The sequence below is a fragment of the Mesorhizobium muleiense genome, from assembly GCF_900099905.1.
In the GTDB taxonomy this organism is placed as follows: domain Bacteria; phylum Pseudomonadota; class Alphaproteobacteria; order Rhizobiales; family Rhizobiaceae; genus Mesorhizobium; species Mesorhizobium muleiense.
Map to the genome: position 1 here is coordinate 57,672 of NZ_FNEE01000008.1, position 55,552 is coordinate 113,223.

Consider the following 55,552-nt stretch of genomic DNA (forward strand, 5'->3'; position numbering starts at 1 on the left):
GAATGCTGGAAGGCGGGGTCGAGCAGGCTGTCGCCGGCCTGAAACGTGCCTTGGTCCCGGAAGCCGAGCCGCCGCTGCGATCCGTCAAGCGCCGCAAGCGTTGGTCAGCCTTTCTCTCCGGTCTCGGCCTGATCGCTGCCGGCGCCCTGGTCGGGCTGGCGGTATCGATCGTGTTGTTCTGGGACCGCCTCGTTGCGATGGGACTGAGTTTTGGACCATGATCCTGAACCGAAGGTCCGCGTAGCGAAAAGTGGGAACCGGTTTTCGGAAAAGATCATGGTCAAACAAAAAGATAGAGCCCCATCCCGATGCCATCGGGATGGAACAGGCTCTAGGCCATAGCGTCCGCGCCAAGCTCCACAACCTCGAGATCGGCAGGCGGGATGGCCGGCCCGGTCAGGCCACGTCGCGTCAGCCTGAGCCGCCAGTTGCCTATTTCACCATCGATCTCCAGCAGATTATATTGCGCCGCTGGACGCCTGCCGCCTGGCGCCTGCCCTGCGGCAGCGACGCCGACCACTGGAATTTTGGCGCCGCGCCCATTGATCGAGAACAGCGTCGGCTCGTGCGAATGGCCGTGCAGCACAAGCTCGGCCCCGTGCCGCTGAACGACCTTTTGGAAGCGGGCAATGCCGAACAGCCGCTTGGGCTGCGAAACGGCGCCGCGCACTGGCGGATGGTGGATCATGATCACCCGGAACAGCCCGCGTTTGGCCGTGGCATCGAGCACGTCGCGCAGCCTTTCCGCCTGGTCTTCCAGAAAAAAGCCGTTGGCCATGAACGGAGCCGTGGCCCGCGCCGTCGTGACACCGATCAGCGCGACGTTGCCACGCACGCGTAGGTAGGGAAAGGCTTCGCGGTCGACCGGCGTATTGACGCCGTCGCCAGTCATCCACGCCGTCCACGACCGGCAGGACTTGTCGAAAGCACCGGGCACATAGGCGTCGTGGTTTCCCGGAACGACCGACACATCGTCGGGGGAGCCCAGCGTCTCCAGCCAGTGCTTGCCCATCTCGATCTCGCCATCGAGCGCCAGATTGACCAGATCGCCGGTGACGGCAAGGTGATCGGGTGCGCTCGCCTTGATATCGGCGACGATGGTGTCGATGACGGCGTCGCGCATGTGGCGGCGGCGATTGCGCTGCCAATTGACGTAACCGACCACCCGCTTGGAGGCGAGATCGCGATAGGTTACACCGGGAAGCGGTCCCAAGTGGATATCGGAAATATGCGCGAGCCTGAACATCCCTCCTTCATAAGCGACGCGCGCGCTGCTTTCCACCCACGGTTTCGTGGGTGATGATGCGGCCCGATCCGGAGCAAGCTTTCCGCCAGACCGGCTGGCCGGGTCTCAGGGCGAGGCTGTTTCATCTGTACTTCGTGCTGCGGCGGCCGATGACGCTTGGGGTGCGTGGTTTGATCCACGATCGCACGTCCAATTCCGTCTTCCTCATTCGCCATACCTATGTACCGGGCTGGCAGCTTCCCGGCGGCGGCGTCGAGCTGGGCGAGACGATGATCGAGGCGTTGGCGCGCGAGCTCTCCGAGGAGGGCAATATTGCATTGACCGCGCCGCCGGTGCTGAAATCGATGCATTTCAACCGTCGGGCCAGCCGCCGCGACCATGTCGGCCTATATTTGGTCGAGCAGTTCAACCAGACGGCGCCGAAGCTGCCGGACCGCGAGATCGCCGCAGCCGGCTTCTTTCCGCTCGACCGCCTGCCGGAAGCAACCACGCCGGCCACGTTGCGGCGGGTTGCCGAGAATTTCAGCGGCGCCGCGGCATCGCCCTTCTGGTAGATCACGCTGCCTTCCTGAACCGCGCCCGATCATGCGGCGCCGCGTAGTCCAGTTCCGGCCCGACCGGCACGATGTGCGTCGGGTTGATCGTTTCGTGGCTGCCGTAATAGTGCGCCTTGATGTGGTGCAGGCTCACCGTGCCGGCGACGCCCGGGACCTGATAGAGGTCGCGCAGATAGTTCGACAGGTTCGGATAGTCGGCGATGCGGCGCAGGTTGCACTTGAAATGGCCGACATAGACCGGGTCGAAGCGGACCAGCGTGGTGAACAGCCGCCAATCGGCCTCGGTGATGCGGTCACCGACGAGATAACGCTGGCGAGATAGGCGATCCTCGAGCTGGTCGAGCGCCGAGAACAGTTCGCCAAACGCTTTCTCATAGGCCGCTTGCGTGGTGGCGAAGCCGGCGCGATAGACGCCGTTGTTGACCGAGGGATAGACCAGAGCGTTGACCGCGTCAATTTCCCCGCGCAGTGCTTTCGGATAGAAATCGAGGCTGGCATCGCCCCATTCGTCGAAGGCTGAATTGAGCATCCGAATGATCTCGAAGGACTCGTTGCAGACGATTGTCTGTTCTCGCCTGTCCCACAGAACCGGCACCGTCACGCGGCCGGAATAGGCGGGATCGGCCTTGGTGTAGATTTGATGCAGGAAGTCGAGGCCGTAGAGCGTATCGCCGGTGGCGCCGTCCTCGGCCAGGAAGGTCCAGCCGTTGGCGCCCATGAAATGATGGACGACCGAGACGGAAATCACGTCCTCGAGCTTTTTCAGTGCCCGAAAGATCAGCGTCCGGTGTGCCCAGGGACAGGCAAGCGAGACATAGAGATGGTAGCGCCCCGGCTCGGCCTTGAAGCCGCGCGTGCGGCCTTCGGCTGGCCTGCCGTCAACCGTGACCCAGTCGCGCCATTGCGACTGCGCCCGCACGAATTCGCCGTCGCTCGCCTTGGTGTCGTACCCGCTGTCCTGCCATTTGCCGTCGACCAGCAATCCCATGTGATGTCCTTTCCTCTCCGTAGGGATGTACGCACAAACCGACGATGCGGAAATCGCCAGGCGTTGAACAGTTCGTCAATCGCCCAGGCGGCAAACGAATGGCGGCAGCAAACGGCCGATTGCGGTGGCTGAAGATTGATGCTAGCGGAAAATCCGCATGTTTGACTTTGCTTTGATCCGGTTCGACCGACGACGAAAGGGCGCCCGCGCTTGATGAAGCGCTGACTGGCGAACGCTGCCGTTTGCAGCAAACCTTTCCCCGTCTACCGGAACGCAGACCATGAGCCTTGCCGACGTGAAATACCTGCCGGAAACTCCGGCGCATGACCCCGAAATCGAAGCCATCAACGACGAAGCCTTCGGGCCGGGCCGTTTCGTGCTGGGCGCCTACAAGATCCGTGAGGGCGGCCCGCATGAACGCGCTCTGTCCTTCGTGGCCGTCGATGGCGCTATCGTTGTCGCCTCTGTGCGCATGACGCGCATCGCGGCCGGCGCCGGCCGCGCGCTGATGCTCGGACCGCTTGCCGTGCGGCCGGCCTACAAGAATCTCGGCATTGGCCGCCGGCTGGTGGCGATCGCGCTGGAGGCCACCGCCAAGGCCGGCATGCCGGCGGTGATGCTTGTCGGCGACGAGCCCTATTACGGCCCGCTCGGCTTCAAGAGAATCCCGCGTGGGCAAATCTCCATGCCGCGCCCGGTCGATCCTGACCGGCTGTTGTCGCATGAGATCGTGCCGGGCGCGATGGCGCGACTGGTGGGGGAGGTTTGCCACGCAGATCAGGCAAGGATTGCTGCGCAAATCGCCGCGATGGCGTGACCCATCCGGGTGCTGTTGCGCAGTCCTGTCGGGCTTCGTAGCATGTGCCCGACTAAGGTGTGTTGAGATTCAGGTCAGGCCGAGCCGAAAACGGTGGTATTCGAGAACCGGAGCGGAGCGTACTTTTGGGTACGTGAGCACCGGAAGCGCAGGAGACCACTGTTTGTAGGCCGGCCTCACCTGAATATCAACACAGCTTGGATGGAGGACGCCGCATGAACCCCAACGGCCAGATTGCGATCGTCACCGGCGGCGGCTCCGGCCTCGGCGAGGCGACGGCACGTGCACTGGCCGCGAAGGGCGCCGGCGTTGCCATCCTCGACCTCGGCATCGAGCGTGCGGCGAAGATTGCGGCCGATATCGGCGGCATCGCCATCCAATGCGACGTAAGCAGCGCCGACGGCGGTGCTGCTTCAGTGGCAGAAGTGGTAAAAAAATTCGGCGAACCCCGTATCCTGGTCAATTGCGCCGGCATCGCCATCGGCATGAAGACGATCGGCAAGGACGGTCCGCACCCGCTCGACCAGTACCGCCAGGTGATCGAGGTCAATTTGATCGGCACCTTCAACATGATCCGCCTCGTCGCCGACCAGGCCGCGAAGCTTGAGCCGCTGGACGGCGGCGAGCGTGGCGTCATCGTCAACACGGCATCGGTCGCCGCCTATGACGGTCAAATCGGCCAGGCGGCCTATTCAGCCTCCAAAGGCGGTGTCGTCGGCATGACGCTGCCGGTGGCGCGCGACCTTGCCCGGTCGGGCATTCGCGTCTGCACCATCGCGCCCGGCATCTTCAAGACGCCGATGATGGCCGGCATGCCGCAAGAGGTGCAGGATACGCTCGGCGCCGCGGTGCCCTTCCCGTCCCGTCTCGGCGAGCCTTCCGAATATGCAGCCCTTGTGCTGCATATCATCGAAAATCAGATGCTCAACGGCGAGACCATCCGCCTCGATGGCGCCATCCGCATGGCGCCAAAGTAGCCGACCATGAGTGCCGAAGTCGCCCTTCAGGCGAAGACCGGCCCGCTCGCCGGCCTGACGGTGATCGAGATGGCCGGGCTTGGACCGGTGCCGCTGGCCGGGCTGATGCTGTCGGAGATGGGCGCCGAGGTGCTGCGCATCGAGCGGGCTGGGTCGAGCCAGCCGTTTCTGGCGCTGCCGGACGAATACGACATCGACCGTCACGGCCGCTCCATCCTGCGGATTGACCTGAAGCGCTGGGAAGGCGCCGAACTGGTGCTGCGCCTTGCCGAAAAGGCCGACATGCTGGTCGAAGGGTTTCGCCCCGATGTCATGGAGCGGCTTGGTCTCGGGCCGGATGCGGTACTGGCGCGCAATCCAGCCCTGATCTACGGCCGCATTTCGGGGTTCGGCCAGGACGGTCCGCTATCGGGACGTGCCGGCCACGACATCACCTACCTCGCCTATTCGGGTGTGCTGCATGCCATCGGCCAGCAAGGCGGCCGGCCGGTCCCACCGCTCAACCTTGTCGCCGACTACGGCGGCGGCGCCATGATGCTGGTCGCCGGCGTACTGGCCGCCCTGTTTGAGCGCTCGCGCTCCGGCAAGGGTCAGGTGATCGACGCCGCGATGACCGAGGGCGCTTCAATGCTGGCGACACCTGTGCACGCCCTTATGGCGGCGGGCCTGTGGAGTGACACGCGTGGCGCGAACCTGCTCGATTCCGGCGCGCCCTTTTACGACACCTATGAGACCGCAGACGCACGGCACCTCGCCGTCGGCTGCCTTGAGCCCCGGTTCTTCGCCGAATTCGCAAGACTGCTGCCGCTCGACCAGATGTTTGTACGCGGCCAATACGACAGGAATTTGTGGCCGCAGATGCGGGCCGCCATTGTCGATCGGGTCGGGCAGAAATCACGGGACGACTGGGACCGTCTCTTTGCTGCAACCGATGCTTGCGTCGCACCGGTCTTGTCGCTGCGGGAAGCCAGGGATCATCCGCACAATCGCGCTCGCAACGCCTTTGTGATGTCGGGTGCGCTTGAGCGGCCCGCCCCGGCGCCGCGCTTTTCGCGCTCCCGGCCGACGCTTGCCGCTATGCCGGCCGATCACGATTGTCAGGCGGCGACCGTGCTGGCACGCTTCGGCCTTTCGGAAAGCGAGACTGAGGCCCTTTTCAAATCTGGGGCCCTTTTCAAATCTGGGGCCCTTGTCAAATCCGGTGTGATAGGTTGATAACTGGAGAGCAAAGATCAGCTTAAGACGGTGTGGATTTGAACGATCGAAAGAAGGACGTGATCCGCGAGACCGACGCCGAAGCGATCAGGCTGGCGAAGACGCTGATCCGCAGTGCCCGTTTCGGCGCGCTGGCGGTGATAGAGCCCGGGACCGGTTCGCCGCTGGCCAGCAGGGTTGGTGTCGCCACCGATATCGACGGCACGCCGCTGATCCTTGTATCGATGCTGTCCGCCCATACCGGCGCGATCCTTTCCGACCCGCGCTGTTCGCTGCTTGTCGGCGAGCCCGGCAAGGGCGACCCGCTGGCGCATCCACGGTTGACGCTCGTCTGTCGGGCGGCACGGCTTGAGCGTGGATCCGACGAGCACGCCCGCGCCGAACGGCGCTATCTCAACCGCAACCCCAAGGCGAAGCTCTATGCCGGTCTTGGCGACTTCTCGATCTTCCGCCTTGAGCTGGAGCGCGCCAGTCTCAACGGCGGCTTTGGCAAGGCCTACCTGCTCGAACGCGCCGATCTGGTCACGACCGCGCCGATCGTCGAAGAGCTTGCCGCTGGCGAACAATCCGCCCTCGACCATATGAATGCCGACCATAGCGACGCAATTGCCGTCTACGCGCGCCACTTCGCCAAGGCGGCGGGCGACGGCTGGGTCGTCACCGGCTTTGACGCCGACGGCATGGACCTGGCATTGGGCGACGATATCTGCCGGGTGTTCTTTCCCGAGCCATTGAGGACGGCGCGCGAGCTCAGGCATGTTCTGGTCGACATGGCAAAAACCGGCCGAGTGGCGGATTAAACACAGTCCGACAGTTAATCGCGTCGGGTCGAAAGCAAGTCTTGAGGTTTGTGCGAGATGTTCTACGCTTTCCCGGTAGCGTTGAATCGCCAGCGCACATTCGCACGTGAGCCTATGGAATCAGACGCTATTGCCCCCATAGCGCCGGAGGAGCAGGAAGGTATGGGGGATCGATGGTCTCGAAAAAGCTAATCGCCAATGCCGAATCAGCGGCTTCGTTTCTGACGCTGATGGGCAACGAGAAACGACTGTTGATCATGATCTACCTGGCCGACGGTGAAATGTCGGTCGGCGCTATCGCCGAAAAGGTTCTGCTCAGCCAATCCGCCCTGTCACAGCATCTGGCCAAACTGCGGGCGCTCGATCTCGTCGAGACCCGGCGCGACCGGCAGATGATCTACTATTCCTGCAAATCCGATGCCGTGCGCGAACTTCTCAACACGCTGGACGGGATTTTCGGCGAGGGTGAGCCATCGCAGATGGCATACCGCCCGCGTCGCTCCGGGACTTGACCGGCCAATGCATGTCGCCCAAAGCCGGCAACATGCATAACTGGTCCGAGCGCCCCTTGCCTCGCTGACGACTCCTGATGCATGGCGCGCAAAAGCATGCCCGTGCAGCGGTTTTGCGATAACGACATGCATAAGACAACAACCTAAAGCGCGTCGCGAGAGGTCGGTTGAGGTCGGTCGAACGCGACGCGCTTTTGAGCGACTTGCGTCCACTTGGACGCAGAAGGTACGCTCTGACACTTTGGATCCACGCGTCGTGCTGTCGCAAAACCCACCACGATCGGGCCGATGCGGGTCAGTTGAGGCAAGCATGCGCAGCATTCGTATCGACGACCCGCAAGACCCGCGCGTCGCCGCCTATCTCGACATTCGTGAGCGCGATCTTGCCGGCCGGCAGGGTCGTTTCGTTGCCGAAGGCAAGGTGGTGCTCGAAATGCTGCTCGCAGCCAAACGCTTTACCGCCGAATCGGTGCTGGTGCTCGAAAACCGGCTGGCAGGCCTCGACGCAACCCTGCGCAAGGCGCCCGCGGACCTTCCGGTCTACGCGGCGGCCAGCGAGGTCATGGACAGGATTGCCGGCTTTCACATGCATCGCGGCATATTGGCGATCGGCCGCAAGGGCGAGGCGCAGCCTGCAGAGGCCTTGCTGGATGCCCTGCCCGCCCGCGCGTTGATCGTCGTGCTGGTCGGCATCGCCAACCATGACAATATGGGCTCGATCTTTCGCAACGCCGCCGCCTTCGGCGCCGATGCCGTGTTTCTGGACGCGACCTGCTGCGATCCCCTGTACCGTAAGGCGATCCGCGTTTCGGTCGGCGCCGCGCTGAAAATTCCTTTTGCCTCCTTCGCTGAGACCGTCGGCTTTACCGCGGCGCTCGATCGGCTGGGCTTCGGCCAATTCGCATTGTCGCCGCGCGGACAAACCGACATCCGCGATGCGAAAAGGACCGAACGGCTGGCACTCTATCTCGGCACTGAAGGCGAAGGCCTGCCCGAGATGCTGCTTGCCCGCCTGCGGACGGTGCGGATCGATATGACAGAAGGCTTCGACAGCCTGAATGTCGCCGCCGCGTCAGCCATCGCCTTGCATCATTTCTCGGCAAGCAGGACCTGAGCCGCAGAAGTCAGCATCACTGCCTGGGCTCAATGCGCCGATTCGGCCTGCTGCAGCGCCCGCACGCGATCGGCAAGGCTGCGTTCACCGCCTCCCGGTGGGTTGGGTGCCGCAAGAACCTTTGCGATCGGCGATTCCGGCCCGTCGAGCTTCGCCGTCAGGGCTACGACCTGCGCCGCCAGGTCGCTCATCTGCTCGCGCAACGCAGCGCTGGCGCCCTCGGATCTGGATGCCGCGTCGGCGGCAAGATCCGTTTTCAGCCTCTTGTTCTCGCTGGCCAGTGCCGTCAATCTCGCCTCCAACTGCTCCCGGTCGCTGTCGAGCTTGGCGATAGCTTTTTCCATATCGCCCTTGACGGCCGCATCGGCCTGACCGCCTTGCGCTCCGACGAGACGCACCGCCGCCGACGCATTTTCCACGCTTTCGCTTTTCAGCTTTTCGCGAAGCCGCGCGATTTCCTTTTCGCGGCGTTCAAGCTTGTCCTCTCGATCGGCAAGCGTGGCGAGCAGGCGCTCGATCTTCTTGTCCAGTTCGCCGGTCCTTTTCTTCTCGGCTTTCAACGCGTCTCGCGCGGCCTTGCTCTCGGCCGCGATCTCCTGTTGGCGCCTGTCCGCCTCCTTGCGCTGGCCCCGCAGCACTGAAATATCATCGGCCAGCTTTTGCAATTCGGATTCGCGCGCCACAAGTTCGATCTGACGGCTGCTGGAAGAAAAGCTGGCGTCGTCATACATGTGCTCCAGTTTTTTCAGCTCGAGCACACGCTTTTCCAGGGCATGCTCGGTTTGAGCAAGCCGATCCGACAAAAGCTGCAACTGGTCTTTGCGCTGCCGAAGGTCTTCGCCCTTGGCCTCGAGCGCGGAAAGGGCGTGTTCCTTGTCCTTCCGCTCGAGCGCCAGTTCCTTCAGTGCTTCGCGGCCACGGCCGATCTCGACAAGCTGTTCGGCCGATTTCTCGCGCAACGCCTTGACGCTCATCTCAAGCCGACGTGTCGCCATGGCGAACTCGGCGCGGATGCGATCCTTCTCCGCCTGGATCTCGGCCAGCGTCAGCGGCATCGAGCCCTCGATGCGTTTACGCGTCAGCATCACGGCCCGCCGCCAGATGGCCGGAGCAATCATCAGCGCCAGAAAGCCGGCGCAGAGAAAGCCGAGGACAAAGAACAGGACCGACTGAACCAAGGTGACTATCCGTTATGAACGGCAAACAACCGTAAGGGACTGTGCCACGTTCGCATGACGGAATTCCAGTGCCGCGGCAAGGGTCTGCCGCAGCATTGTTCAGACCGTTGATCCTGGAAACAATCGCGGTGACGAGGCAACCGCTTGCTCAGAATGGATTCCAGGTGGCGCGCTGGGTAAGCTTGAGGTAGCCGAGATTGACGCCAAGCCGGGCGCCGACGCCGGTACGGATCGGCACCAGCAGCACGTTGTTGTTCTTCATCACGTTGAAGCCGACGCCAGCCACGAGGTAGGCGGAGCCGGCAAGGCCGCCGAAACGATTGTAGAGGCTGTTCACATCGTCGAGATTATAGACCAGCATCATCACCCGCGAGCCCTCGCCGCCAAAATCCCAGCCGAGCGACGGGCCCTGCCAGAACACTTTGTGATCGCCGGCATTCTTGGTGTAGAGTGTGCCTTCACCATAGGTCAGGCCACCGATCAGGGCACCCGAGCCCTCCTCCCCAAGCAAATAGCCATTGGGCAGGCCATAGGAGGAGAAAATCTTCTCCACGACGGTGGCGAGCCCGCCCGACGTCGCACCGAAGAATTTATGACCGGAATCGACGATCTCCTGAGCGGTGTATTCCTGGGCCCGCGAAGGCGAGGTTGAAAAGACGACAAGGCCCATGAGAGCGATCGCCATTGAGAAGACACGGAGAAAACTCCGGTCCGTGAAGACACGGAAAAAACTCCGGTCGTAGTATCGGGAAAACATGCTTCCAATCTCCGTCAGGGAGCACTTTCGCCGACGCCTCGCATCCGTGCGGCTCTTTGGTGGCCGTTAAGGATGACTGTTAAGGACAAACTATGCCGTAATCCTTTTTCAACCATTAAGCTTTCACATGAAGATGGCGGTTCGTAGGCTGGTTTCGCGCTGATTTCGCGTCGGCCCGCAGTATCCGCACCCTGCGTGAACACACCATTTTCGATAGCGACAATTCCGGATTTGTTGCTGCACGCTCAGGCGCTGTGTATTCAGTAGGCCTTGGGAGAGCGAGCGTGATTCGTGTGGACAGGCGTGATCGTTGATCGCCCGGCCATTTCCAGTGAAATTTTGCAGGGACTTTCGCCGATGGCCGAGCTTTTCACCCTTTCCGCACCCGATCTCGCCGCGCTTTTGTGCAGCCGGGTCTGCCACGACATCATTTCGCCGGTCGGCGCCATAAACAACGGGCTTGAGCTGCTCGACGAAGGCGGCGCCGACGAAGACGCCATGAAATTGATTCGCCAGAGCGCCAGAAACGCTTCGGCCCGCCTGCAATTCGCCCGCATCGCCTTCGGCGCAGCCGGTTCTGCCGGCATGATGATCGACACCGGCGATGCCGAGGCCGTTGCGATCGCCTTCTTGAAGAACGAGAAGCCGGAACTGATCTGGAATGGACCCCGTGCGCTGCTGCCCAAGAACAAGGTAAAGCTGCTGCTCAACCTCATTCTCGTCGCCAACGCTGCCATTCCGCGTGGCGGCAAGCTTACGGTCACGCTTGAAAAGCTCGACACGGAACCACGCTTTGCGCTCGCCGCGAGCGGTCCGATGCTGCGCGTGCCGCCCAAATTCCTGGAGCTCCATTCCGGCAACAAGCCTGAAGAACCGATCGACGCGCATTCGGTGCAGCCCTACTACACACTGCTTTTGGCGCGCGAGGCGAACATGACCATATCGATCCACGCAACCGCAGAAGAAATCGTGCTCTCGGCTGCTTGAATTTACTAAGAAATGATTGAAAAGAACAGATAAGAGTTTTTAGACAATATTTACTACGCCATCACGGTGGAATGAAATGAGCCATCCAGGCTAGTTCGGCCGAAGCATCGGTCAAGAAGTTTCCGTAAAAGCTGTTCTTGCAAAAATTTTACCTATCGGCTTTTCAGCTTCTTTACCGGATTGATACTACGGTGCCTTTCAGTACCGCGACGCTGCCGGATTGCCGCATGGCAAAGAGGGCCCGGAAAATGAAACGCTGCATGTTCATCGACGATTCGAGCGTCATCAGGAGGGTTGCAAAGCGCATCCTGGGTGGTTCCGACATGCTGGTCATCGAAGCTGCCAGCGGGCTTGATGCGGTTGAGATGTGCACTGCCGACATGCCGGATATCATCATTGTCGACGGCGCTTTGCCGGATATGCAGGCCGAGGACGTCATTCGCCGCGTACGCGCCATGGAAAGTCCGATACAACCCCAGATCCTGATTTTGCTGGTCGAGGTCGACGTCGCTTCGATCATGCGGGCAAAGCGCGCCGGCGCCCAAGGCTATCTGCTGAAGCCGTTCACTCGGCCGCAACTTCTCGAGCGCTTCCGCAGCTTGAGATTTGCCGCCTGATTCGCCGCCGCTGGCGCATGGCCGCGGAAATCGGCGCTCCAATATCTGCGACATAAAAACGCAAAATCCGGCCGAAGCCGGATTTTGTCGGAAAAATCGATCGGATCGGCGTCGTCAACTCAGGCGCTGACGCGGATGTCTTCCGGCTCGCGCAGCACGTAGCCGCGACCCCAAACCGTCTCGATGTAGTTCTGGCCGCCGGAAGCAGCGTCGAGCTTCTTGCGCAGCTTGCAGATAAAGACGTCGATGATCTTCAGTTCCGGTTCGTCCATGCCGCCGTAAAGGTGGTTGAGGAACATTTCCTTCGTGAGCGTGGTGCCCTTGCGCAGCGAGAGCAGCTCCAGCATCTGGTATTCCTTGCCGGTCAGATGCACCCGCTGGCCACCGACCTCGACGGTCTTGGCATCAAGGTTGACCACCAAGTCGCCGGTGGTGATGACCGACTGGGCATGGCCCTTGGAACGCCGCACGATGGCGTGGATGCGGGCGACCAGTTCGTCCTTGTGGAACGGCTTGGTCATATAGTCGTCTGCGCCGAAGCCGAGGCCACGTACCTTCTCCTCGATGCCGGCCATGCCAGAGAGGATAAGGATCGGCGTCTTCACTTTGGAAAGGCGAAGTGTTCTCAACACCTCGTATCCCGACATGTCGGGGAGATTAAGGTCGAGAAGGATGATGTCGTAGTCGTAGAGCTTACCTAGATCGACCCCTTCTTCGCCAAGATCGGTCGTATAGACATTGAAACTTTCCGATTTCAGCATCAGCTCGATGCTCTGTGCGGTCGCACTGTCATCTTCTATCAGCAGAACACGCATTTCATTCCCCTTTTCTGCTGCCGGACCATTTCACGACCCGTCCAGGACCGGAGCAGTGATTGCCTGAGCAGAGGCTGCCATCGAATGGTTAACAAAACCTAATTCCGTGCCGTTGACGGTACCAGATATTTTAACCCTTTTCTACACCTTGTTGAATCTAATAGCGAATCTAAGAACCAAACCGCTAATGCAAAACATTAACAAGCCAGACTAAGTGACTCCAGGGACTCGCTAGCCGTGCTTCCGCGTCGGGGCCGGAATTTTTACCCGGCCTTAAGTCCTGAGCCGTATGATTAACAATGCCCGTAAACGAATGGTTACCGCCGGCAAAAAACTTTAGGAATTTGTTTCCCATAGTTCTGGTAAAGTCGGTGGAAGCGGGTCGAAGCCTGAGTTTGCCAGGCGGATTTAGACGATATGTGCAGGTGTGCGTTTCCAGGAGTACCGAATCATGAAGTCACGTGAAAACCTCGTTCGGCTGAAGCAGTTTCAGGTGAACGAGAAGCGGCGGCAGTTGCTGCAACTCGACATGATGATCGCCGAATTCGAGCGCATGGCTGTCGAACTGGAACTCCAGATCACTGCCGAAGAAAAGAAAGCCGGCATCACCGACACCAACCATTTTGCCTATCCGACCTTCGCCAAGGCAGCACGCTTGCGCCGCGACAATCTCAGAAATTCGCAAAGCGACCTCGCCCAGCAGCGTAGCGTTGCCGAATCACTGCTCGGCGAAGCCGAAGCGGAGCTTTCCAAAGCAGAAATGCTCGAATCACGCGACACCAAGATCCGCGACGCCGAGACCGGCGGCCGCAGCGCCATGATCGGCTGAAAACAAGGCTTTAAGGCCGGTCAGCACCCAGCGATCAGGTCGTTGCCCATCTGGAATGTCGCCGCTCATAGGTCGAGCAACTGCCAGTTTCAGGCCTACGCTGCCAAATCCCCTTGATGCTCCGCGACCGCCCGCACCTGGGTATCCTGATGTCGGGCGCAGGCGATTCCGGCCAGGACCTTATCTGATTGAGCAGCCCACCAGGTTCCGGCCGAGTTCGGCTCGGGGCCGACCGCGCAGGCTTGTGGAACGCGGCAAGGTCGACGCGAAAATGCTTGCTCCAAGAAGCAGGCGCTGCTCATGCCTTTTGTCAGCCCGATCGGCAGGTGGTGCTGACCGTCTGAAGTAGAGAAAACCCTGTCGGCAAAGCAAAAAGGGCGCGGATTGCCGCGCCTTTTGACATCCTTGAACCAGCCCTAATGCCGATATTGCTGGATGCGCGTCGTGCGCAGGCCGGCAAGGCCATATTCATCGATCGACGCCTGCCAGGACAGGAATTCCTCGGTGGTCAGCTTGTAGCGCTGGCATGCCTCTTCCAGGCTCAAAAGCCCGCCGCGCACCGCCGCCACCACTTCGGCCTTGCGCCGGATAACCCAGCGACGTGTGTTCGTCGGCGGCAGATCGGCAATCGTAAGGGGGCTGCCGTCAGGCCCGATAACATATTTGACGCGCGGTCTAACAAGATCGGTCATCGTACTCTCTACTAAAAACTCAAAGACCCAATCCCCACCACATTACCGCCACAGCTTTAAAATTTGCCTAAGCGATCCCTAATAGCTAGGTAAGGATCATGAACGCCGCGTTAGTCTTTTCGTCGGCATTTGAGGCATCTGCCCAGCAAGCGCCCGAATCCGTTCAAAAAAATCGGCCGGTTCGCGAAGCTGGCGCACCCGGAAAGCTTGACCTATATTCCGGCCATTGGCATTCAGGCGCCGTCATCCAGGCGCCGTGCAGAACGAAAGAACCATGAACAGCCTCGACCTTCCCGGACGCCCCGAAGATACCCGCATCGTTGTCGCCATGTCGGGCGGCGTCGATTCGTCGGTCGTTGCCGGCCTTTTGAAGCATGAAGGCTATGATGTCGTCGGCGTCACGCTGCAGCTCTACGACCATGGCGCGGCAACCCACCGGGCCGGCTCGTGCTGCGCCGGCCAGGACATCGACGATGCCCGCCGCGTCTCCGAAACGCTCGGCATTCCGCATTATGTGCTTAATTACGAGGAGCGTTTCCGCAAGGCGGTGATCGACCCCTTCGCCGAGAGCTATGTGGCCGGCGAAACGCCGATCCCTTGCGTTTCCTGCAACCAGACGGTGAAATTCGCCGACCTCCTGGCGACCGCCAAGGAACTCGGCGCCGAGGCGCTGGCCACCGGCCATTACATCCGCTCCGGCGCCAACGGCGCCCATCGCGCGCTGTACCGGCCGGTCGACGCAGATCGCGACCAGAGCTATTTCCTGTTCGCCACCACACAGGCGCAGATCGACTACCTGCGCTTTCCGCTCGGCGGCCTGTCGAAGCCGCAGGTTCGCGCCATCGCCGAGGAAATGGGGCTGACGGTCGCTGCCAAGCAGGACAGCCAGGACATCTGCTTCGTGCCGCACGGCAAGTACTCCGATATCATCGCCAAGCTGAAGCCGACTGCTGCCAATCCGGGCGACATCGTCCATATCGACGGCCGCGTGCTCGGCCGCCATGAAGGCATTTTGCGCTACACGATCGGTCAGCGCCGCGGCATCGGCATTGCCTCGGGCGAGCCGCTCTACGTCGTCCATCTCGACGCCGACCGGGCCCGCGTCGTCGTTGGCCCGCGCGAGGCGCTGGAAACGCACAAGATCTATTTGCGCGACATGAACTGGCTGGGCGACGCTGCGCTGTCAGATATCCCGGCCGCCGGGCTGGAGCTTTTCGCCAAGGTCCGCTCGACACGCCCGCCACGCCCGGCTGTGCTGCGTCACAACGTCGGCATCACTTCGGTGGAACTGGTCGACGGCGAGTCCGGTATCGCGCCCGGCCAGGCCTGCGTGCTCTATTCCGACGACGGCAACGAGGCCCGCGTTTTCGGCGGCGGCTTCATCGAGCGTTCCGAACGCGGCGCCGAGGCCGAGGCGATGCTGACGCGGCTGGCGGCCCGGCCGGCGCAGATTCCCGCCGAATAGACGATAATCCCAATCTATCGGGATCGATCAGGCTCTGATACAGCCGCACTTTCTCTCAGGAAGACGATCCGGTGTGGGCAACCGTGCCAGCGGTCAGGATACGCAGCACCCTGATGGCTTCCTCGCCGCTGGTACGCGGTTCTGCCCGCGTCTCGATGCACTGGATGAAATGCTCGAGCTCTCGCGTCAGCGGCATGCCCTCGCCCACTGCAACATAGGACGGCTCGTTGGTGGTGAAGGCCCATTGGCCGCTGTCTTGCCAGACCGCGTGGCGGTAGACGGCGAGCTTGCGCTCCCACGGCTCGACATCGTCGAACACCGCCATCGCCTTGGTGCCGACCACGGTCAGCCGCCGTTCGCGGTAGGGATTGAGCCGCGACGCGAAGAGGTGGCTGCGCAGACCGTTGGGAAAGCGCATGTGCAGATGCGCGAAATCGCTGAGATTGTCGAGGAGCGCTGCCCCTTCTCCACGCACCTCGATCGGTTCCGTGCCGGTGATGGCCAGGATCATCGACAGATCGTGCGGCGCCAGGTCCCACAGCGCATCGTTCTCGGTGTGGAATTTGCCGAGCCCGAGCCGGTGCGAATGGATATAGCGGACCTCGCCGAGCTCGCCATTGTCGATCAGCGCCTTCAACGTCTCGAAGGCGGGATGAAAGCGCAGCACATGACCGACCATGAAGACGCGGCCATTGTCGACCGCCGCCTTCACCGAACGCTCGGCATCGGCCACCGTCAGCGCGATCGGCTTCTCCACCAGCACGTCCTTGCCGCCCTGGACGGCGCGCACCGCCATATCGGCGTGGAACTGCGGCGGCAGCGCCATCACGATGGCGTCGATGTCGCTGCGCACAAACAGCGCCTCCGGCTCGATCGCCAGGCAATCCTGCTCACTGGCGAAACCTTCGGCGCGGGCAGGGTTGACGTCCGAGACCGCGTGCAGCGCGCCGAGCGCCTTGAGGGTGCGGATGTGGTTGCTGCCCCAGTATCCGCAACCGAGGACTGCAATGCGCGGTTTCATCATTCCAACTCTAGAATTTCGTGGCCGAGACATAGCGGCGCGCCCCGCCGAACTCAACCCGGCATTTCTGTGCCCGATTATCTGCCCGGCAAAGCTTTTCGGCCATCAGAGCGACGGTGCGTGCGCCTGGACACACAAAGTACGTCTCAAGACCGAGAAGCTTGGCGACGCGACAGGATGCGATAGAGTGTGGCGCCAGACCGGCTGCATCGACACCGGCTGCATCGATGCTTGACAGGCTTGGCGTCCCAACCTTATATCCGCCCGACCTTGGCGAACGCTTCGACATGCCCTCTGATTTGAGGCGGATTTCGGGCCTTTCGCCGCCCTGGCGGGGTAGCTCAGTTGGTTAGAGCACGGGAATCATAATCCTGGGGTCGGGGGTTCAAGTCCCTCTCCCGCTACCAAAACTCCTTAAATCATTGATATATCGAACAAATCTATGCAAAATGGTAGCGCCTCCGTTTGAAATTGATCAAGAAGTAACGTGGCGCCCTCGTTTTCAAGCGCCAGGTGATTCAGAGTCGAGGAAGAGCAGCACGCGTTTTACTCCTCCCTGAAAGCGCGCTTGATCCGATCAGCAAGGGCTGCACGATAAAAGACAACATCGTGCGCCTGCCGGTGGAAAGATTTTCGCCGGCCGCTGGTGATCAGGCGGCGCCTTCCAGATAGCGCCTGTCGAAGACGCCCTCGGCAACATCGCACTTCGACTTGTCGAGCAGGTTCGCCCTGACCATCAGGTCGATCGTCGTCTTGAGCGCCTTGTCTGGCACGGCCAGGCCCTGCGGCCACATGCCCATGCCACGCATATATTCCAGGCCCCGTCGCGCCAGGGACTCGCTGTCGGGTGTGGTAATGCGCTGGAAGATCGGCAGGGTGATGCCATGGTTGGCCGCGTCATTAGTGACCGAATGCGCCTCGATCAGCGCCTTGAGGAAGCGGGTCACGAGATCGCGGTTCGCTGCGAGCCAGGATGCCTTGCCGATGACAGCGGTGAAGACGATCTCGGAGATTGCGGCGCTGACTTCCCCGAGCAGATTGTAGCCCTTGTCCTGCGCGAGGAAATTCCATGGTGCGGGCTGCGGAGCGCAATCGATTTCGCCTGCCTGCAGCGCCTCCCACCGCTTGGTGTGAATGCCGGCCAGGGCAAACTCATAATCGCCGGGGTAGTGCAGCCCTGCCGCGGCCAGCACGATCTGCGTGTAGATCGCGGTGCCCTCCGTCAGCGAGGACGTGCCGACTTTCTTGCCTCTCAGTTCGGCAAGCGAGCCGATGCCCGGGCGCGCCACGATCGACATCGGCAGGCGCACGGCGTTGGCTGCCACGATACGCAGCTCTCCTCCCCTGACGAAGTCGGCAACGGCGCCTTCCGGCGGCGTAATCGCCAGATCCGCTTCGCCGTCGAGAACGGCCGCGGTCGCCTTTTCGACGCTGCCCATGCGCTTGTAGTCGATCCGGATGCCGTGTTTTTCGAAAAGGCCCTGTTCGTCGGCGACGAAGACAGGAAGCCAATTGAACCCCTGCGCGCCGCCCGCGAGCCGAAGATCGGCGAGGCCGGCAGGTTCCTGGTCAGTCATGGCGATATCCTCCGTTGAAACTTCCGGCGCAGGCACCGGCCTTGCGAAATGCGGTTCGGCTCTACCGCCGTGATGCCGTGCATATTGACAGGCGCACAATAATTTGAGATACCATATAGTATCTAAAAAACATACGGTATGTCAACATACCGAACGAGGAAATCGGCTGATGCAACATCGAGCCGAAGGAGGAACCATGCGCCCCATCAAGAGTGTCGCCGATTTCAGCAGCCGACAGTTCGACGCGCTGCGGGACAGCTGACATGAGCGGCCTGGCGCGATCACCGCAGGAAGCGATGATCCTGGGAATGGTTATGGCTGGTTTGCTGGCGCTTGCGGCAGCTGGGCTGCTGCGCTGGCTTCGCGCGGGAAAGCTCTGGACGGACCTCCTGGTGCCCGCTTCCTTCCTCGTCGCTTACTGGCTGGCCTACAACAAGGTGCCATCTTTCCCGCCAGTAGGTGCGGTCAACAAGGTCTTCTTCGTCGCCGCGGTTGGAACGGCGCTCGGTATCCTGGCCGAGGCCGTCGGCCGTGGCATGCTGGGTCGCGCACTTGCCCTTGCCCAACCGATCGCTTCCGCCGCGTATATAGGAGCGGCTCGGCTGCCCGATGCGCTCCCGGAAGTGGCGGTGGCCGCGTTATGGGGCCTGCTGGTGATGCATGGCCTTTCCGGTGGAACAGACCGGGCCGCGGACGAATCCGGCACAAGGCGCGCCGCCTTGCTCGGCATCGCATGCGCCGGATTCGCGCCGATCGCGCTATTGGGGGCATCGTCCTCGAGCTTCCAGCTCAGCCTGCTTTTCGCAGCCGCCCTAGCGGCCATTGTCGCCACCAATATCTCAAATCCGGATTTCGGATTCCGCTCCGCATCCCTCTTGGGAGGAGCAGGTGGTATGATAGCGGTCGCGCAGACCGTCACGCTGATCACGCGCAAGACCGACATCCCAGCGCTGGCCGTGCTGTCATTGGTCTTTGTCGCGCCCTTTGTCGTAGATCCGATTTTGCGCCGGGTCCGCGCCACGAACAAAGCCGTCCGCCTCGCCGCATTTGTCGGGATTTGCCTGCTGCCAGTCGGCGCATCCCTGGCGATTGTGATCGCGCGGTATGGCTCAAGCTTCCCGGTATGACCCGGAAGAGAACTGTCGGAAACCATTTTAGGGAGGAAGTTACACCTATGTCGAAACTACTACGGACCACCTTGCTTGCCGCCACGATCGCCTGGTTGCCGCTAGCCGCCGAAACAGCCGCGGCCGGGACGTTCGAAATCGATCCCGTGCATTCGGGCATTGCTTTCTTCATCGACCATCTCGGCTTCTCGCAAGTGATAGGAACGGCGAAGGAGTTCTCGGGCACGTTCGCGTTCGACGCCGCCCATCCGGCTGACAGCAGCCTCGACGTTGCAGTGAAAGTTGCCGGCATCTCGACCAACAACAGCCAACGCGATAGCGACATCCAGGGCGCCGACTGGTTCAATGCAACCGAGTTCCCGCAGATCACCTTTGTCGGGCGGGAATTCAAGGCGGTCGATGCCAAATCCGGAACGATCATGGGCGATCTCACGATCGCAGGGGTGACAAAGCCGGCCACGCTGGACGTCACCTTCAACAAGGAAGGCGAGAACCCGTGGGACAAGAGCCACGTCGTCGGCTTCAGTGCGCGAACTTCGATCAAACGCAGCGACTTCGGCATGAAGGCCGCGCTCGGAATGATCGGCGACGACGTGAGCCTCGTGATTCAGGTTGAAGGGCGTGCCCGTTCATAACTCACGGTGACCATCCGGCAGGCTGTCGCCCTGCCGGATGGCTCGATGGAAGCGGCCCCATCGGCAGCGTTCGTTCAGGCTGGTTCGGCCACCATCACCCACGGATTGCGCCAAGTGAAACTTGCCGTGGCCTACTCGGCGGCCACGGGATCCGGACGCCTGAAGGCATCGGCCGTCCCACCTTGCGCGAAAAGGTGGCTTGCATGAGCAATGACGTTCTCGGTCGTCTCGCGGATATGCCGGTCGACCAGATCCTGCGCCGTGGCCGTGTCGCGGGCGATGACCCTGTCCATGATCATCTTATGCTCGACGTCCTTTGCGCGCCATTGCGGGCGAAACTGAGAGGACATCCTGCGATAGCGGTGGGCGCGCTCGAAGAGCTTCTGCCGGATTTCGAGCAGATTCGGCGAGCCGCATGCCGCGACCAGCGACAGGTGGAACACGCTGTGCAACGTGGCCCATTCGTCGGAGAGATAGTAGCTCGCACCAAGCCGGCTTTGCAGGCGATCCATCCGATGGAACGCAGCCATGATGTCCGCCTCCCAGCGATCGTCGCCACGATCGATTGCCAGCTTGATGCACTGCCGTTCGACGAGCACACGGACATCCGTCAAATCGTTGAGATCAAACAGCGAGACTGGCGCGACCAGAAACCCGCGCTGCCCCTCCGCCACAACCAGGCCTTCGGCCACCAGCCGCGACAAGGCCTCGCGCAGAGTGGAGAAGCTGACTTCATACAACTCCCTCAACGTCTCGAAGCGCAGCTTGGATCCGGGTTTCAAGGCACAGCTGATGATGTCGCTCCGCATGCGCGCCAACACATCCCCAGCGCGTGTCTCTCCGGCGGGCTTGAGGCTGTTACCCATGCATACGACTCCGCATTGAATTATCGCGGAGATTACTGCGGATTTTCGAAATAATCAAACCTCCCGCGTCGAAGCGGCGCGATACCGGCCAGGACGGCGTGTTGGCCTCAGCCGTCAAGCAACAGCCTCTCAGCATGCCAGCGCAGATGGTCGTCCATGAAGCTCGAAATGAAGAAATACGAATGGTCGTATCCATCCTGCATGCGCAGTGTCAGCGGAATGCCGGCCTTGGCGCAGGCCGCCTCCAGGAGCCAAGGCCTTAGCCCGTCATTCAGGAACCCGTCCGATGTCCCCTGGTCGACGAGAAATTCCTGAAAGCGGTGCCCATCCTCAATGAGCGATGTGGTGTCGTAGATCCGCCACGCGGCTTCATCCATGCCGAGGTATTTTTCGAGGGCCGGCCTCGACCAGCCGGCTGTGCTTGGCTGCACGATTGGCGCGAAGGTCGAGCAACTCCTGAACCGCTCCGGGTTTTTCAAGGCGATGGTCAGTGCGCCGTGTCCGCCCATCGAATGGCCCGTGATGGCCTGGCGCGACATGTCTGCCGGAAAATTCGCAGCGATCAACGCCGGCAATTCCTCGACGATGTAGGAATACATCCGGTAGTTCTCCGCATAAGGCTGCTGCGTCGCATCGAGATAAAAGCCGGCGCCGCAGCCAAACTGCCAATTGTCCTTCTCATCTGGGATGTCGGCGCCGCGCGGACTGGTGTCCGGACAGACGACGATCAGCCCCAGTTCGGCGGCCATGCGCCTGTATTCGCCCTTGTCCATGACATTTTGATGGGTGCAGGTCAGTCCCGACAAATACCACACCACCGGGCAAGGCGTTTCCCGGGCCTGTGGAGGCACGAAAACGGCAAACGACATGTCGCAGGAGCAACTCGTCGACAGGTGCGAATAGACGCCCTGCACCCCGCCATGGGATTTTGCCTGGGAGATCGTTTTCATGGGTTCCGGCATGTAGTCTCCACCAATTTCAAGCGCCAATGATAGCCATCTATGGCATCCGCCGCGGCCGCGGCAACCCTGGTGGATCAGGTTGCCCGATATTGGGCGGCACCAGCAGATCGTTGGCGTGCGGCAGTTGCGCTAATGCGCTGCCGCCGCGGCGGCGTCGCCGAGGTAGGCACTCATGATTTTTGGATCTTTGATCAGGTTTGGCGCCGTGTCCTCTCCGACGATCCTTCCCGTCTCGATCAGGTAGCCGCGATCGGCGGTCTTGAGGCTCAGCCGCGCATTCTGCTCGACGAGCAGGATGCCGAAACCTTCGGCGGCGATGGCGGCCAGTGACTTGAACAGCTCCCTGGACAGCAGTGGCGACAGGCCGAGCGATGGCTCGTCCAGCATCAGGATGTCCGGCTTCGACATCAGCGCCCTGCCGATCGCGACCATCTGCTGCTCCCCTCCCGACATCGTCTGCGCCAATTGGCGACGGCGTTCGGCCAGCCGGGGGAACAGCCCGTAGACAAAGTCAAGCATCTTGCCCGCGTCAGGCTTCGCGCGCCTGGCATGGCTTCCAAGCCGCAGGTTCTCCGCCACGGTGAGTTCGCCAAAGATGCCTCGGCCTTCCGGGACGAGCGCGATCCCCTCCTCCACCATCAGATGGGCGTCAAGTTTCGTGACATCCTTGCCGTTCATGACGATCCTCGTGCCGGCCTCCGTCCCGACGAGCCCGGCGACAGCGCCGAGGAAGCTGGACTTTCCCGCGCCGTTGGCACCCAGGATGACGCAGATCTCGCCTTTGGAAACGCGTGCGGAAACGCCTTCGAGCGCAACATGGCGTCCGTAGCGGACGCCGAGATTGGACACCTCAAGCATCGTCGTCGTCCCCCAGATAGGCGCGGACAACCTCCGGGTCGGCCAGGACGCTGGCCGAGATGCCGTCGGCGATCTTCGTACCGGAATTCATGACGACGCAGCGTTGGCAAAGCGAGCGGATGGCATCCATCACATGCTCGACCATGATGATCGTCCGGCCCTGCGCACTGATCTCGCGGATGAGCTCCATGCCGATCCTGAGTTCGCTGGGGTTGAGGCCGGCGAGCCACTCATCGAGCAGCAGGACATGAGGGTTGCTCGCAAGGGCACGGGCGAGCTCTATTCTCTTCTGGTCGATATAGGTCATTGCCGCCACGGGAATCTCCTCGCGGCCCTTCAACCCGACGCGTGCCAGCAGTTCGCGGGCAAGCGTCAGTGCCTCGCCGCCCCAGAGCCTGTTGTGCCCGAAGACGGCGCCGGCGACGACGTTCTCCACCGCGCTCATGGACGGCAGGACGCGTACCAGCTGGAAGGTCCGCGCAACCCCAATCCGGGCGATCTTGTGGGCTGCCAGTCCGGCGATGGGCTGTCCGGACAGGAGAATATTGCCCGATGTCGGCGACAGCGCCCCCGATATGAGGTTGAGCATCGTGGTCTTGCCTGAACCGTTCGGGCCGATCAGTCCCAACAGCTCACCCTGGGCGACCTCGAAACTCACATCGTTGACGGCGACGAGGCCGCCGAAGGCCTTGCGCACCCTGTCGATGGCCAGCAAAGGAACGCTCATCTCCCCTCCTCCACGGCCGTTGCCAGCAAGCTATGGTCGGTTGGACGGCGACGACGGAACAGGCTTTCCAGCTGGCCCGTGACACCGTCGGGAAGCACATAGACGATCGACAGGAAAGCGATGCCGACGATCACCGCCGTCTGGTTAGGGAAGTGGCCCGAGATGAAGTCCATCACCAGGGTGAAAGGGACGACGCCGACCAGGGGGCCCCACAGGCGGCGTGTCCCGCCGAGCAGAGCCATGATGACCACGAGGAAGGACGTCATCGGATTGAAGGCCGCGTCCGGCGTGATGTAGGAATAACGCGGCGCCATGATCGCGCCGGCCACGGCAATGAAGGCCCCCGAGACCGCGAACAGGATGATCCTGGCGCGAGCGGTGTCGACGCCGACATGGCGCGCCACGGCCTCGTCATTGCCGATGATGCGCAACGCCAGGCCCAGCCGGGACCTGTTGATGAGCCACCCGGTCATGAATACGATCACCGTCAGCGCAAGCAGCATCCAGTAGAGATGCGCCTCGGTGAGATCGGTGAAGACGTATAGCCCGATCGTGCCGCCGAAATTGGTCTGCACCCAGGTCACGATCTGGCCCATGAGCTCGGCAAGGCCGAGCGTGAAGATCACGAAATAGACCCCTGAGAGCCTGAGGGTCGCCACTCCGACCAATATGGCCAGCAAGGCACCGGCGGCGACCGCGATGAGGACGAGCGCCGGGAAAGGCAGGACGTCGACGAAGATCGCGACCGAATAGGTTCCGACGCCGAAGAAGGCGGCGCTCGCCAACGAGACGAGCTGCGTGGGCCCGGAAAAGAGCGCCCAGGCCGTGCATATGGCCGCATAGAGCATGATGTTCACGCTGACCGACAGCCAGAACCCCTCGGTGACCAAGGGAAGAAAGGCGAGCACAGCCGCGCCGGCAAGGCCGGCGCCAACAGCCAGAAGTTCATTGCGCGGAATGTTCATCACGCCGGCCGCTTTCCGAAGATGCCCTGCGGCCGGAACAGCAGAACGAGGATGAAAAGGGCGTAGTTGGCCGCCAGCGTCAGCCCCGGGTCCAGCAGGCTGGCGACGAGCGTCTCGGTAAGGCCCAGCACGAGGGCGGCGAGAACCGCGCCACGAATGTCGCCGACACCGCCCATGATTACGATGATCAGCGCCTTCATGGTGAACAGCACGCCCATCGACGTGTTGAACGTGTAGAAGGTCGACAGCAGCGTGCCGGCGCAGGCCGTGATCGCTCCTCCGAGCGCAAAGGCGAAGGCCGCCGTCCGGCGCACATCGATCGCAACGAGCCGTGCGGCGCGCGGATCGACGGCGACGGCACGAACGGCCGTGCCGCGGTCGGTGTGGTAGAGGAAGACGTAGAGAGCGGCGGCGATGACGGCCGCGGCGACAAAGGCCACGACGCGGTTGAGGCCGAACGAGTCGCCCATGATCGAGAAGGGCTGGGCGAGGAACTCATAGTTGAAATAGGACCCGCCGAAGGCCTGCAGCATCAGCCCCTGGAACAGGAACAGCAGTCCGAAAGTCGCCAGGATCGAATCGACCTCGAGCATGCCTCGGTTCCTGGCCCGCTTCACCAGAGGCTGCATCAGCCAGGCATAGATCAGCCAGTTGACGACGAAAGCGCCGGGGCCGATCACCAGCAGGCCAAGAAGCGGATTGATGGCGTAGCCCGCATACAGCCAGAAGGTGACGAAGCACGCGGCGACGAGCGTCTCGCCATTGGCGAGGTTCATTATGCGCGCCACGCCGTACTGCAGCGTGAGTCCGAGGGCGATGAGCGTATAGGTGCCCCCGAGGAGCAGGCCTGTCAGCAGGATGAGCATTGGTATTCTCGCGGTGAGGGCCTGGCGCCACGAGGACGCCGAGGCCCCTGGGAGGATCGGATCAGTTGCTGGGCCAGACGGGCTTGATCACTGGCTGCTGCACGCCCTGGAGGTTCCCGGTCGCCCTGACGCCATGAACGACGCCATCGCTCCACTGGCCCACCGTCCAGTTGTTGTTGTTGATGTTGTTGTCGAAGTGGACATCGCCGATGACGGTCTTGAAGGTGCCCGACTGGATTTCCTTGTTGAGCGCTTCCTTATCCAGGCTGCCGACGTGCTCGACGGCCTGCTGCAGGATCTCCAGGCTGGCATAGGCCACCGGGCTTGCCCACCAATCGGCTTCCTGGCCCGTCACCTCGAGGTGCTCCTTGCGATAGGCCTCGAACACGGGATCGCTGGCATTGACACCGCCCATGATCAGGACCCCGTTGGCAGCGGCGCCGAAGCGCTTTCCGTAGGCGTCGAGATTGCCGCCGACGCTAACGAAGAATGCCTTGACGTCGAACTTCTGCAACTGCGCCTGCTCGGTGAGAGCGAAGCTGTCCGGCGGGTAGGAGTAGGCGACGAAGGCGTCGGGGTTCGCCGCCTTGGCGCTTGCTATCACGGGAGCGACGTCCTGGTTGCCGAGCGGATAGGAGCTTTCGTAGACGGTATCGAAACCGGCCTGCTTGAGCGCCGGCTTGCCAGTTTTGATCATTTCGAGGCCGAAGGCATCGGAGACGTTGACCACCGCGACCCGATTGCCGATCTTGCCGGCGTCGCGCAGATCCTTGAGCGTGCCGACGATACCGTCGGCGATGCCCTGTGCCGGACCGAGCAGCCAGAACGTGTTCGGCCAACGCTTGACGAATTGGTCGAGATCGTTGGCATTGCCGGTGGAGACGATCTGCGGATAGCCATATTTCGCGATCAGCGGGGCGGTCGCGAGATTGAGGCCTGTCGAATATGGCGGGATGATCAGGTCGACCTGGTCCTGGGTGGCAAGACGCTGAATGTTCTTGACCGCCTCTTCCGGCGACGACTTGTCGTCATACTCGACGATCTCGATCGGCCGCATCTGATCGCCGACCTTGAGGCCGCCGGCCTTGTTCACTTTCTCGGCCCACAGCTTGATGTTCGGCCAAAGCACACCTGACGCGCCGCCCGCAAGCGGCCCGGTCTTGGATGCGCTGACGCCGATCCTGACCGGGTCCTGCGCCAAGGCGGCGCCGATTGTGCCGACCGCCAAGGCGGCCGAAAGCATGAGTACATTGAAACTGCGTCGCAACATCGATTCCTCCCAGTTCTGGCTGCAGTGGGCACTCCCTCGCCTCGCGGCTCGCGAGAACGAGTTGATCGCCCGATCCTCCTAGCGAAATTGCTTAGGCCATTATCCTCCGATGATCCAGCTAATTTCGTAATATCTAACATTTTCGTTATTTATTGGGAGTGACGATATTCCTTCCCCACCCGAGGCGCTTGGCCGGAGCACGACAGTTGCGTCCAAAACCGCTTCCGCCCTCACACCACCAAGATACCAAATAGTATTCAGATACTATTAAGAATGTCAACATTAAAAATCTGCCGGTGCGTCCCTACCCCTCCAGGTCGGCCTCATTTCGAGCTCGCCAGAGCCTCGAGCGTCAGCACCGGATCCGCTACCTGAGCGGGGTCGGGGCTGGCCGACACGGCAAGGAGGCGCTTTCCGACCAGATAGTCGCGCGGCGCATTCAGCCCGTCGACGGCGACGAACTGCCCCTGGCGGTAGTACCAATGCGACCGTCCTGGGCCCGCCCCCTGCCTGACAACCACCGTATCGCCCGGCCTGGACAGGCCGGCGATCTGCAGCTTGAGATCGAACTGATCCGACCAGAACCACGGCTTTGGCTTATAAGGCTGGCGCGCGCCCATGATGTTGCGGGCGACCAGGTCAGCGCTGTCGATGGCGTTGCCGACGCTCTCCATCCGCAGCGCTCCTCCCGGCAAGGAGAAGTTGGCGCAGTCGCCGGCAGCCCAGATGAACGGATCGCCCGTGCGCCCGTACGCGTCGGCAGCGATACCGTTGTCGATAGCGAAACCCGCCTCTGCAGCCAGCGTCGTTTGCGGCATGCCGCCGATTCCCGCCACGACGACGTCGGCGGCGATGATCGTGCCGTCGCCGAGCCTGGCGCCAGTAACGCGATCAGCGCCGAGCAACTCGCTCACCGCCCTGCCGAGATGGAACGTCACGCCCCTGGACCGGTGAAGGTCTTCCACAGCCCTCGCCGTTTCCGCCGAAGCCACCCGTGCGAGCGGCCGATCGGTGGCTTCCACGACATCCACTGTCATGCCGAGCCCACGCGCGACGGCGGCGATCTCGAGGCCGATATACCCACCGCCGATGACAAGGAGCTTGCCACGCGTTTCGAGCGCAGGCCGCAATGCATCGATGTCGGCGAGCGTGCGGATCGTGAAGATGCCCGCAAGGCCGCGCGAAATCGCCTGCGGAAGCTTTCGGGCGGTCGCTCCGGTTGCGAGCACGAGACGGTCGTAGGCAAGCATGCCGCCATCGGCGAGGCATACGCGCCGCCGGCCGCGGTCGATGGATGCGACGCGCGTTCCCAGTCGCAACGCGATCCGGTTCTTTGCGTACCAGTCCTCCGCTTTCAGTTTCAACCGGTCCCGCTCGAGTTCGCCAAGAAGATATGCCTTGGACAGCGGAGGACGCTGGTAGGGAGCATCGGCCTCGTCCCCGATCAGGGTGAGCGACCCCACAAAACCGTTCGCCCGCAGCTTCTCGGCCGTCGACAGGCCGGCCTGTCCGGCGCCGACGATCACGATGCTGCTTTCGTTGCCGGGTATGGCGGTGGCGGGATGGTCGACGTCGTGGAGCATGGCCAGCCGCAACCGCTAGGCGGCCGGAATGCGGACGGAAACGTTATCCAGCGCGTCGCTCACCTTGATCTGGCAGCTCAACCGGCTTCCAGGTTCACGCGGTGCTTCGGCGAAGTCCAGCATGTCGTTTTCATGTTCGCTGATGGGTCCGAGCGCCGACATGATGTTCTCGGGAAGCACGACATGGCATGTGGCGCAGGCCGCCGAGCCGTTGCATTCGGCGATGATGCCCGGAACGCTGTTTTCAAGCGCGGTTTCCATCAAGGTGCGGCCGCTCTGGGCCTCGACGGCGAGCTCGGCGCCGTCGGTGAGGAGGAACCTGATCTTCGGCATGAAACTCTCCTCAAGCGTCCCAGACAACGGGCATGTGCGTCGGGCCACGAAACACCCAGCCCCGGATGCGGATGTGGTCCGGATTCTTGAGCCTGAGATTGCGCAGCCGCTCGAATACCGTCGGCACGGCGATCTGGCTTACCAGCGCGCGCGACACCCATGTCCCGGCGCAGAAATGCGATCCGGCGCCGAACGCAAGGTGGGATTTCTCCTCCCGGAAGATGTCGAATTTTTCCGGATCGCTGAAACGACGGTCGTCGTGATTGGCGGCGCCGACGCACAGACCGACCTGCTCGCCCTTGCGGACCAGCGTCCCCGAGATCTCCATATCGCGGGTCAAGCGGCGTGGATACATGCCGATCGGCGAGATCCAGCGCACCGCTTCTTCGAAGGCCGGCCCCCAGAGCGAAGGCTCGGCGCGAACGCGCGCGAGCTGATCCGGGTTCTGCAGCAGGCCAAGGATCAGCGTAAGGATCGAGTCGCGGGTCTCGTTCAGCCCGCCCCCGATCGCGACCTTGATGTTGGCGTAGATCTGCTCGACCGTCTGCGGAGGATCGGCCTGGAGCATCGAAGACAGCATCGAAGGATTTGGATTGTCCCGATGATGGGGAAGCATCCTGTCGACGGCGCTCTCGACGCCATTGGCTGCCTCCCTCGCCTTACGGGCGATCTCCGGGTTGTGCGAGTAGTTGCCGGAACCGTCGATCAGCGACTGCGACCACAGTGCCATCGTGCGCCAGTCGACGTCGTCGAAACCCAATATGTCGGCCAGTGCGCGTGCCGCGATCGGCGCGGCGAGTTCGTCGAAAAGTTCGGCCTCGCCCCTGTGCTCGATCTGCGAAATAACGTCGTCGCAAATGGCCCGCATGGGGTCGGCCCAGCACCGCTTGACGACGCCAGGCCGCAGGCTCGGATCCATCGCCGCCCTTTCGCGGGCATGATCGTCGCCGTCCTTGCGCATCAGGTTCGGCCCGATCACCGTGTTCAGCAACGACTGCGGATTGATGGAGGAAAACGTCTCGGGGTCGCGTTCGATGGCGATGATGTCGTCGAAGCGCGTGACCATCATGATGTTGGCCGCCTCGACCTTGACGACCGGCCCGAGGTCGCGGACGCGCTTGAAGACCGGATACGGATTGGCAAGCAGGTCTTCGAACGCAACGTCGTCGACCACTTTCACGGCTTCGCTCATGATTTCCTCCTGTCGGGGAACGGCGTACGAAATCCACGTGTATTCAGCAATGCGATGAGTTAGATAGATGTCATCGAAAATTTGCATGTAGGAGGATAGCAATGCTGCCCGACGAGCTTGCCAGTGTGGACTTCGCGGCCTTGCAGACGCTTGTTGCTGTCCAGGACCGCGCCTCGTTTTCGGACGCCTCCCAGCTTCTCGGCGTCAACCAGTCCACCATAAGCTACGCCATCAAGAGGCTGCGAAAGGCCTTCAACGATCCGCTGTTTGTCCGCCAGGGCAATTCGATCGTGGCAACCGATAAGGGCGAACAGCTGGCCCAGCAGGCACGCGGCATCCTTGAGCAGATGGCGGCGCTTTCTTCGCCGTCGGGTTTTGACCCAGCCACCGCCGTGGGAAGCGTGACGGTGTCCTGCAACCATCATGAGCGGATGTTTCTCATTCCGGACTTTCTGCGGCGCGCGCAGAAGGAGGCGCCGCAGGCGACGATCCACATTTTCGAGTCCGCCGTCGACGGCAAGCAGCAGTTGAAGGAGAACACCTGCGATATCGTGCTTGGCCCGGTCTCGATCCTCGGGGACATCTACTACCGCAGGAAGATGTTTTCGGATCACTATGCGTGCGTCATGGACCCGGCGCACGAGCTCACGCGCGGAGCGCTGACGCTTGAGCGCTATTGCGCCTCGCGGCATGTCGCGGTCACCCATAACGGGCGCTGGGAGGCTCTCTATTTCGCCGCGCTGCGCGCCAGGGGCATCGAGTTGGAGCCGGACGTCACCGTCTCCAGCCATGACATACTGGAACGCCTGATACCGGCCTCCGAATTGGTGGCGACGATCCCGTATCGACTGGCGCGTCGCCTTTCGGACAGGCTCGCTTTGCGACCGTTCCCGATGGACGTCTTCATCCAGGTCGACATGTACTGGACCGAGCGCACGCACCACTCCGGCCTGCACCGCTGGGCCCGCCAGATCCTGGCCGAGGTCGCCGAGAAGAATCTCGGCGACGGGGACCGCCAACGGCAAGACGAGATGATCGCCTGACGGGCGGACAGTAAGCCTGGGCAGATGAAGCCGGTGCCGCGCAAGCGGAGCGCACTTTGCCAGCCAGACCACGCTGGATGGACGATCCGCCCGGGAGCGACAACACCTAGACCGTGGTCGCTCCGAGCATCACGACCGAGATCGTCACCGGCTCGGCGAAGGGATTGCGCCAGGCATGGCGCGCGCCCTGCTGCACCACCGTATCGCCCTGTGTCAGTTCGACGGTCTTGCCGTCGTCAAGCTCGAGGACAAGCCGGCCCTTGACGACGGTGACATAGTCGACCGTCGGCGTCTGGTGCATGCCGGGATTGTCCATCTCGAAGCGTTCGGCGATGCCGGGCGCGGCCTTCAGGTGCTCCGGACCCGCCAGTCCGGGCTTCCAGTCGGGCGACATCATCACGCTGTCCGGCGGAAAGGTGATCATCCAGAACACCGAACCTCCGACCGAAGCGAGCATCGTGCTCTCGCTCGCCATCGGGTCGGCGCCGTCCCGTCTGGCCAGATCCGGCGTCCCGTCGATCTTCCACTGCGGAGACGAAACCAAACCGGGCGTGTGCTGGAGCGCCATCTCGCGCGGCGAGGAACCGTCGCTGATGAATACCGATTTTCCTGCGGCGTTCTTTCCGGTGACAACGCGGCGAATGGTCATGTCTTGATCCTCCCAGACAACATGGATACTATTCGGTATCAGCATACCCAAACGTATGCAATTACGGATGGATCACAAAATTCGAAAACCCGCCATGGCGCTGGGCGATGCCCGAGATGGCCTCATTGACCTTGCTCATGGGCGTCGCCTGGGTTTCCAGGAGATCGAAGCTGACCTTGCCGATCCCGACGAGGTCGGCCATTTCCTGGCCCTCGGATGTCGTCAGCCAAGCCGAACCGATAAGACGCTGGTTGCGGTCCATCATCATGTGCACGTCAATGGGAACCGCACCCATCACGGCGCCGATGTCGACGGCGATACCGCCGCGGCGCAGCGCCCTGAGGCCCGCCAGGAAAGGCTCTTGCGGCGTGCCGGGACCGTTGCAGTCGATGAAGGCGTCGACCCCCTCGCCATGCTCCGTCCTGGAACGGGCCCATTCGTCGGGCGATCCGTCGTCAAGCGAATGTGTCTCGATGATGCCGGGCGCCAGCGCTTCGATCTCCTTCAGCAGCTTCCTGTCGCGACCGGTGCCGAGAATCTTCTTGACCCCGAACGACGGGCCGAACACTGCGATCGATATGCCGAGCGTGCCGGAGATGCCATTGACAAGGATCGTGTCACCGGGACCGACCTGCGCTTTCTTCAGAGCGGAATAGCCGGTGCCCATGTAGCCGAGCCGCGCCGCCTGATCGAAGGTCATGTTGTCGGGCAGAGCCACGATCGCCGACGCCGGCGCGGCCATGTACTCGGAAATACCGCCGACCGGGTAGTCCTCGAATGTCTGGAGCGCTTCATGGCTAAAGCCGAAATAGCCCTGGAAGGCGTAATGGCGGCAGGAGATCGTGTCGCCGCGCCGGCAATGACGGCAAGAGCCGCAGGAGCGCCCCGGATTGACGTAGACCCGATCGCCGGGTTTCAGACTGTGGACCTGGCTGCCGACCGCCGCGATCTCGCCGGTCGGGTCGAGGCCGAAAATCGCTGGCAGCGGCGGCTGCGGCATGTGGGGAAACCAGGTCGGCCACATCGCCAGGATGTTGGCGAGGTTCGGCACGATGCCGCACGATCTGACGCGAACGAGCACGTCCATCGACCCAAGCTTCGGAACCGGCACTTCCTCGATCCTCAGCTGACCGCCGATCTCGTGCATGCGCGCGGCCTTCATCGTCTGCGGAATTGCTGTCACGTCGATACCTCCCGTTCGCTCAAACCAGCGCATGCCGAGTTTCTCTCGCGCATGGGCCTCCTCCCGAGGCCAGACCGGTGATCGCATAGATTTTTCGAAATATCAACATTTTTTCGTAACTTTGTGGGGATGACCAAGGACTCGGCACCACGCCCAGGCAACGGTCAGACCATTGACCTGAGGCCGGGCCACTTGTCGCCTTCTTACGATGGGCTTGCCTATTTTCGAAAATCCGGTTTACTCCAAAACGGAAGTGCCTGCTTTTAAGGTACGTCGTAATGGGTGAGCCTTTGAAATTCGCTTCTTTCGTCGAACGCAACGGTGCCGGCTACGGAATGGTTGACGGTGAAATCATCCTGCGGCTGGATTCTGTTCCCGGCGCGCCGCCAGATCTCAAAGCCTATCTCGATAGCCGGTTTCCCGACCTCACGCCCGATGAACGCGATCTCGAAGCCTTGCCGCTGGCTGAGGTCAGCCTGCTGCCGCCGATTCCCAACCCAGGCAAGATCTTCTGCGTCGCCGCCAACTTCCGCGAGGGTGACAAGCCGGCGCCGCAGTTCCCGCTGCTGTTCATGCGCCACGCGCAAGCACAGACCGGCCATGGAGGGGCGATCCGGAAGCCGGCGGTTTCCGACAAGCTGGATTTCGAGGGTGAGTTGGCGGTGATCATCGGCCGCCGCGCACACAAGATCGTGCGCGGCGAAGCAATGGCGTACGTCGCCGGCTATTCATGCTTCAACGAGGGGAGTGTGCGCGACTGGCAGAAGCACTCGAGCCAGTTCACGCCCGGAAAAAACTTCTACCACAGCGGCGCGTTTGGTCCCTGGATGGTCTGTACGCGCGAGATTCCGGACCCGGCTCGCCTCCTTCTGGAGAGCCGGGTCAATGGCGTGAGCAGGCAGTCGATCGCGATCGACCGGATGATCTTCGATATCCCCTGGCTGATCTCCTACATCTCGACATTCGCCCCGCTCGACCCTGGCGACGTCATCGTTTCAGGCACGCCATCAGGCTTCGGCGCAAGCCGCAATCCGCCTGAATTCCTTTTCCCTGGCGACGAGGTCGAGATCGAGATCCAGGGCATTGGAACGCTGCGAAACACCGTGATCTCGGATCAGTCGCCCTAAGATTTCGTAATAATATCTTTTTTTCGAAATTTGTTGCCGTGGAGCCGAGTTTGATCTAAGGAGATCGCCAGGACCACGCTGCGGCCATAGGAAGGAGACTGGTGATGCACCTGGTGTTTGGGGTCGGTCACATAAAGCTGAATGTCCGTGACGTAGACGCCGTGATCCACGACTCAACGGAGATTCTCGGCCTGCGGATCACCAAGCAGGCGGCGGGGGAGACATGGCTGAGCTCGAACGGCCGCGAAGCAGAACTCGTGCTTCTCCATTCCGAGGAGAATTCCTGCCACACGATCGGGCTCGAAGCGCTGACTGAGGAGGCTGTCGCGGAAGCCGCCTCGCGTGTCGACGGCGCCGGCTGCCGGATCCTCTCGCGCGAACCCAGCCTGGCGTGCTGCGATGCCGGCGTCACCTTCGCGACGCCGGACGGTCTGCGCTTCGAGATACACACCCCGGCGCGCGACGACATGTACAATCCGCGCTACCCGACCAACGGCATCAAGCCGCGGCGGCTCGACCACATCAATCTCATCACGCCCGACCCGGTCGCCACGAGGCAGCAGCTCTCCGAAATCTGCGGCATGCGGCTCACCGAGCGCATGGTCAACGAGGCTCTGAGCTGGATGCATGGCGGCAACCGCCAGCACCACATTCTGGGTCTGGTGAAGGGTCCGGTCGGGCTTCACCACTACTCTTTCGAATTCAGCCACTTCAGCGACTATTGCCGGCTTGGCGACATTCTCGACGGGTTCGACCGCCAGGTCCTTTGGGGGCCGGGCCGCCATCGCCCGGGCGACAACACCTACGCCTATTACCTCGATGCCAGCGGCGCGATGGTCGAGTGCTCCGGCGCCATGCACATGGTCGCCGACGACGCCCACTTCGTACCCAACGTCATCACCAATTTGGAGCGCCCGGGAAACGTTCGCCAGATGAATGTCTGGGGTTCTCCCGCCCCCCAGGAATGGCGCGAGCACCATTTTCCATTCGCCGGGATCGACGATCCGGAGGGCTCGGCGGCAGACCACACAGGCAAGCAAGGCGAAGCAGTTCGGGGCGCTGCTTCGGATAGGAGATAGTTTATGCAGGAAAAACTGACGTTCGACTCCGACGGCCTGAAACTGTCGGCGGTTCTGCACATTCCCGACAGCCACCGTCCCGGACAGAAGCTGCCGGCATTCATTGTCTGCCACGGCTTCGTCGGTTCCAAGGACGAGTCGCACGCCCAGATCCAGGCGGAGATGATGGAGACGCTCGGCTATGCCGCGCTGCGCTTCGATTTCCGCTGCTGCGGCGAGAGCGAGGGCGAGCGCGCTCAGGTGCGCTGCTTCGATCAGGTCGCCGACGCAAAGAACGCGCTGACCTTTCTTGCCAAGCGCCCCGAGATCGACCCGAAGCGAATCGGCATCACCGGCCACAGCTTCGGCGCCGCGGTTTCGGTCTATACAGCAGGCGTCGACGAGCGGTTCGCCTGCGTCATCTCCTCATGCGGCTGGGGTCACGGCGAGCGGAAGTTCCGCGGCCAGCACCCCACGCCGGAGGCCTGGGAGCGCTTCATGGGCCTGCTCGAGAAAGGCCGCGAGCACAAGCGCGCGACGGGCGAGAGCATGTGGATCTCGCGGTTCGACGCCGTGCCGATCCCGGAAAAATTGCGCAAGAACCTGTCGCCGAAGGCGATCATGGAGATCCCGGCCGAGACGGTATGGAGCATGATGAACTTCAGGGCGGAAGACGTGGTTGCCAACATCGCGCCCCGCCCTGCCCTGTTCTTCCACACCGCCGACGACATCATCACGCCGACCGAGCAATCCCTTCGCCTGTTCGAGAAGGCCGGGCAGCCGGCCGAGCTGATGCTGATCTCGGGCACCGCTCACTTCCCGCTCGCACCGGAAGACGCGCCGCGCACCAAGATGATGCTCAAGGGCTGGCTCGATAAATTCTTCCCGGCAACGCCGGCAGCTTGAGGTCGATTCGGCCAGACCAGGAGACATTCGGCATGCCCGTCGCCCAGGAAAGCAAACTGACCAATTTTGCGACCGCGCTGCTCAATGCTGCCGGCTATACGCCGGACGAGGCGGTGCAGAGCGCGCGGTTGTTGGTCTGGGCCAATCTGCGTGGCGCGGATTCGCACGGTGTTCTCAGGATCCCGCGCTACATCGAGATGATCGAAACCGCTGTCGTGCGCTCCGGTCAACAGCCGAAGCTGATCCGGGAATTCGGGGCGACTTGCGTCTTCGACTACGGAAAGGCGCCGGGCGCGGTCGCCATGATGCATGCGGCAGGCAAAGCCGCCGATCTGGCGGAAGCGTTCGGCATCGGCTGGTGCGGCGCCCGCGCCATATCCCATGCCGGCGCAATCGGTTATTTCACCACCAAATTGGCCGAACGCGGGCTCATCGGTATCGCCATGACCGCATCGAGGCCGTTCATGAGCTATTTTGGCGCAAAGGGTGAGGCGCTGTCGACCAATCCGCTGTCGATCGCCATTCCGCGGCCTGGCGGCGCCGATCCGATCGTGCTCGACATGTCGACTGCCGCCGTCGCGCTCGGCAAGATCATGGCGGCCAAGGATTCAGGCAAACCGATCCCCCGAGGCTGGGCCATCGATGCCAACGGCGTCGAAACGCAGGATCCGCATGAAGTGGCAGCCATACTGCCGATGGCCGGGCCGAAGGGATCCGGTCTGTCGCTGATGATTGAAATTCTGTCGAGCGTGCTGGTGGGCAACGCCGTCATCGCGCCGTTCCTGCGCGGCGAGAAGAACGGCGGCTTCAATGGCCTTGTGCTTGCCATCAATCCGGCGGCCTTCGGCGACAGCTCGTCCTTTCTCGCCTCGGTGGGGAGCCTCGCCGGCGCGATCCATGCGCTCGATCCGGCAGCCGGCTCCGATGGTGTCAAATTGCCCGGCGAACGCGGCTTCCAGACCGGGCGGGAGCGCACCGCCAACGGCATCCCGCTGGCGAAGGGCACGGCCAAAAACCTCGCCGATGCAGCCGTCCGGCTGGGGCTCACGGTGCCGGCCTTCCTGCAGTGATGGCAAGTGGCAGCCCGCACCAAGCCAGCCAACAAAGGACCGAAACCAGCGGGGGGTCTCACTGATGACGCACGATGAGGCGGACGTCGTGGTGGTCGGGCTCGGCCCGGTCGGCATCACCTTGTGCAATCTTCTTGCAGCAGCAGGCGTCAGGGTGGAAGGCATAGACGCCGCTGACGACGTCTATGCACTGCCTCGCGCGATCGGCATGGACCACGAGGTGATGCGGATCTTCCAGAACATCGGCGCGGCCGAGGCCGTGGCCGCAGCGACAGGGCACTATCGCCCGTCGGAATACAGGTCTGCCGACGGAACCCTGTTGCGCCGGTTCGATTCCCCTGCCGAGCCCTACCCGCTTGCCTGGCCGCCCTATCTGACTTTCCTTCAGCCGGATCTCGAAAGGGCTCTGCGCGCCAATGGCAAGAAGTTCCCCCACCTGACGCTGCGCACGGCAACGGAACTCGTCGGCCTTGAGAACCCCGATAGACCGATCCTGACCTTGCACGACAAGGCGAGCGGCGAGCGCACAAGGCGCGCGCCCCGCTATGTCGTCGGTTGCGACGGCGCGAACAGCTTCACTCGGCGCGGGCTCGGCGTCGCGCTGGAGGACCTCGACTTCGACGAACCCTGGCTCGTGGTGGACATGATACTGGAGGATCAGCTCGCGCCATTGCCAGAGACCAACGTCCAGTTCTGCGATCCCGCGCGACCGCACACATATGTGTGCGGGCCTGACCAGCTACGCCGCTGGGAGTTCATGATCCTGCCGTATGAAGATCCGGCGGAGGTCAACCGCCCGGAACGCATCTGGCAATTGCTTTCGCCCTGGCTTCGGCCGGACCAGGCCAGGCTGTGGCGCTCGGCGACCTACAACTTCCACGCCCTTGTTGCGGAGCAGTGGCGCGTGGGCAGCGTCTTTCTAGCCGGCGATGCCTGCCACATGACCCCGCCTTTTCTCGCGCAGGGAATGGTGCAAGGCATCAAGGATGCAGCCAATCTCGCTTGGAAGCTGGCCCATGCGATCGGCAGCGGATCGGAGCACCTCCTCGGCACCTACCAGGCCGAGCGCAGACCGTTCATGCGCGAAGTCATCGACATCACCAAGCGGCTTGGACAGTTCATCTGCGAGCGGGATCCGGACAAGGCTCATGCGCGCGATGCAGAGATGGCCGCGGCCATGCGCACGGGCCAAGGTGTTCAGATCCGGCAGAACCTCTTTCCGCCCATCCGTCATGGACTTGTCGCCAGCAACATCGATGGCTCTCCGAGCCCTCGCGCCGGTGAGCCATGTCCTCAACCCTGGATTATCGGGCCTTTCGGCCGGAAGCGGCTCGACGATGCGTTGCCGCCAGGGTTCCAGCTTCTCATCGCTGGCGACATGGACCCTTCGCCCACCCTCCTGGACAAGGCGCGACAAGTGGGCATTGCCGTGCATCGCGTGGCGCAGGAGAAATCCTGCCCTTCGCTGTTGGTAGAAGAGGACCGCGTTCTCGTCGACTGGCTAACCGCGAAGGGCGCGCGCGCCGCCCTGGTGCGGCCGGACCATGTGGTCTTCGGTACGGCCGCGGACACGCGGGGGACCGAGCAGCTCGTGTGTCAACTCCAGATGATGCTGGTGGCGGCACCCGACAAATGACGTGTGCTTGCGTCGAGCGCCTGAACGGGCCTCGACTGCGAGCCGGAACTGGCCGGTGCGAATCGGAAGCGCCTTATTTGCGGGCTGGCTGCTTCATGTGGCGATAGAGGTGGGCCAGATGCATTGAGGTGAGTGTCGCCCGCACCATCTCGCCCGGTGAATCGTCCTTCATGAAGCTGGAGAGGCCGCCATAGATGAGTTCCAGAACGACGCCGCCCACATAGAGTGGTTCGATATCGGAACCGCCATAGGGAAAAAGCTTTGCCGACAGCAGCTTGCCCAGACCTTCCCACTGGTCCTTGAACAGGCGCAGATGCCGCTCTTCCAGTGTGTTGTCGCGGCGGGCGATCCGCAACAGGTCGATTGCAAGCGTTCCCCAGCGCTTGTCCTTCGCTCTCTGGTTGGCCCAATCGCACATCGCATCGATGATCTTTTTCGGGTCGTCGTAGCCGTCGAGCAGGCCGGTGAGTTCGACCACGTCGCCACCGGCATGGCGCTCGAGCAATTGAAGGAAGATGTCTTCCTTGTTCTCGAAGTTCGAATAGAAGGCGCCCTTCGAATAGCCGGCTTCTTCCGCGATACGTTCGATGGTGGCGCCGGAGTAACCATCGCGAGCCACGACATCGCTCGCCGACAGCAAGAGCTTCTCACGAGTCAGAGCCTGGCTCTGTTCGCGCGTCAGTCGCGCCATCCGCTATCCTCCAAGCCCCATTCATTGGGATACCCTTGGTATCCGAATCGGCCGAAATTTAGAAGGCCGAAACGATACAGGCAAGCGCCCAAAAAATCGGGTATTCGGGACCCATCAACTGCCAGCGCCAACGCGGGCCATTGATGCGCACCACGGCATAGGCTGCGCCCAGCAAGACGGCCACGCCGCACGCCGCAGCCCATCGCGGATAGATGCCGAACACCATTCCAACGGCGGCAACGAACTCCAGCGCAACCGTCAGCACGATGAAGGGCTTTCCTGGCTTCAGCCCGGCGGCCTCGAACGTCTTTGTCGCCTTTTCGAAGTTCCTGAGCTTTCCGATGAAATGCGGAATGAACCAGATCCCGCACAGAATGCGCAGGAGATCGATTGGCGTTAGCATGAACTCCGGCACTGATTCCTCCATGCAGAACGTCGATCGGACCGCCCGGCCCGTCCTCCCGTTCCTGATTGTCGTTTGCGGCGACGTTCTCCCAGCCAGCGGAGCGAAAGTGTTCGTCGCCAACCCAACCGGCGCGGCGTTCGCCGGACATTTTCCCCAAATGCTGTCGCCCTTGGAAAATGGCTCTTGCGTCACCCAATCCAGATACTATACGGTATCCACAGTCTAGGAGGAATGTCAACGCGGCATCTCCGCGATCCGGTCAATTGGGAGGAACAGACGATGACGATCATGATGCGGGCGGCACGGCTTCACGCCGTGAACGAGCCGATGCGTGTTGAGGACGTGGCGAAGCCGGTGGCGTCCGGCACGGATGTGGTCGTCGAGGTCAAGGCCTGCGGGATGGTGCCCAATCTCGCCAACGTGCTGAACAACTGGGAAACCTGGTATCCGCATCAGCCGTTGCCGATGAAGCCGGCGATCTTCGGCCTCGACCCCGCGGGCATCGTGCATCAGGTCGGTGAGCAGGTCGTGGCGATCAAGCCCGGCGACCGCGTGTATGTGAATCCGTTGCGCTCCTGCGGCGCGTGTCATGCCTGTGTCAGCGGCCATCAGGCGAAGTGCGAATACTTTACCTTCAACGGCTATTTCGGCTTCAACAGGAACAGCCTGGAAATCTACAAGCGTTATCCGGAAGGCGGCTTCGCCCAGTTCATGCGCGCGCCGCAGAATGCGATCGTCAAGATCCCCGACAACATGACCTATCCGCAGGCGGCCCGCATGGGCTACCTCGGCACGGCCTATTCCGCGCTCAAGAAGTTCGGCGTACCGGCCGGCAGATCGCTGATCATCAATGGTGCGACCGGCACGCTGGGCGTCGGCGCGACACTCTTCGCGCTCGCCATGGGCGTCTCGACGATCTATGCGGTGGCACGTGGCAAGCCCCTGCTCGAGCGGCTGAAGCAGCTTGCCCCGAACCGAATCCAGACTTTCTCCAACCAGGATGGCAAGGTCGCCGACTGGGTCCGCTCGCAGACCGGCGGTCTCGGCGCCGACTTCATGCTCGATTGCCTCGGTGCGGTGGCCGACGTCAACGCCATGAAGGACGCGATGATGGGCGTCAAGCGCGGCGGCCGCATCGTCAACATCGGCGGCACCGGCAGCGACATGCTGTTCAACACCAAATGGTGGATGGACAATTCGATGGAGCTTCTCGGCTCAGCCTGGCTGACCACGGCCGAGGGCATGGAGATCGCCGATATGGTCCGCTCCGGCGCGATCGATCTTTCGGGGCTGGAGGCGCGGACGTATCCGCTCGAGCAGATCAACGAGGCCATCAATGGCGTCGCCTCCGGTGACGGCGGCTTCACCAACTACGTGCTCGAACCGTAGAAGGGACATAAGGCGGACCTCACCGTCCGCCGCTTGCCGGAAACCGCGGAACGGCGCAGCGGATCGACGACGCGTCACCTTGTGTGTGAAGAGAACGAAATGATCATCGACTGCCACGGCCACTACACGAGCGAACCGCCTGGGCATCACGCCTTTCGCAAGACGCAGGTCGAGTTCGTCGAAGGCAGGCGCGACGCCATGCCCGCCTATCCCGGCATCGCCGACGAAATGCTCATGGCGACGATCGAGCAGAACCAATTGCGCCTGCAGCGCGAGCGAGGCACGGACCTGACCATCCTGTCACCGCGTGCTTCGGGCATGGGCCACCATATCGGCAGCGCAGAGAACAATGCCGAATGGTCGCGCATCTCCAACGAGCTGATCGCCCGCATCGTCGACATGTTCCCGGCCAACTTCGCCGGCGTATGCCAGCTACCGCAATCGATGAGCGGTGACCTGAAGCCGGTCCTTGAAGAGCTCGAGCGCTGCGTCGTCGAACTCGGCTTCGTCGGCTGCAACCTCAACCCCGATCCGTCCGGCGGCTTCTGGTCGGCGCCGCCGATCCACGACCGCTACTGGTATCCGCTCTTCGAAAAGATGATCGAGCTGCAGGTGCCGGCCATGATCCACGTCTCCGGCTCGTGCAGCGCCTGCCTGCATACGACCGGCGCGCACTACATCAATGCGGACACCGCCGTGTTCATGCAACTGATCCAGGGCGACCTGTTCAGCGCGTTTCCGGATCTCAAACTGATCATTCCGCATGGCGGTGGTGCGGCGCCCTATCATTGGGGACGTTATCGCGGCCTGGCGATGATGTTGGACAGACCCGGACTGACCGAGCACCTGATGCGCAACGTCTTCTTCGACAGCTGCGTCTATCATCAGGCCGGCATCGACACGCTGTTCCGCGTCGTTGGTCCGGCCAACATCCTGTTTGGGTCCGAATTGCTCGGAGCGGTCAAGGCCATCGATCCAGAAACCGGCTTCGCCTTCGACGATACGCGGCGCTACATCGACGCACTTTCGCTCGGTGAGGTCGAACGCCACGCCGTGTTCGAAGGCAATGTCCGAAAGGTCTATCCGAGGCTAGATGCGCGGCTGAAGGCACAAGGGCGCTAGACCAGCCGATGAGCACTGTTCGGGTGCGGCGCCTGATGCCGCACCTCATCATTCCGGGAGAACACTTATGGGCAAAGTCGTAACCAAGACCGAGCGCACGCAGATCGAAACCTGTGATGCTCTTGGCCAACTTGGCGTGGCCACGGTTCACGAGGCACAGGGGCGGACGGGCCTGCTCGCCGCGCGCCTGCGGCCCATCTATGATGGCGCCAGGATTGGCGGCAACGCGCTGACCTGTGAAGTCGCACCAGGCGACAACTGGATGATCCACGTCGCGCTGGAACAGGCGCGGCCAGGCGACATCCTGGTCGTCACCCCGACCTCGCCTTGCGAGGACGGCTATTTCGGCGACCTGCTGGCCGAATCGGCCAAGGCGCAAGGCATCAGGGGCCTCATCATCGATGCTGGCGTGCGCGATATCTCGACCCTGCGCTCCATGGCCTTCCCGGTCTGGTCGAAGGCGATCAGCGCACAAGGGACGGTCAAGGAGACGCTCGGCAACGTCCAGGTGCCGATCGTCTGCGCCGGCGCCCACATCCGGCCGGGCGACGTCATCGTGGCCGATGATGACGGCGTGTGCGTGGTGCCGCGCGAAGCCGCGGGAAGGGTTCTCGAAACCGCCCGCAGGCGCGAGGCGATGGAAGAAGAAAAGCGCAGTCTCTATGCCGCCGGCAAGCTCAGTCTCGATGTCAACGAAATGCGCGAACGCCTACGGCGCAAAGGCCTCGTCTACGAATAGGCAACCGCATAGCAGGTTCGGCGCCCGCAAGGAAAATCTTGACCCCGCGGGCACGCTCGATCACGCGTGCGCCAAGTCCATTTCAGGACGCCGTCGGCCTCGCGCATTGCAGCGCAAGGCCAACGGCTGCCTTCGAGTGAACGGCGCAAATCGCTCAGCCAGTGCAGCGAAGCCTGAACTGGCCGTTCTCTGAATGTGGGGAAAGGCGGTAGCGCTCTCCCGCTACCACCTTCAAAATTGCCCAACAATTCTCCGGCCCCTTCATGGCTCCCGGAAGCCCAGCGTTTGCGGGATGTGCGGCCGAAAGCTGGGGAGAGCGGAAACAACCTTCCCATTCAATCTGCTCTCCGAATGTCCATCATTCTCCGAAGCTGGGGAGCGTTTTGGATCTTCGGTCCGGCCCATCCGCGGGCACAATCTGTGCGTTTCCGCCAACGGTTCGGCCAATGGCGTCTCTATGACTTGCCCGCAAGCACCACCGCAACCTATAGGTTTGCAACTAGCCTTATGGTTTGCTAGCTTCACCGTAGGGATGAGGAGATGCGGATCTTGTACCGCCTTTGGAAGTGGCTCTTACGTCCGAAAGCACTGGGTGCCGGAGCGAACAGGGAGGAGCTTTCACCGAGTCATCCGTCCTCCATCAGCGAAGCACGTCTCCTGGACTTTTTGGCGAACACGACTGATGGTGTGTCGTTCTATGATCAGGACTTCCGCCTGACGCACTACGCAACCAACCTCAAAAGCATCCACAACCCCCCGCTAGTTGCGGGCGTCGCTCTGAGGGAGATTTATCCGAACGTCGACACTGAGCTCATCGAGAAATTTGTTCGCGTGCTGCGCGGCGGCACTCCAATAAATGTCAATCTCCAGCGATCGCTGGGGGACGCGCCGCGTTCCGCTGTCGTTTTCGGCGCTGCGAATGGAATTGGAATCATTGAATCCAGAGAAAGGGAGCGGGGCGGGCGGGGCTCACCGGAAGAGCAAGAGCGTATGATGCTCCTTCATCAGGCGACGCACGACGCATTAACCGGATTGCAGAACCGGCGGGGGTTCAGCGAAAACCTGCAACAAGCTCTGTCGGTGGTCGATGAGCCAAATGCCACTGCCCTGCTGCAAATCGACCTTGACGGTTTCAAAGCGGTCAATGACACACTCGGCCATGGCACGGGCGATACCTTGCTTCAACTGGCAGCAGGCCGGATCCGGGACACGCTGCAGGACGGCGAACGCGCATACCGGTTAGCTGGAGACGAGTTCGCCGTCATTCAATCGCGTACGGAACAGCCCGCCGAAGCGGAACGCCTCGCGGGGGCGTTAATTGAAGCATTCAAGGCGCCGTTTATGATCAACGACATCCCCGTCTTCGTCGGCGCGAGCATCGGAATTGCATTCGGACCGGGACACGCGACCGAGGGCGAGCAGTTGATGAAGGCCGCGGATATCGCCCTTTATGCAGCCAAAAGAGACGGACGCGGCTGTGCGCGAATTTTCAATCGCTCGATGCAGCTCCTGCTCGAACAGCGTGAAAACCTGAGGCGCAGTCTTCGAATGGCGCTGGACCGGAACGAGCTTTATCTTGAATATCAACCGCTCATTCGGGCTCCCGCGTCGGTCGTGGGCTTCGAAGCGCTGCTGCGATGGCGGCATCCCGAAGTCGGGACCATTCCTCCGAGCGTGTTCATACCCATCGCCGAAGCCGACGGCCTCATGGATGAGATTGGACGATGGGTGATCGAAGAAGCCTGCCGCCAAGCAACGAGATGGCCGTCTTCACTGACGGTCGCCGTGAACCTGTCGCCGGCGCAGTTCCTGAGCGGTTCGCTCACTGACACGGTTGCCCAGATCGTCGACGCAGTCGGAATCCGCGCCGACCGGCTTGAGCTCGAGATTACCGAAACCGTTCTTCTCGAGCAAACCGTCGACAACATTGACACACTGAATACCCTGAATGTCCTCGGGATAAGGATCGCGCTAGACGATTTCGGCACCTACTACTCCTCGTTGAGTTACCTTAAGAACTTCCCGTTCGACACTTTGAAGATAGACCGATACTTCATAAAAGACTTAGAAACCGATCGAAAAAGTCAGACGATCGTGCGATCGATCATAGGCATGGCGCACGGCTTGGGGATAAGCGTCACCGCGGAGGGAGTTGAAACGCCGGGACAGGCACAGTGGCTGATCAGGGAAAACTGTGATTACCTCCAGGGCGATTTCCTGGGACGGCCACTCGGAGCCGAGGCGACGCGCGATTTCATCAGGCGATCTTCCAAGGAACTAATACGCGAAAGTGGGGACGAAATCTGGCGATCCAGCGTCCGGCCCCATGCATAGCGGCGTGGACGAACCTGAGGGAAGCGAGGCAGAGCGATATGGATTTCCAGAGACAGGTCAACTGCCGTCCGGGAAGGGTTCGTCGCACCGCTCGACTAAAATGCAGCCAGAAACGAGTGAGGAACGCCGATGAACATTGCTTCTCATGACGAAGATGGCGAAGCAGTCTTTGAGACAATGATCCAGATCGATTTGGACGTCAAAACTTTTATGTCTGATTGGATACTCTGCGATCAACTCTCGACTTACTCGGCGCGAATGATCAGCCATAACAGACCTGACTCCGTACGGCATTCAAACCTCTTTTCCTCCGCGTTGAACGAATTATTGGAGGTCGCCTTTCGTACGCGGCATTACGGCGGTGAAATAGCCTGTAGGGTGTCACGCCGGGGTGAGACGGACAGGATCGAACTGACATTCCCTTGCATTCCCGAAGAACGACAATTCTTTGAAGAAGCGGTGTTTCAAATTACGGGATCCGAGGCAATGGAGCGCTATCTCAACTCAGTGTCCGGAGACCTCGCGCCCAGTCGTGAAGTCGTTCTCTTGGAACTCGTCATCGACTACAACGCGACCCTTCGAGTCGAGCAAGTCGGCGCTGATATCATCACCCTTGTCGTCGATCTTCCGCTTGAGGGCATGCCAAGTTGAGCGCGTACAACCTTTTCCCGCGTTTCAGAGCGCAATACGATGTAAACGATCAGGAGTTCTCGATATCGGGAATACTGCGGCCCCAGTCGATCGATGAGCTTGCGCCCAGCATTGCCCTGTTGAAGGAATCAATCGCTCGTGTACGCGGTACCCTGTACGTAAACGTCAAACGATTGACGCAAATGAACAACACCGCATTTCATGCTTTCTCGCGGGTCATTATTGACGCCTGTCGCGCTCGACCAGATCTCAGGTTCGTACTCGTAACGTCAAGCGTTGTCGGGTGGACGACCAGAAAATTCGGGCGCCTGAACGGAATCGAAGCGAACATCACGGTTCAAGAGTATGACAGTGATTTCTATCCGGGGCAGAGCTTCCTCGAAGAAGGCGGGTTCATTCCGATCCTCCGCACACAGACGAAGATGACTTGGCGCCACGAGCGCACAATCTTGCCGCGACACGGCATGCAACCCGGTATCATCATGGCCGACATCTGTTGCGGAATTGGTGATTTCGCCGTACTCGTGCAGAAAGAATTTCAGCCGTCACGGATTGTCGCTCTCGACCATTCCAGATCAAGCCTTGCTTATGCGCGAAGCGTGGCTGCGGCGTTCGATATCGGAGGAATTGAATACACCTATGGCGACGCATCAGAAATGCTGCTCGACCAAGATCAGTTTGACTTGGTCACATGCCGACACTCCCTGCAGGTGTTCAACAAGCCCGAACTGATTCTCAAGGAACTCTTTCGCATCTGCAAGCCGGGCGGACGCGTCTACATCACGAATGAAAAGAACTCGCACTGTCTGGGCGAACCGCGCGCCGATAGCATCCAGTGGACCTATAATGAAGTCGCCAAGCTTTGGGCGCACTTCCAGATGGATATCGAGCTTGGCCCCAAAAGCCGTCGATACCTGGTCGAGGCGGGGTTCGAAGACATTCGAGTCGAGTCTTTCGTGGTCACCAACCACGACGGCGATCCGCAGGACTTCGCAGATGTCGTCGCGGCATGGGAGAACGTCTATGCAGGCGAGATGGCGACAAAGCGAGGTGACCCGCCGGCGTTCATCAGACGGTTCCGACAGGGTTTCCAGGATCACATTTTCGCTGCGCTCCACCCCAAGGGATACGCCGGCTGGCCAATCTGGGTTGCATCGGGACGTAAGCCACTGTGAGCGAGTCGCATGCCATTTCCCGCAAACCCTGGTCCGTTTTCCGGCCTAACAGCTTCCGCGCGAAATTCATAATCGTTGTAGGCGGGGCGGTGCTCTTCGACCTCCTGGTCGGTGGGAGCGTGGCCCTTTGGAACGTCAACCGGCTTTCCCGCGACGCGACGTACCAGATCGAGAGCGGCCTCACCAAGGCGAGCCAGGAATACCTCCAGAATTATATCGAGACGACTGCTCTGCGCGCCGATCTCCTGTTCGACCAAATGCACTCCGAGGTTACCGCACTTGCAGGCTCCATGCAGAGACTGATCGATCATCCAGAGGCGAAGGAGGCAATCGGCAACGCGCTGGCGACGGACTCCTATTTCAATGCGCCGCTTATACATGACCCCAAGGGAAACTGGATGCAGAGCCCACAGGGGTCGCCTTCGGTCTTGAGTATCTGGGGATATCTTCTCTCCCCCGATGGCCGACCGAAGCCCGAAATTCTCCACAAAATTCAGGAGAGTGCGGCGTTCGACATTTTTGGCCCAAGCCAAATGGCAACAGGCGCCAGAAAGTTGCAGGTCTATTACGTTGGACCGAAGGCAGCACCTATCATGCGCACGACTCCTTACTCCGATCAGGCGCAAACCTTCGACAAGCTCTATCCGGGCCACAACAACGCAAATTTCTGGGATTTCTTCTTTCCTGGCGTCTATGAGCGCTGGCAGGGGTGGATCAGGGACCCGAATTCGCGCCCCGTAAAAGGCGATGACATCACGGCGACTGCCCCATATATCGATGCTATTACCGGTAAGCTCATAGTGAGTTTCTTCCATCCGCTCTGGACGAAGGACCGCAAGGATGTCGCCGGCATGGTCGCTTCCGACGTAACGCTCGATCAACTCGCTGAAATCGTCGAAAGCGTGAAGGTCGCTGAGACGGGCTTCGGTTTTCTCACCATGTCGAATGGCAATGTGCTCGCGATCAAGCCCGAAGGCGAGAAAACGCTCGGGCTCAAGATTGCAAGCGGTGCGGCGGGTCAAGGCGTTACCGGACTCGATCGCTCGCTCAAAAAGAGTACGCATTCGGCCGTTGCGGCGCTCGAACTTCCTGGCGACGACAAGACGGTCATCAAGCATATTTCGATTTGGGAGGAGGATGGCGAAGCCGAACCTCACATCGTCGCGCTTCGCCGACTGGAGGCAGTCAATCTCTGGAATAGCACGGGGTCCATCACAGCCGAAAACCAGATGCTCGGCTTCGTCGTCCCGGAGCGGGAAATCTATGCTTCCCTACTTGCAGCGCAACAGAGCATTTCCAGCGCGACCAACCGGATCCTGGTCTCCCAGATCATCGCAATTATCATTTCGCTCCTGATTGTCTTTGCGGCTGTCTTCGGAATTTCAAAGCGGATCACCGCAGGCCTCAGCGCGCTTGCAGCAGCCGCAAAGCGGCTCCAGGCCCAAGACTATTCAGTTCGAGTAAGCATTCCGACGCATGACGAAGTGGGAGAGGTGGGGGTCGCGTTCAACCGGATGGCGGAGGAGATCAGCTTCCATACGGAAAATCTCGAGCAAATCGTCGATGAAAGAACGAAGGAGCTTGAAGACGCAAATCAGGAGATTTCCGCCCTCAACAGCAAATTGCGAGATGAGAACCTGCGCCTTGGTGCAGAGCTTGCAGTTGCTAAACATATCCAGATGATGGTTCTGCCGAGAGCCAGCGAACTCGAAGCCATCCACGGGGTCGAAATCGCCGCTTATATGCGGCCGGCCGACGAGGTCGGCGGCGACTACTACGACGTCTTGCAAGAGGGATCGCGGGTCAAGATCGGGATCGGCGATGTGACAGGCCACGGGCTCGAAAGCGGTGTGCTGATGCTGATGGTTCAATCCGTTGCACGCGCACTGCAGGAGACTGGCGAGGACAATCCACGTCAGTTTCTCGATCGACTGAACAGAGCCATCTATAAAAATATCGAACGGACCAACACCGACAAGCATCTCTCGCTGGCCTTTCTTGACTTTGAGAATGGGAGGGTGACCCTGTCAGGGCAGCATGAGGAGGTTCTCGTCGTTCGTGCAAATGGAGAGATCGAGCGTATCGATACCGCCAATCTTGGTCTGCCGATCGGCCTCGAACGCAACATCTTGCCGTTTATCGCAACGCGCGACATTCCGTTCAACAGCGGCGATGTGATCGTGCTCCACACGGATGGTGTGACCGAGGCGGAAGATCCGGAGGGAAAATTGTTCGGTTTGATACGCCTCTCTAACAGTGCGCGCCACTATCATCGCAGGAGCGCCGAGGAGATCAAAACTGGAATTATTGAGGACCTGATGGCCCATATCGGAACACAGAAAATCCACGACGACATCACGCTCGTGATCATGAGGCACAAGTAGGAATGACAACACTGTTCGGAACAGCCGACTTTGCAATTGGAATGAGAGAGAGCGTCAGCCGCGTGCGATTGTTCGATGGACCTCTCGACCTGAGTTGGCATCATTGCGCAACTACTTCGGACTTCATCGCGGACGTTTTTGCCCTGCGCTTCCAGTCTTCTCGCAACGACTACAGGGAAGTGCGACACAGCATTGGCTATCTAGTCAACGAACTGATTGAAAATGCGGTCAAGTTTCGTGCGCCAGGCGAGATCACGATCGAGGCGGCCATAGAATCGGAAAGTTTTAAAATCAAGGTTTCGAATGTTGTTGACGTCGAAACGACGGCTAAATTTCAAAATCTTCTGTCGGAGATCACAGCCGGCGATCCGAGTGAGCTCCTGATCCAGCGAATCGAAGAGAATGCCGCGGATCCTCAGACAACAAATTCCGGTCTTGGATTGCTGACGTTGATGAGCGACTATGGCGCGAGCCTGGCTTGGGTCTTCAGCCCCGCCGACGAAAGGGATCAGGTTCGCCTGGAAACATATGCTTCAATTGTGGTATCATCAGAAACTTATAACTAAAACGAAATGAAGACAAAATCGTGGACATAACAACGACAAATTATCGCGTGTGGAACGAAGGAAGCGATGTTTATTTTGACGGCGTAATGAGGTTGTCCAGTTCTGAGGCCTATGCGCCTATTTTGCAGCTAATGATGAATGTCCTTACCTCCAATCCTACTACTATAACGATACATGTATCAGACTTGGAGTTCCTTAACTCGTCGGGCATCAATTTATTGGCCAAATTTACCATAGAGGTCAGAAAGCATCCAGAGATCCAACTCATTGTCCGGGGAAGCTCGGAAATACCTTGGCAGTCGAAATCGCTGCCAAATCTCAAAAAACTACATCCTGCGATGGTACTCTTCGTTGGCTGACAGGCGGTTTATCCAGGCGCCAAAGACCATTCGGCTACACTTTCCGGACGTCTGCCTTTTGAGATGAGAATCGCGGCTCCAAACCAGGACCGTTCCGTCCTTACGCTGCCTGCACGTTTTTCGAAATCCGCGCCCACTCCGGAATCCAGTCGCGGTGCGCGGCGAGCAGATCGCTGACCAGCGACCAGATCTGGTCGAGATCGAGCTCGGCGGCGGTATGTGGATCCATCATCGCCGCGTGATAAAGATGCTCGCGGTTTTCCGTCATCAAGGCCGCGACAGTCAGTTCCTGCACATTGACATTGGTGCGAATGAGCGCCGTCAGTTGCGGCGGCAAGGCGCCGATGAAGGTCGGCTGGATGCCGGACGCATCGACCAGGCACGGCACTTCCGCCGCGCAATTTTCCGGCAGCGAGGTGATGCAGCGATTGTTGCGGACATTGCCGTAAATAACCGAGGGCTCGCCGGTCCAGACCGAGTTCATGATCGAGGAAGCATATTCATGGCTCTCCTCGATCTCGATGTTGTCGGCGCTCCGGAAGGCGGCCGCCTGCCCTTTCCAACGCTCGATCTGCTCGATGCAGCGTTTGGGATATTCATCGAGCGGAATGCCGAACTTCTCGATCAGATCGGGCCTGCCGTCCTTGATGAAATAGGGCGTGTATTCGGCGAAATGCTCCGAGCTTTCGGTGACGAAATAGCCGAGACGGGTCAGCATCTCGTAACGCACCTTGTTCGGGCAGCGCGGATTCCAGTGGCTGGGTTTCGGAAATCGCCCGTCGCGGTAGCCGCGCACGAGATCCGGATAAAGGTCGCGGTAGCTGCCATCGGCCTGCCGATGCTCGAATTTCAAGTAGAAGGCCATGTGGTTGATGCCGGCGGCACGGTAACGGATTTCATCGAGCGGGATTTCGAGATCTCGGGCGAGTTCGAAAGCCGTTCCCTGCACCGAATGGCAGAGACCGACCTGCTTGATGAGCGGATACTTTTCCGCAATCGCCCAGGTGTTGATCGCCATCGGGTTGACGTATTGCAGGAGGATGGCGTCGGGGCAGATTGCCATCATGTCTTCGCAGATTTTCCAGAGATGCGGAACGGTGCGCAAACCCCGCATGATGCCGCCAACGCCGAGCGTATCGGCGATCGTCTGGCGCAGGCCGTATTTCTTCGGCACCTCGAAATCAGTGACCGTGCAGGGCTCGTAGCCGCCGATCTGGAAGGCAACGACGACGAAGTCCGCGCCTTCCAGGGCTTTGCGCTGGCTGGAATACGTCTCGATGGTCGCCGCAGAGCCAAGCGTCTTGACCAGCTTTCCGGCGACGATCTCGCTTTCTTCCAGGCGCTGCGGATTGACGTCCATCAGCGCGATGGTAGCGCCCGAAAGAGACGGCCGCTGCAGCACATCGCCGATGACATTCTTCATGAAGACGGTGGAACCGGCCCCGATGAACGTGATTTTGGGTTGTCTCGTCATGAATTGCGCCTCTTGTCTGCGATTTATGCGGCTACCTCGAACGCGGCCTTGACGAGCCGTTCAGTGTAGGCGGTCCTCGGATGGGAAAGAACCTCGTCGACGGGTCCCTCCTCGACGATTTTACCGTGCTGCATCACCACGACCCGATGACAGAGCGCGCGTACGACCTTGAGATCGTGGGAAATGAAGAGATAGCTCAGGCCGCGCTCGTCCTGCAGCTTGCGCAAGAGGTCGATGATCTGGGCCTGAACGGAGAGATCGAGCGCCGATGTCGGCTCGTCGAGCAGGATGAATTCTGGTTCGAGAGCGATTGCCCGCGCAATAGCGATGCGCTGGCGCTGTCCGCCGGAAAACTCGTGCGGAAAGCGCGACAGGATGTTGTGCGGAAGCCCGGCGCTGACAAGCGCCTGCTCCACGCGCTGCAACCGATCACTTTTGTTGTCGCCGAGCCGATTGACGATCAGCCCCTCCTCGATGATCTGGCCGACCGACATGCGCGGATTGAGCGAGGAGAACGGATCCTGAAAGACGACCTGCATGCGCGATCTGAGCGGCCGCATCTGGTCACGTGTCCTTGCGTGGATCGGTTCGCCGTCGAAGAAGATTTCGCCGCCGTCGGCCGTCAGGAGCTTCACCAGCGCCTGCCCGAACGTCGTCTTGCCGGACCCGGATTCGCCGACCAGCCCCAGCGTTTCGTACCGGTGAAGCTTTAGGCTGAGGCTGTCGACGGCGACGAGTTCCTTGAGCCGCGGCTTGAAGAACCCGCCGTGCTTCAGCATGAACGACACCCGCACATTGCAGCCCTCGAGAATGACGGCTGAGTCCACCGGTGTCGGATTGGCCATGCCCTTTGGTTCGGACGCCAGAAGATGGCGCGTATAGGGATGCTGCGGGTTCTTGAAGAGCGCTTCAGTGGTGTTGTGCTCCTTCACCTCGCCCTGGCTCATGACATAGACGTAGTCGGAAAACTGGCGAACGACTGTCAGATCGTGAGTGATCAGGATTACCGCCATACCGAGCTTCTGCTGCAGATCACGGATGAGGTTGAGGATCTGCGCCTGCACGGTGACGTCGAGTGCCGTCGTGGGTTCGTCGGCGATAAGTACGTCCGGATTATTGGCGAGCGCCATGGCGATCATGACGCGCTGGCGCTGACCGCCTGAAAGCTGGTGCGGATATTGGTTGAAGCGGCTTTCCGGGTCCGGAATCTGCACCTGCCGCAACAGCTCCAGCGTACGCTCCGCTGCTTGCCTGCGGCTCATCTTCTGATGAACGCGGATCGCCTCGATGATCTGCGCGCCGACCGTGTAGACCGGATTGAGCGAGCTCATCGGCTCCTGGAATATCATCGAAATGCGGTCGCCGCGCAGCGCCCGGCGCTGCCGGTCGGAGAATTTCAGCACATTCTTCCCATCATATTCGATCCGCGAGTGCACGGCCACGGTGGCGCGCTTGGTGAGCAGGCCCATGACCGTGCGCGCCGTCACCGACTTGCCGGAGCCGGATTCTCCCACCACAGCGATGGTCTCGCCGCGATAGAGCTGAAACGAGACATCCTTGACCGCGTCGACGGTTCCGCCTTCTACCTTGAAGGTCACCGCGACATTGCGGGCGTCGATGATCGGACTGCCGGTCCTCACCGCATGATCGTGGCGTTCGTCCGGCGCCATCGAGGTCTTTTCCGTCAGAGCCATGGTGCCGGCCTTCTCAATAGGGATCGACGGCATCGCGAAGACCATCGCCCAGCGCATTGAACGCAAAGACGGTGACCAGCACGAAACCCACGGGGGCAAGGATCCAGGGATAGGACCCAATGACGGAGTATGTCGCGGTATCCTGCAGCATCAGCCCCCAGGAGATCAGCGGCGGCTTCACCGCGAAACCGAGGAAGCCGAGGAAGGATTCAAGCAGCACGACATTGGGGATCGCCAGCGTGACGGCGACGATGACGTGGCTCATGACGTTGGGGAAAATATGCTGAAAGATGATCCGGCGGTCGGTTGCGCCGATCGCCATCGCCGCCCGCACATAGTCGATCCGCGCCAGCGCCAGCGTCTTGCCTCGAACTTCGCGCGACAGCTGTGCCCAGCCGAGCGCCGACATGACGACGATGACGAACGCAAGGAAGACATTGGTCGGCGCCGTCACCGGAATCAGCGAGGTGAGCGCGAGATAAAGCGGCAGTTGCGGAAAGGCGAGCACCAGTTCGACGAAGCGCTGTACCCACGCGTCGAACCTTCCGCCGAAATATCCGGACACCATGCCGACCGTCGTGCCGACTACCGTGATGATGAACACCACGGTCAGGGCGATCATCAGCGAAATGCGCGAGCCGTAGATGATGCGCGACAGCACATCGCGGCCGAATTTGTCGGTGCCGAGGAAATTGACCGGGCTTCCGTCGGTGGCGCCGAAGAAATGCCGCTGCGCCGGGATCAGTCCGAAAAGCCTGTATCCGAACCCTTTGACGAAAAAGCCGAGCGTCTGCGGGTTTTCGTAGTCGGGGCCTACGATCGGCTGGAACGTGACGGGGTCGAATTCATCTGTTTCACGAATCGGATAGCTGCGCGGCGGAAAGACGAAGTTCCCGCCCCGATCCGTCATGCTGATTGTCTGAGGCGGCGCGAAACCGACGCCGGTCAGCTTCGGATCGACGGGTGCGAAGAACTCCGCGAATATCGTCATGATCATCAGGAGGCAGACAAGGATCAGCCCTATCATGCCGGTCCAGGATCGCTTGAGACGGCGCCAGACAAGCGCGGTATAGGTTTCGTTGCCATTGCCTTTGGCCGGCGGCACGGAGGCGCAGATTATGGATTGGACGTCGGCTTTCATGCGTCGGTCCCTCCCCCAAGGCGAACCCGCGGGTCGAGCGCTGCAAGCAGCATGTCGGCGATGATGTTACCGACGATCAGGGTCACCGACAGAACCAACATGAAGGTCGCCGTGACATAGACGTCGCCGATCCACATCGAGCCGACGATGGCCGGGCCGACCGTCGGCAGGGCGAAGATGATCGCGGTTTCGATCTCGCCGGTCAGCATGTAGGGCAGCACGACGCCCTGATACATGACGAGCGGATGCAGCGCGTTCGGCACAGCGTGGCGCATGACCACCGTGCGCTCGCTCAAGCCCTTGGCCCGAGCCGTTTCGACATATTGGGCGTTCAGCGTATCGAGAAGATTGCCCCGCATGACGCGCATGTTGTAGGCGAGCCCGCCCAAAGTGGCGATCGCGATGACCGGCCAGACATGCTTGACCAGATCGACGAACTTGCCCCACGACCAGGGCGCCCCGCCGTAGCGGGCGGAATGGAAACTGTTGATCTCAGTGACATTGAAGTGGAACACCAGGATATAGACGATGATCAGCGCCATCAGGAATCGCGGTACCGTCATGCCGAGAAACGAGATCCCCGACAGCACGCTGTCCACCCAGGAATATTGCCGGGTTGCCGCCAAAACGCCGAAGGTGATGCCGATCACCGAAGCCAGGATATGGCAGACGAGCGCCAGCGCCAGCGTACGGGGCAAACGTTCGCCGACCACATCGGCGACAGGCTTGTTGTAGAAGAGACTGTGGCCGAAATCGCCGCGGGTGACGATGCCGGTGATCCAGTTGACGTACTGGAGGGGCAAGGGCTTATCGAGGCCATGCGCGATCTTGTAGGCCTGCGCCTGGGCGTCGGCCTTTTCGAAGGATGCGCCACCCTGGTTGATCAGTTGCGAGCGCACATAGTCGCTGTAGTCGCCCGGCGGGGCCTGGATGATCGCGAACGTCACGACGCTCAGGACGAAGAGGACAGGAATCGCCGAGGCGATACGCACAAGCAGAAATCTGAACATGATCGCGTTTGCTTCTCTTGTGGCTCGTGGCGATCTGCTCCTTCACGAGGCGCGGTATCTCCACGGTTCAATTCGCAACCTCCCCTCCGGCGGATGCTCGCCGGAGGGGAAATCGACTGCGGTCAGTTGATCGGACCGCCTTCACCGGGCTTGCCCGGAAGCTGCTCGGGAAACAGCTCGTAGTCGCCTTGCTTGTC

General features: G+C 61.2%; 57 protein-coding genes and 1 tRNA gene (2 of these 58 only partly in view). 31 read left to right on the forward strand and 27 right to left on the reverse strand.

Annotated features, from left to right (window positions below; all coding sequences use genetic code 11):
* Window positions 1-221, forward strand: partial view of a hypothetical protein gene (locus tag BLT09_RS16085; protein WP_091594623.1) — the 3' end only. 403 nt of this gene lie to the left of the window's left edge; the window shows 221 of its 624 coding nt (coding positions 404-624); its start codon lies off the left edge, out of view; it ends in the stop codon at window positions 219-221.
* A gap of 110 nt (window positions 222-331) precedes the next feature.
* Here the strand turns inward: BLT09_RS16085 and BLT09_RS16090 are convergent, their stop codons facing one another.
* Window positions 332-1,246 (reverse strand): metallophosphoesterase family protein, encoded by a 915-nt coding sequence (locus BLT09_RS16090; RefSeq protein ID WP_023797927.1) that lies wholly within the window; start codon window positions 1,244-1,246, stop codon window positions 332-334.
* Between the two features lie 53 nt (window positions 1,247-1,299).
* Here BLT09_RS16090 and BLT09_RS16095 point away from each other — a divergent pair, with 53 nt between their 5' ends.
* A complete protein-coding gene (locus tag BLT09_RS16095) occupies window positions 1,300-1,800 on the forward strand; it encodes an NUDIX domain-containing protein (protein WP_091594625.1) in 501 nt (166 codons plus the stop codon).
* Window position 1,801: 1 nt separating this feature from the next.
* On the opposite strand, the gene BLT09_RS16100 is transcribed toward BLT09_RS16095, so the two are convergent.
* Window positions 1,802-2,791, reverse strand: coding sequence for a glutathione S-transferase family protein (locus BLT09_RS16100; RefSeq protein ID WP_091594627.1), 990 nt, complete (start codon window positions 2,789-2,791; stop codon window positions 1,802-1,804).
* A 280-nt stretch (window positions 2,792-3,071) separates the two neighbouring features.
* On the opposite strand from BLT09_RS16100, the gene BLT09_RS16105 reads away from it, so the two are divergent.
* The 6 genes from BLT09_RS16105 to BLT09_RS16130 all read left to right on the forward strand — a co-directional run bounded on the left by BLT09_RS16105 (window position 3,072) and on the right by BLT09_RS16130 (window position 8,226).
* Entirely contained in the window at window positions 3,072-3,608 is a 537-nt protein-coding gene (locus BLT09_RS16105) for a GNAT family N-acetyltransferase (RefSeq protein ID WP_091594629.1), read from the forward strand.
* A gap of 215 nt (window positions 3,609-3,823) precedes the next feature.
* Complete coding sequence (locus tag BLT09_RS16110) at window positions 3,824-4,585, forward strand: 3-hydroxyacyl-CoA dehydrogenase (RefSeq protein WP_091594631.1); 762 nt, start codon at window positions 3,824-3,826, stop codon at window positions 4,583-4,585.
* A 6-nt stretch (window positions 4,586-4,591) separates the two neighbouring features.
* Window positions 4,592-5,800 carry a CaiB/BaiF CoA transferase family protein gene (locus BLT09_RS16115; RefSeq protein ID WP_091594632.1) on the forward strand — a complete coding sequence of 403 codons (1,209 nt, stop codon included), beginning with the start codon at window positions 4,592-4,594 and terminating at the stop codon, window positions 5,798-5,800.
* 38 nt (window positions 5,801-5,838) lie between these two features.
* Window positions 5,839-6,600: a HugZ family pyridoxamine 5'-phosphate oxidase gene (locus BLT09_RS16120; RefSeq protein ID WP_091594904.1), complete on the forward strand. Its 762-nt coding sequence runs from the start codon at window positions 5,839-5,841 to the stop codon at window positions 6,598-6,600.
* A 173-nt stretch (window positions 6,601-6,773) separates the two neighbouring features.
* The gene (locus BLT09_RS16125; protein ID WP_091594634.1) at window positions 6,774-7,112 is read left to right on the forward strand and encodes an ArsR/SmtB family transcription factor; all 339 of its coding nucleotides are present in this window, start codon (window positions 6,774-6,776) and stop codon (window positions 7,110-7,112) included.
* A 310-nt stretch (window positions 7,113-7,422) separates the two neighbouring features.
* The gene (locus BLT09_RS16130) at window positions 7,423-8,226 is read left to right on the forward strand and encodes a TrmH family RNA methyltransferase (RefSeq protein ID WP_091594637.1); all 804 of its coding nucleotides are present in this window, start codon (window positions 7,423-7,425) and stop codon (window positions 8,224-8,226) included.
* 29 nt (window positions 8,227-8,255) lie between these two features.
* Here the strand turns inward: BLT09_RS16130 and BLT09_RS16135 are convergent, their stop codons facing one another.
* Window positions 8,256-9,404: a coiled-coil domain-containing protein gene (locus tag BLT09_RS16135; protein WP_091594639.1), complete on the reverse strand. Its 1,149-nt coding sequence runs from the start codon at window positions 9,402-9,404 to the stop codon at window positions 8,256-8,258.
* A 148-nt stretch (window positions 9,405-9,552) separates the two neighbouring features.
* Window positions 9,553-10,161, reverse strand: coding sequence for a DUF1134 domain-containing protein (locus BLT09_RS16140; protein ID WP_023797936.1), 609 nt, complete (start codon window positions 10,159-10,161; stop codon window positions 9,553-9,555).
* A gap of 357 nt (window positions 10,162-10,518) precedes the next feature.
* Between BLT09_RS16140 and chpT the strand changes: the two genes are divergently transcribed.
* Together chpT and BLT09_RS16150 are read left to right on the forward strand one after the other, a co-directional pair.
* Window positions 10,519-11,148 carry a histidine phosphotransferase ChpT gene (chpT, locus tag BLT09_RS16145; protein ID WP_091594641.1) on the forward strand — a complete coding sequence of 210 codons (630 nt, stop codon included), beginning with the start codon at window positions 10,519-10,521 and terminating at the stop codon, window positions 11,146-11,148.
* 248 nt (window positions 11,149-11,396) lie between these two features.
* Window positions 11,397-11,765 carry a response regulator gene (locus BLT09_RS16150; RefSeq protein WP_091594643.1) on the forward strand — a complete coding sequence of 123 codons (369 nt, stop codon included), beginning with the start codon at window positions 11,397-11,399 and terminating at the stop codon, window positions 11,763-11,765.
* A gap of 119 nt (window positions 11,766-11,884) precedes the next feature.
* Here the strand turns inward: BLT09_RS16150 and ctrA are convergent, their stop codons facing one another.
* Window positions 11,885-12,580 carry a response regulator transcription factor CtrA gene (gene ctrA, locus BLT09_RS16155; protein WP_091594645.1) on the reverse strand — a complete coding sequence of 232 codons (696 nt, stop codon included), beginning with the start codon at window positions 12,578-12,580 and terminating at the stop codon, window positions 11,885-11,887.
* Between the two features lie 451 nt (window positions 12,581-13,031).
* Between ctrA and BLT09_RS16160 the strand changes: the two genes are divergently transcribed.
* The gene (locus tag BLT09_RS16160; protein WP_091594647.1) at window positions 13,032-13,409 is read left to right on the forward strand and encodes a flagellar export protein FliJ; all 378 of its coding nucleotides are present in this window, start codon (window positions 13,032-13,034) and stop codon (window positions 13,407-13,409) included.
* A gap of 416 nt (window positions 13,410-13,825) precedes the next feature.
* On the opposite strand, the gene sciP is transcribed toward BLT09_RS16160, so the two are convergent.
* On the reverse strand, window positions 13,826-14,101 hold the full coding sequence (gene sciP / locus BLT09_RS16165; protein ID WP_006203587.1) for a CtrA inhibitor SciP: 276 nt from the start codon (window positions 14,099-14,101) through the stop codon (window positions 13,826-13,828).
* 274 nt (window positions 14,102-14,375) lie between these two features.
* Between sciP and mnmA the strand changes: the two genes are divergently transcribed.
* Window positions 14,376-15,566 carry a tRNA 2-thiouridine(34) synthase MnmA gene (gene mnmA / locus BLT09_RS16170; protein WP_091594906.1) on the forward strand — a complete coding sequence of 397 codons (1,191 nt, stop codon included), beginning with the start codon at window positions 14,376-14,378 and terminating at the stop codon, window positions 15,564-15,566.
* A 55-nt stretch (window positions 15,567-15,621) separates the two neighbouring features.
* Here mnmA and BLT09_RS16175 read toward each other — a convergent pair whose 3' ends face one another.
* Window positions 15,622-16,587: a Gfo/Idh/MocA family protein gene (locus BLT09_RS16175; protein WP_023797942.1), complete on the reverse strand. Its 966-nt coding sequence runs from the start codon at window positions 16,585-16,587 to the stop codon at window positions 15,622-15,624.
* On the opposite strand from BLT09_RS16175, the gene BLT09_RS33700 reads away from it, so the two are divergent.
* Entirely contained in the window at window positions 16,574-16,822 is a 249-nt protein-coding gene (locus BLT09_RS33700; RefSeq protein ID WP_139172615.1) for a hypothetical protein, read from the forward strand. The two genes, BLT09_RS16175 and BLT09_RS33700, sit on opposite strands and share 14 nt — an antisense overlap.
* A gap of 95 nt (window positions 16,823-16,917) precedes the next feature.
* Window positions 16,918-16,994, forward strand: a tRNA-Met gene (locus tag BLT09_RS16180).
* 243 nt (window positions 16,995-17,237) lie between these two features.
* On the opposite strand, the gene BLT09_RS16185 is transcribed toward BLT09_RS16180, so the two are convergent.
* Window positions 17,238-18,164, reverse strand: a complete 927-nt coding sequence (locus BLT09_RS16185) for an ABC transporter substrate-binding protein (RefSeq protein ID WP_091594908.1) — start codon at window positions 18,162-18,164, stop codon at window positions 17,238-17,240.
* A 263-nt stretch (window positions 18,165-18,427) separates the two neighbouring features.
* Between BLT09_RS16185 and BLT09_RS16190 the strand changes: the two genes are divergently transcribed.
* Complete coding sequence (locus BLT09_RS16190; protein WP_091594649.1) at window positions 18,428-19,291, forward strand: hypothetical protein; 864 nt, start codon at window positions 18,428-18,430, stop codon at window positions 19,289-19,291.
* 47 nt (window positions 19,292-19,338) lie between these two features.
* Window positions 19,339-19,926 (forward strand): YceI family protein, encoded by a 588-nt coding sequence (locus BLT09_RS16195; RefSeq protein ID WP_091594651.1) that lies wholly within the window; start codon window positions 19,339-19,341, stop codon window positions 19,924-19,926.
* A 131-nt stretch (window positions 19,927-20,057) separates the two neighbouring features.
* Here the strand turns inward: BLT09_RS16195 and BLT09_RS16200 are convergent, their stop codons facing one another.
* From BLT09_RS16200 to BLT09_RS16245, 10 genes are all read right to left on the reverse strand, one after another.
* Window positions 20,058-20,792 (reverse strand): FCD domain-containing protein, encoded by a 735-nt coding sequence (locus BLT09_RS16200; RefSeq protein ID WP_091594653.1) that lies wholly within the window; start codon window positions 20,790-20,792, stop codon window positions 20,058-20,060.
* A gap of 107 nt (window positions 20,793-20,899) precedes the next feature.
* Window positions 20,900-21,754, reverse strand: a complete 855-nt coding sequence (fghA, locus tag BLT09_RS16205; RefSeq protein WP_091594655.1) for an S-formylglutathione hydrolase — start codon at window positions 21,752-21,754, stop codon at window positions 20,900-20,902.
* A 129-nt stretch (window positions 21,755-21,883) separates the two neighbouring features.
* Entirely contained in the window at window positions 21,884-22,612 is a 729-nt protein-coding gene (locus tag BLT09_RS16210) for an ABC transporter ATP-binding protein (RefSeq protein WP_091594658.1), read from the reverse strand.
* A complete protein-coding gene (locus tag BLT09_RS16215) occupies window positions 22,605-23,339 on the reverse strand; it encodes an ABC transporter ATP-binding protein (protein WP_091594660.1) in 735 nt (244 codons plus the stop codon). Before BLT09_RS16215 ends, BLT09_RS16210 begins: the two co-directional genes overlap by 8 nt.
* Window positions 23,336-24,304, reverse strand: a complete 969-nt coding sequence (locus BLT09_RS16220) for a branched-chain amino acid ABC transporter permease (RefSeq protein WP_091594662.1) — start codon at window positions 24,302-24,304, stop codon at window positions 23,336-23,338. Before BLT09_RS16220 ends, BLT09_RS16215 begins: the two co-directional genes overlap by 4 nt.
* Entirely contained in the window at window positions 24,304-25,170 is an 867-nt protein-coding gene (locus tag BLT09_RS16225; protein WP_091594664.1) for a branched-chain amino acid ABC transporter permease, read from the reverse strand. Before BLT09_RS16225 ends, BLT09_RS16220 begins: the two co-directional genes overlap by 1 nt.
* A 61-nt stretch (window positions 25,171-25,231) precedes the next feature.
* The gene (locus BLT09_RS16230) at window positions 25,232-26,440 is read right to left on the reverse strand and encodes an amino acid ABC transporter substrate-binding protein (RefSeq protein WP_091594666.1); all 1,209 of its coding nucleotides are present in this window, start codon (window positions 26,438-26,440) and stop codon (window positions 25,232-25,234) included.
* A gap of 323 nt (window positions 26,441-26,763) precedes the next feature.
* Window positions 26,764-28,023: an NAD(P)/FAD-dependent oxidoreductase gene (locus BLT09_RS16235; RefSeq protein WP_091594668.1), complete on the reverse strand. Its 1,260-nt coding sequence runs from the start codon at window positions 28,021-28,023 to the stop codon at window positions 26,764-26,766.
* A 15-nt stretch (window positions 28,024-28,038) separates the two neighbouring features.
* Window positions 28,039-28,356 carry a 2Fe-2S iron-sulfur cluster-binding protein gene (locus BLT09_RS16240; protein ID WP_091594670.1) on the reverse strand — a complete coding sequence of 106 codons (318 nt, stop codon included), beginning with the start codon at window positions 28,354-28,356 and terminating at the stop codon, window positions 28,039-28,041.
* A gap of 10 nt (window positions 28,357-28,366) precedes the next feature.
* On the reverse strand, window positions 28,367-29,548 hold the full coding sequence (locus BLT09_RS16245) for a cytochrome P450 (protein ID WP_091594672.1): 1,182 nt from the start codon (window positions 29,546-29,548) through the stop codon (window positions 28,367-28,369).
* Window positions 29,549-29,649: 101 nt separating this feature from the next.
* On the opposite strand from BLT09_RS16245, the gene BLT09_RS16250 reads away from it, so the two are divergent.
* Complete coding sequence (locus BLT09_RS16250) at window positions 29,650-30,591, forward strand: LysR family transcriptional regulator (RefSeq protein WP_091594674.1); 942 nt, start codon at window positions 29,650-29,652, stop codon at window positions 30,589-30,591.
* Between the two features lie 106 nt (window positions 30,592-30,697).
* Here BLT09_RS16250 and BLT09_RS16255 read toward each other — a convergent pair whose 3' ends face one another.
* Complete coding sequence (locus BLT09_RS16255; RefSeq protein ID WP_091594910.1) at window positions 30,698-31,240, reverse strand: cupin domain-containing protein; 543 nt, start codon at window positions 31,238-31,240, stop codon at window positions 30,698-30,700.
* 61 nt (window positions 31,241-31,301) lie between these two features.
* On the reverse strand, window positions 31,302-32,456 hold the full coding sequence (locus BLT09_RS16260) for an alcohol dehydrogenase catalytic domain-containing protein (protein WP_091594912.1): 1,155 nt from the start codon (window positions 32,454-32,456) through the stop codon (window positions 31,302-31,304).
* A 245-nt stretch (window positions 32,457-32,701) separates the two neighbouring features.
* Here BLT09_RS16260 and BLT09_RS16265 point away from each other — a divergent pair, with 245 nt between their 5' ends.
* From BLT09_RS16265 to BLT09_RS16285, 5 genes are all read left to right on the forward strand, one after another.
* A complete protein-coding gene (locus BLT09_RS16265; protein ID WP_091594676.1) occupies window positions 32,702-33,550 on the forward strand; it encodes a fumarylacetoacetate hydrolase family protein in 849 nt (282 codons plus the stop codon).
* Window positions 33,551-33,654: 104 nt separating this feature from the next.
* Window positions 33,655-34,629, forward strand: coding sequence for a VOC family protein (locus tag BLT09_RS16270; RefSeq protein ID WP_236473046.1), 975 nt, complete (start codon window positions 33,655-33,657; stop codon window positions 34,627-34,629).
* Window positions 34,630-34,632: 3 nt separating this feature from the next.
* Window positions 34,633-35,514: an alpha/beta hydrolase gene (locus BLT09_RS16275; protein ID WP_091594678.1), complete on the forward strand. Its 882-nt coding sequence runs from the start codon at window positions 34,633-34,635 to the stop codon at window positions 35,512-35,514.
* Window positions 35,515-35,546: 32 nt separating this feature from the next.
* Window positions 35,547-36,584: an Ldh family oxidoreductase gene (locus BLT09_RS16280; RefSeq protein WP_091594680.1), complete on the forward strand. Its 1,038-nt coding sequence runs from the start codon at window positions 35,547-35,549 to the stop codon at window positions 36,582-36,584.
* A 64-nt stretch (window positions 36,585-36,648) separates the two neighbouring features.
* On the forward strand, window positions 36,649-38,220 hold the full coding sequence (locus BLT09_RS16285; RefSeq protein ID WP_091594682.1) for a bifunctional 3-(3-hydroxy-phenyl)propionate/3-hydroxycinnamic acid hydroxylase: 1,572 nt from the start codon (window positions 36,649-36,651) through the stop codon (window positions 38,218-38,220).
* A 73-nt stretch (window positions 38,221-38,293) separates the two neighbouring features.
* On the opposite strand, the gene BLT09_RS16290 is transcribed toward BLT09_RS16285, so the two are convergent.
* Window positions 38,294-38,911: a TetR/AcrR family transcriptional regulator gene (locus BLT09_RS16290; RefSeq protein ID WP_167366449.1), complete on the reverse strand. Its 618-nt coding sequence runs from the start codon at window positions 38,909-38,911 to the stop codon at window positions 38,294-38,296.
* A 58-nt stretch (window positions 38,912-38,969) separates the two neighbouring features.
* Entirely contained in the window at window positions 38,970-39,326 is a 357-nt protein-coding gene (locus BLT09_RS16295) for a DoxX family protein (protein WP_236473047.1), read from the reverse strand.
* A 270-nt stretch (window positions 39,327-39,596) separates the two neighbouring features.
* Here BLT09_RS16295 and BLT09_RS16305 point away from each other — a divergent pair, with 270 nt between their 5' ends.
* The 9 genes from BLT09_RS16305 (at window position 39,597) to BLT09_RS34930 (ending at window position 50,036) form a co-directional block, all read left to right on the forward strand.
* On the forward strand, window positions 39,597-40,706 hold the full coding sequence (locus BLT09_RS16305; protein WP_091594916.1) for an alcohol dehydrogenase catalytic domain-containing protein: 1,110 nt from the start codon (window positions 39,597-39,599) through the stop codon (window positions 40,704-40,706).
* Window positions 40,707-40,805: 99 nt separating this feature from the next.
* A complete protein-coding gene (locus tag BLT09_RS16310; RefSeq protein WP_091594688.1) occupies window positions 40,806-41,828 on the forward strand; it encodes an amidohydrolase family protein in 1,023 nt (340 codons plus the stop codon).
* A gap of 67 nt (window positions 41,829-41,895) precedes the next feature.
* Complete coding sequence (locus tag BLT09_RS16315; RefSeq protein ID WP_091594690.1) at window positions 41,896-42,567, forward strand: 4-carboxy-4-hydroxy-2-oxoadipate aldolase/oxaloacetate decarboxylase; 672 nt, start codon at window positions 41,896-41,898, stop codon at window positions 42,565-42,567.
* Window positions 42,568-43,233: 666 nt separating this feature from the next.
* Window positions 43,234-44,901, forward strand: coding sequence for a putative bifunctional diguanylate cyclase/phosphodiesterase (locus tag BLT09_RS16320; protein ID WP_236473054.1), 1,668 nt, complete (start codon window positions 43,234-43,236; stop codon window positions 44,899-44,901).
* 129 nt (window positions 44,902-45,030) lie between these two features.
* Complete coding sequence (locus BLT09_RS16325; RefSeq protein ID WP_167366450.1) at window positions 45,031-45,552, forward strand: ubiquinone biosynthesis methyltransferase UbiE; 522 nt, start codon at window positions 45,031-45,033, stop codon at window positions 45,550-45,552.
* The gene (locus BLT09_RS16330; protein WP_091594694.1) at window positions 45,549-46,727 is read left to right on the forward strand and encodes a class I SAM-dependent methyltransferase; all 1,179 of its coding nucleotides are present in this window, start codon (window positions 45,549-45,551) and stop codon (window positions 46,725-46,727) included. Before BLT09_RS16325 ends, BLT09_RS16330 begins: the two co-directional genes overlap by 4 nt.
* Window positions 46,724-49,111 (forward strand): SpoIIE family protein phosphatase, encoded by a 2,388-nt coding sequence (locus BLT09_RS16335; protein WP_236473048.1) that lies wholly within the window; start codon window positions 46,724-46,726, stop codon window positions 49,109-49,111. Before BLT09_RS16330 ends, BLT09_RS16335 begins: the two co-directional genes overlap by 4 nt.
* A 2-nt stretch (window positions 49,112-49,113) precedes the next feature.
* On the forward strand, window positions 49,114-49,677 hold the full coding sequence (locus BLT09_RS16340; RefSeq protein WP_167366451.1) for a slr1658 superfamily regulator: 564 nt from the start codon (window positions 49,114-49,116) through the stop codon (window positions 49,675-49,677).
* A 20-nt stretch (window positions 49,678-49,697) separates the two neighbouring features.
* Window positions 49,698-50,036 carry a slr1659 superfamily regulator gene (locus tag BLT09_RS34930; protein ID WP_023797948.1) on the forward strand — a complete coding sequence of 113 codons (339 nt, stop codon included), beginning with the start codon at window positions 49,698-49,700 and terminating at the stop codon, window positions 50,034-50,036.
* A 100-nt stretch (window positions 50,037-50,136) separates the two neighbouring features.
* On the opposite strand, the gene melA is transcribed toward BLT09_RS34930, so the two are convergent.
* The 5 genes from melA to BLT09_RS16370 all read right to left on the reverse strand — a co-directional run.
* Entirely contained in the window at window positions 50,137-51,510 is a 1,374-nt protein-coding gene (melA, locus tag BLT09_RS16350) for an alpha-glucosidase/alpha-galactosidase (RefSeq protein ID WP_091594698.1), read from the reverse strand.
* Window positions 51,511-51,533: 23 nt separating this feature from the next.
* Entirely contained in the window at window positions 51,534-53,204 is a 1,671-nt protein-coding gene (locus BLT09_RS16355; RefSeq protein WP_091594922.1) for an ABC transporter ATP-binding protein, read from the reverse strand.
* A 13-nt stretch (window positions 53,205-53,217) separates the two neighbouring features.
* Window positions 53,218-54,345 (reverse strand): ABC transporter permease, encoded by a 1,128-nt coding sequence (locus tag BLT09_RS16360; protein ID WP_051505699.1) that lies wholly within the window; start codon window positions 54,343-54,345, stop codon window positions 53,218-53,220.
* On the reverse strand, window positions 54,342-55,355 hold the full coding sequence (locus BLT09_RS16365) for an ABC transporter permease (RefSeq protein WP_091594700.1): 1,014 nt from the start codon (window positions 55,353-55,355) through the stop codon (window positions 54,342-54,344). Before BLT09_RS16365 ends, BLT09_RS16360 begins: the two co-directional genes overlap by 4 nt.
* A 122-nt stretch (window positions 55,356-55,477) precedes the next feature.
* Window positions 55,478-55,552, reverse strand: partial view of an ABC transporter substrate-binding protein gene (locus BLT09_RS16370; RefSeq protein ID WP_091594702.1) — the end only. The gene runs 2,010 nt beyond the window's last position; the window shows 75 of its 2,085 coding nt (coding positions 2,011-2,085); its start codon lies beyond the right edge, outside the window — the gene reads right to left on this strand; its stop codon occupies window positions 55,478-55,480.

Excerpts from the sequence above, each read along its gene's own strand:
- BLT09_RS16210 (WP_091594658.1), bottom strand. The coding sequence starts at position 22,612 with ATGCTTGAGGTGTCCAATCTCGGCGTCCGCTACGGACGCCATGTTGCG.
- BLT09_RS16110 (WP_091594631.1), top strand. The coding sequence starts at position 3,824 with ATGAACCCCAACGGCCAGATTGCGATCGTCACCGGCGGCGGCTCCGGC.
- sciP (WP_006203587.1), bottom strand. The coding sequence starts at position 14,101 with ATGACCGATCTTGTTAGACCGCGCGTCAAATATGTTATCGGGCCTGAC.
- BLT09_RS16365 (WP_091594700.1), bottom strand. The coding sequence starts at position 55,355 with ATGTTCAGATTTCTGCTTGTGCGTATCGCCTCGGCGATTCCTGTCCTC.
- BLT09_RS16175 (WP_023797942.1), bottom strand. The coding sequence starts at position 16,587 with ATGAAACCGCGCATTGCAGTCCTCGGTTGCGGATACTGGGGCAGCAAC.
- BLT09_RS16190 (WP_091594649.1), top strand. The coding sequence starts at position 18,428 with ATGAGCGGCCTGGCGCGATCACCGCAGGAAGCGATGATCCTGGGAATG.
- BLT09_RS16270 (WP_236473046.1), top strand. The coding sequence starts at position 33,655 with ATGCACCTGGTGTTTGGGGTCGGTCACATAAAGCTGAATGTCCGTGAC.
- BLT09_RS16160 (WP_091594647.1), top strand. The coding sequence starts at position 13,032 with ATGAAGTCACGTGAAAACCTCGTTCGGCTGAAGCAGTTTCAGGTGAAC.
- BLT09_RS16250 (WP_091594674.1), top strand. The coding sequence starts at position 29,650 with ATGCTGCCCGACGAGCTTGCCAGTGTGGACTTCGCGGCCTTGCAGACG.
- BLT09_RS16245 (WP_091594672.1), bottom strand. The coding sequence starts at position 29,548 with ATGAGCGAAGCCGTGAAAGTGGTCGACGACGTTGCGTTCGAAGACCTG.
- BLT09_RS16130 (WP_091594637.1), top strand. The coding sequence starts at position 7,423 with ATGCGCAGCATTCGTATCGACGACCCGCAAGACCCGCGCGTCGCCGCC.
- fghA (WP_091594655.1), bottom strand. The coding sequence starts at position 21,754 with ATGCCGGAACCCATGAAAACGATCTCCCAGGCAAAATCCCATGGCGGG.
- melA (WP_091594698.1), bottom strand. The coding sequence starts at position 51,510 with ATGACGAGACAACCCAAAATCACGTTCATCGGGGCCGGTTCCACCGTC.
- BLT09_RS16235 (WP_091594668.1), bottom strand. The coding sequence starts at position 28,023 with ATGCTCCACGACGTCGACCATCCCGCCACCGCCATACCCGGCAACGAA.
- BLT09_RS16100 (WP_091594627.1), bottom strand. The coding sequence starts at position 2,791 with ATGGGATTGCTGGTCGACGGCAAATGGCAGGACAGCGGGTACGACACC.
- chpT (WP_091594641.1), top strand. The coding sequence starts at position 10,519 with ATGGCCGAGCTTTTCACCCTTTCCGCACCCGATCTCGCCGCGCTTTTG.
- BLT09_RS16215 (WP_091594660.1), bottom strand. The coding sequence starts at position 23,339 with ATGAGCGTTCCTTTGCTGGCCATCGACAGGGTGCGCAAGGCCTTCGGC.
- BLT09_RS16220 (WP_091594662.1), bottom strand. The coding sequence starts at position 24,304 with ATGAACATTCCGCGCAATGAACTTCTGGCTGTTGGCGCCGGCCTTGCC.
- BLT09_RS16325 (WP_167366450.1), top strand. The coding sequence starts at position 45,031 with ATGAACATTGCTTCTCATGACGAAGATGGCGAAGCAGTCTTTGAGACA.
- BLT09_RS16200 (WP_091594653.1), bottom strand. The coding sequence starts at position 20,792 with ATGGGTAACAGCCTCAAGCCCGCCGGAGAGACACGCGCTGGGGATGTG.
- BLT09_RS16105 (WP_091594629.1), top strand. The coding sequence starts at position 3,072 with ATGAGCCTTGCCGACGTGAAATACCTGCCGGAAACTCCGGCGCATGAC.
- BLT09_RS33700 (WP_139172615.1), top strand. The coding sequence starts at position 16,574 with ATGCGCGGTTTCATCATTCCAACTCTAGAATTTCGTGGCCGAGACATA.
- BLT09_RS16285 (WP_091594682.1), top strand. The coding sequence starts at position 36,649 with ATGACGCACGATGAGGCGGACGTCGTGGTGGTCGGGCTCGGCCCGGTC.
- BLT09_RS16090 (WP_023797927.1), bottom strand. The coding sequence starts at position 1,246 with ATGTTCAGGCTCGCGCATATTTCCGATATCCACTTGGGACCGCTTCCC.
- BLT09_RS16255 (WP_091594910.1), bottom strand. The coding sequence starts at position 31,240 with ATGACCATTCGCCGCGTTGTCACCGGAAAGAACGCCGCAGGAAAATCG.
- BLT09_RS16095 (WP_091594625.1), top strand. The coding sequence starts at position 1,300 with ATGATGCGGCCCGATCCGGAGCAAGCTTTCCGCCAGACCGGCTGGCCG.
- BLT09_RS16315 (WP_091594690.1), top strand. The coding sequence starts at position 41,896 with ATGGGCAAAGTCGTAACCAAGACCGAGCGCACGCAGATCGAAACCTGT.
- BLT09_RS16310 (WP_091594688.1), top strand. The coding sequence starts at position 40,806 with ATGATCATCGACTGCCACGGCCACTACACGAGCGAACCGCCTGGGCAT.
- mnmA (WP_091594906.1), top strand. The coding sequence starts at position 14,376 with ATGAACAGCCTCGACCTTCCCGGACGCCCCGAAGATACCCGCATCGTT.
- BLT09_RS16115 (WP_091594632.1), top strand. The coding sequence starts at position 4,592 with ATGAGTGCCGAAGTCGCCCTTCAGGCGAAGACCGGCCCGCTCGCCGGC.
- BLT09_RS16305 (WP_091594916.1), top strand. The coding sequence starts at position 39,597 with ATGACGATCATGATGCGGGCGGCACGGCTTCACGCCGTGAACGAGCCG.
- BLT09_RS16195 (WP_091594651.1), top strand. The coding sequence starts at position 19,339 with ATGTCGAAACTACTACGGACCACCTTGCTTGCCGCCACGATCGCCTGG.
- BLT09_RS16230 (WP_091594666.1), bottom strand. The coding sequence starts at position 26,440 with ATGTTGCGACGCAGTTTCAATGTACTCATGCTTTCGGCCGCCTTGGCG.
- ctrA (WP_091594645.1), bottom strand. The coding sequence starts at position 12,580 with ATGCGTGTTCTGCTGATAGAAGATGACAGTGCGACCGCACAGAGCATC.
- BLT09_RS16340 (WP_167366451.1), top strand. The coding sequence starts at position 49,114 with ATGACAACACTGTTCGGAACAGCCGACTTTGCAATTGGAATGAGAGAG.
- BLT09_RS16355 (WP_091594922.1), bottom strand. The coding sequence starts at position 53,204 with ATGGCTCTGACGGAAAAGACCTCGATGGCGCCGGACGAACGCCACGAT.
- BLT09_RS16125 (WP_091594634.1), top strand. The coding sequence starts at position 6,774 with ATGGTCTCGAAAAAGCTAATCGCCAATGCCGAATCAGCGGCTTCGTTT.
- BLT09_RS16290 (WP_167366449.1), bottom strand. The coding sequence starts at position 38,911 with ATGGCGCGACTGACGCGCGAACAGAGCCAGGCTCTGACTCGTGAGAAG.
- BLT09_RS16150 (WP_091594643.1), top strand. The coding sequence starts at position 11,397 with ATGAAACGCTGCATGTTCATCGACGATTCGAGCGTCATCAGGAGGGTT.
- BLT09_RS16240 (WP_091594670.1), bottom strand. The coding sequence starts at position 28,356 with ATGCCGAAGATCAGGTTCCTCCTCACCGACGGCGCCGAGCTCGCCGTC.
- BLT09_RS16280 (WP_091594680.1), top strand. The coding sequence starts at position 35,547 with ATGCCCGTCGCCCAGGAAAGCAAACTGACCAATTTTGCGACCGCGCTG.
- BLT09_RS16275 (WP_091594678.1), top strand. The coding sequence starts at position 34,633 with ATGCAGGAAAAACTGACGTTCGACTCCGACGGCCTGAAACTGTCGGCG.
- BLT09_RS16225 (WP_091594664.1), bottom strand. The coding sequence starts at position 25,170 with ATGCTCATCCTGCTGACAGGCCTGCTCCTCGGGGGCACCTATACGCTC.
- BLT09_RS16360 (WP_051505699.1), bottom strand. The coding sequence starts at position 54,345 with ATGAAAGCCGACGTCCAATCCATAATCTGCGCCTCCGTGCCGCCGGCC.
- BLT09_RS16260 (WP_091594912.1), bottom strand. The coding sequence starts at position 32,456 with ATGCGCTGGTTTGAGCGAACGGGAGGTATCGACGTGACAGCAATTCCG.
- BLT09_RS16265 (WP_091594676.1), top strand. The coding sequence starts at position 32,702 with ATGGGTGAGCCTTTGAAATTCGCTTCTTTCGTCGAACGCAACGGTGCC.
- BLT09_RS16140 (WP_023797936.1), bottom strand. The coding sequence starts at position 10,161 with ATGTTTTCCCGATACTACGACCGGAGTTTTTTCCGTGTCTTCACGGAC.
- BLT09_RS16185 (WP_091594908.1), bottom strand. The coding sequence starts at position 18,164 with ATGACTGACCAGGAACCTGCCGGCCTCGCCGATCTTCGGCTCGCGGGC.